This is a genomic window from Mesorhizobium argentiipisi (SeqCode), assembly GCF_037179585.1.
GTDB classification, from domain to species: domain Bacteria; phylum Pseudomonadota; class Alphaproteobacteria; order Rhizobiales; family Rhizobiaceae; genus Mesorhizobium; species Mesorhizobium argentiipisi.
Map to the genome: position 1 here is coordinate 505,920 of NZ_JAPYKO010000002.1, position 54,651 is coordinate 560,570.

The 54,651-nt window shown below is 64.2% G+C and carries 41 protein-coding genes and 1 pseudogene (1 of these 42 cut by a window edge); 24 read left to right on the forward strand and 18 right to left on the reverse strand.

What is annotated here, in order from left to right; all coding sequences use genetic code 11:
* From O7A05_RS05330 to O7A05_RS05355, 6 genes are all read right to left on the reverse strand, one after another.
* On the reverse strand, positions 1-272 hold the 5' portion of the coding sequence (locus O7A05_RS05330; RefSeq protein ID WP_337091920.1) for an ABC transporter ATP-binding protein. Its footprint begins 2,050 nt before the window's first position; 272 of the gene's 2,322 nt are visible here — the first part of the coding sequence; the start codon lies at positions 270-272; the stop codon falls past the left edge of the window.
* 52 nt (positions 273-324) lie between these two features.
* Positions 325-1,482: an ABC transporter permease gene (locus O7A05_RS05335; protein WP_337091921.1), complete on the reverse strand. Its 1,158-nt coding sequence runs from the start codon at positions 1,480-1,482 to the stop codon at positions 325-327.
* 12 nt (positions 1,483-1,494) lie between these two features.
* Positions 1,495-2,529, reverse strand: coding sequence for an ABC transporter permease (locus O7A05_RS05340; RefSeq protein WP_337091922.1), 1,035 nt, complete (start codon positions 2,527-2,529; stop codon positions 1,495-1,497).
* A 148-nt stretch (positions 2,530-2,677) separates the two neighbouring features.
* Positions 2,678-4,336, reverse strand: coding sequence for an ABC transporter substrate-binding protein (locus O7A05_RS05345; protein ID WP_337091923.1), 1,659 nt, complete (start codon positions 4,334-4,336; stop codon positions 2,678-2,680).
* A 276-nt stretch (positions 4,337-4,612) separates the two neighbouring features.
* Entirely contained in the window at positions 4,613-12,529 is a 7,917-nt protein-coding gene (locus tag O7A05_RS05350; RefSeq protein ID WP_337091924.1) for a translocation/assembly module TamB domain-containing protein, read from the reverse strand.
* A 2-nt stretch (positions 12,530-12,531) separates the two neighbouring features.
* The gene (locus O7A05_RS05355; RefSeq protein ID WP_337091925.1) at positions 12,532-14,460 is read right to left on the reverse strand and encodes an autotransporter assembly complex protein TamA; all 1,929 of its coding nucleotides are present in this window, start codon (positions 14,458-14,460) and stop codon (positions 12,532-12,534) included.
* Between the two features lie 277 nt (positions 14,461-14,737).
* On the opposite strand from O7A05_RS05355, the gene O7A05_RS05360 reads away from it, so the two are divergent.
* The 8 genes and pseudogenes from O7A05_RS05360 (at position 14,738) to O7A05_RS05395 (ending at position 27,487) form a co-directional block, all read left to right on the forward strand.
* Positions 14,738-20,218, forward strand: a complete 5,481-nt coding sequence (locus O7A05_RS05360; protein ID WP_337091926.1) for an alpha-2-macroglobulin family protein — start codon at positions 14,738-14,740, stop codon at positions 20,216-20,218.
* A 60-nt stretch (positions 20,219-20,278) separates the two neighbouring features.
* Positions 20,279-22,384: a penicillin-binding protein 1C gene (pbpC, locus tag O7A05_RS05365; protein ID WP_337091927.1), complete on the forward strand. Its 2,106-nt coding sequence runs from the start codon at positions 20,279-20,281 to the stop codon at positions 22,382-22,384.
* Positions 22,385-22,571: 187 nt separating this feature from the next.
* Positions 22,572-22,865, forward strand: coding sequence for a M15 family metallopeptidase domain-containing protein (locus O7A05_RS05370; protein ID WP_337091928.1), 294 nt, complete (start codon positions 22,572-22,574; stop codon positions 22,863-22,865).
* 21 nt (positions 22,866-22,886) lie between these two features.
* Positions 22,887-23,324 (forward strand): annotated as a pseudogene (locus tag O7A05_RS05375) (M15 family metallopeptidase); the annotation flags it as partial.
* A gap of 201 nt (positions 23,325-23,525) precedes the next feature.
* A complete protein-coding gene (locus O7A05_RS05380; protein WP_337091929.1) occupies positions 23,526-24,554 on the forward strand; it encodes a sulfate ABC transporter substrate-binding protein in 1,029 nt (342 codons plus the stop codon).
* A gap of 91 nt (positions 24,555-24,645) precedes the next feature.
* Positions 24,646-25,497 carry a sulfate ABC transporter permease subunit CysT gene (gene cysT, locus O7A05_RS05385; protein WP_337091930.1) on the forward strand — a complete coding sequence of 284 codons (852 nt, stop codon included), beginning with the start codon at positions 24,646-24,648 and terminating at the stop codon, positions 25,495-25,497.
* On the forward strand, positions 25,490-26,374 hold the full coding sequence (gene cysW / locus O7A05_RS05390; RefSeq protein WP_337091931.1) for a sulfate ABC transporter permease subunit CysW: 885 nt from the start codon (positions 25,490-25,492) through the stop codon (positions 26,372-26,374). Before cysT ends, cysW begins: the two co-directional genes overlap by 8 nt.
* A gap of 72 nt (positions 26,375-26,446) precedes the next feature.
* Positions 26,447-27,487 (forward strand): sulfate/molybdate ABC transporter ATP-binding protein, encoded by a 1,041-nt coding sequence (locus O7A05_RS05395; protein WP_337091932.1) that lies wholly within the window; start codon positions 26,447-26,449, stop codon positions 27,485-27,487.
* A gap of 15 nt (positions 27,488-27,502) precedes the next feature.
* On the opposite strand, the gene O7A05_RS05400 is transcribed toward O7A05_RS05395, so the two are convergent.
* On the reverse strand, positions 27,503-27,901 hold the full coding sequence (locus tag O7A05_RS05400; protein WP_337091933.1) for a type II toxin-antitoxin system VapC family toxin: 399 nt from the start codon (positions 27,899-27,901) through the stop codon (positions 27,503-27,505).
* Positions 27,901-28,173 (reverse strand): antitoxin, encoded by a 273-nt coding sequence (locus tag O7A05_RS05405; RefSeq protein ID WP_337091982.1) that lies wholly within the window; start codon positions 28,171-28,173, stop codon positions 27,901-27,903. Before O7A05_RS05405 ends, O7A05_RS05400 begins: the two co-directional genes overlap by 1 nt.
* 227 nt (positions 28,174-28,400) lie before the next feature.
* Between O7A05_RS05405 and O7A05_RS05410 the strand changes: the two genes are divergently transcribed.
* From O7A05_RS05410 to O7A05_RS05420, 3 genes are all read left to right on the forward strand, one after another.
* Positions 28,401-29,387, forward strand: coding sequence for a sulfate ABC transporter substrate-binding protein (locus O7A05_RS05410; RefSeq protein WP_337091934.1), 987 nt, complete (start codon positions 28,401-28,403; stop codon positions 29,385-29,387).
* 236 nt (positions 29,388-29,623) lie between these two features.
* On the forward strand, positions 29,624-30,073 hold the full coding sequence (locus tag O7A05_RS05415; protein ID WP_040984137.1) for an RrF2 family transcriptional regulator: 450 nt from the start codon (positions 29,624-29,626) through the stop codon (positions 30,071-30,073).
* 154 nt (positions 30,074-30,227) lie between these two features.
* Complete coding sequence (locus tag O7A05_RS05420; RefSeq protein ID WP_337091935.1) at positions 30,228-31,373, forward strand: hypothetical protein; 1,146 nt, start codon at positions 30,228-30,230, stop codon at positions 31,371-31,373.
* A gap of 28 nt (positions 31,374-31,401) precedes the next feature.
* Here O7A05_RS05420 and O7A05_RS05425 read toward each other — a convergent pair whose 3' ends face one another.
* The 7 genes from O7A05_RS05425 to O7A05_RS05455 all read right to left on the reverse strand — a co-directional run bounded on the left by O7A05_RS05425 (position 31,402) and on the right by O7A05_RS05455 (position 39,383).
* A complete protein-coding gene (locus O7A05_RS05425) occupies positions 31,402-31,914 on the reverse strand; it encodes a gluconokinase (protein WP_337091936.1) in 513 nt (170 codons plus the stop codon).
* A 44-nt stretch (positions 31,915-31,958) separates the two neighbouring features.
* On the reverse strand, positions 31,959-32,930 hold the full coding sequence (locus O7A05_RS05430; RefSeq protein WP_415926958.1) for an ABC transporter permease: 972 nt from the start codon (positions 32,928-32,930) through the stop codon (positions 31,959-31,961).
* Positions 32,931-32,953: 23 nt separating this feature from the next.
* Complete coding sequence (locus O7A05_RS05435; RefSeq protein ID WP_337091938.1) at positions 32,954-33,934, reverse strand: ABC transporter permease; 981 nt, start codon at positions 33,932-33,934, stop codon at positions 32,954-32,956.
* Positions 33,931-35,475: a sugar ABC transporter ATP-binding protein gene (locus tag O7A05_RS05440; RefSeq protein ID WP_337091939.1), complete on the reverse strand. Its 1,545-nt coding sequence runs from the start codon at positions 35,473-35,475 to the stop codon at positions 33,931-33,933. Before O7A05_RS05440 ends, O7A05_RS05435 begins: the two co-directional genes overlap by 4 nt.
* A 73-nt stretch (positions 35,476-35,548) precedes the next feature.
* Positions 35,549-36,673 carry a sugar ABC transporter substrate-binding protein gene (locus O7A05_RS05445; protein WP_337091940.1) on the reverse strand — a complete coding sequence of 375 codons (1,125 nt, stop codon included), beginning with the start codon at positions 36,671-36,673 and terminating at the stop codon, positions 35,549-35,551.
* Between the two features lie 292 nt (positions 36,674-36,965).
* On the reverse strand, positions 36,966-37,994 hold the full coding sequence (gene gntR / locus O7A05_RS05450) for an HTH-type transcriptional regulator GntR (RefSeq protein ID WP_337091941.1): 1,029 nt from the start codon (positions 37,992-37,994) through the stop codon (positions 36,966-36,968).
* Positions 37,995-38,150: 156 nt separating this feature from the next.
* Complete coding sequence (locus tag O7A05_RS05455; protein WP_337091942.1) at positions 38,151-39,383, reverse strand: MFS transporter; 1,233 nt, start codon at positions 39,381-39,383, stop codon at positions 38,151-38,153.
* A gap of 252 nt (positions 39,384-39,635) precedes the next feature.
* Here O7A05_RS05455 and O7A05_RS05460 point away from each other — a divergent pair, with 252 nt between their 5' ends.
* Positions 39,636-39,923 carry a DUF3175 domain-containing protein gene (locus O7A05_RS05460; RefSeq protein ID WP_337091943.1) on the forward strand — a complete coding sequence of 96 codons (288 nt, stop codon included), beginning with the start codon at positions 39,636-39,638 and terminating at the stop codon, positions 39,921-39,923.
* A gap of 36 nt (positions 39,924-39,959) precedes the next feature.
* Here the strand turns inward: O7A05_RS05460 and O7A05_RS05465 are convergent, their stop codons facing one another.
* Together O7A05_RS05465 and O7A05_RS05470 are read right to left on the reverse strand one after the other, a co-directional pair.
* Complete coding sequence (locus O7A05_RS05465) at positions 39,960-40,736, reverse strand: FadR/GntR family transcriptional regulator (protein ID WP_337091944.1); 777 nt, start codon at positions 40,734-40,736, stop codon at positions 39,960-39,962.
* Positions 40,737-40,837: 101 nt separating this feature from the next.
* Positions 40,838-41,734 (reverse strand): NAD-dependent epimerase/dehydratase family protein, encoded by an 897-nt coding sequence (locus tag O7A05_RS05470; RefSeq protein ID WP_337091945.1) that lies wholly within the window; start codon positions 41,732-41,734, stop codon positions 40,838-40,840.
* Between the two features lie 148 nt (positions 41,735-41,882).
* Here O7A05_RS05470 and O7A05_RS05475 point away from each other — a divergent pair, with 148 nt between their 5' ends.
* A complete protein-coding gene (locus tag O7A05_RS05475; protein ID WP_337091946.1) occupies positions 41,883-42,821 on the forward strand; it encodes an NAD(P)-dependent oxidoreductase in 939 nt (312 codons plus the stop codon).
* Between the two features lie 98 nt (positions 42,822-42,919).
* Here the strand turns inward: O7A05_RS05475 and O7A05_RS05480 are convergent, their stop codons facing one another.
* A complete protein-coding gene (locus O7A05_RS05480) occupies positions 42,920-43,909 on the reverse strand; it encodes a sugar-binding protein (protein ID WP_337091947.1) in 990 nt (329 codons plus the stop codon).
* 451 nt (positions 43,910-44,360) lie between these two features.
* Here O7A05_RS05480 and O7A05_RS05485 point away from each other — a divergent pair, with 451 nt between their 5' ends.
* The 11 genes from O7A05_RS05485 (at position 44,361) to O7A05_RS05535 (ending at position 54,500) form a co-directional block, all read left to right on the forward strand.
* Positions 44,361-45,104: an ATP-binding cassette domain-containing protein gene (locus O7A05_RS05485; protein WP_337091949.1), complete on the forward strand. Its 744-nt coding sequence runs from the start codon at positions 44,361-44,363 to the stop codon at positions 45,102-45,104.
* Positions 45,105-45,146: 42 nt separating this feature from the next.
* On the forward strand, positions 45,147-46,145 hold the full coding sequence (locus O7A05_RS05490) for an ABC transporter permease (RefSeq protein ID WP_337091951.1): 999 nt from the start codon (positions 45,147-45,149) through the stop codon (positions 46,143-46,145).
* 185 nt (positions 46,146-46,330) lie between these two features.
* Positions 46,331-47,158: an AraC family transcriptional regulator gene (locus O7A05_RS05495; protein ID WP_337091952.1), complete on the forward strand. Its 828-nt coding sequence runs from the start codon at positions 46,331-46,333 to the stop codon at positions 47,156-47,158.
* A gap of 125 nt (positions 47,159-47,283) precedes the next feature.
* On the forward strand, positions 47,284-47,727 hold the full coding sequence (locus O7A05_RS05500) for an SRPBCC family protein (RefSeq protein WP_095770203.1): 444 nt from the start codon (positions 47,284-47,286) through the stop codon (positions 47,725-47,727).
* A gap of 12 nt (positions 47,728-47,739) precedes the next feature.
* Positions 47,740-48,534, forward strand: a complete 795-nt coding sequence (locus O7A05_RS05505) for an FAD binding domain-containing protein (RefSeq protein ID WP_337091954.1) — start codon at positions 47,740-47,742, stop codon at positions 48,532-48,534.
* A 58-nt stretch (positions 48,535-48,592) separates the two neighbouring features.
* Complete coding sequence (locus O7A05_RS05510) at positions 48,593-49,075, forward strand: (2Fe-2S)-binding protein (RefSeq protein ID WP_337091955.1); 483 nt, start codon at positions 48,593-48,595, stop codon at positions 49,073-49,075.
* Positions 49,076-49,086: 11 nt separating this feature from the next.
* Complete coding sequence (locus O7A05_RS05515) at positions 49,087-50,454, forward strand: xanthine dehydrogenase family protein molybdopterin-binding subunit (RefSeq protein ID WP_337091956.1); 1,368 nt, start codon at positions 49,087-49,089, stop codon at positions 50,452-50,454.
* 1 nt (position 50,455) lies between these two features.
* Positions 50,456-51,460 carry a xanthine dehydrogenase family protein molybdopterin-binding subunit gene (locus O7A05_RS05520; protein WP_337091957.1) on the forward strand — a complete coding sequence of 335 codons (1,005 nt, stop codon included), beginning with the start codon at positions 50,456-50,458 and terminating at the stop codon, positions 51,458-51,460.
* A gap of 6 nt (positions 51,461-51,466) precedes the next feature.
* Complete coding sequence (locus O7A05_RS05525; RefSeq protein ID WP_337091958.1) at positions 51,467-52,348, forward strand: AAA family ATPase; 882 nt, start codon at positions 51,467-51,469, stop codon at positions 52,346-52,348.
* Positions 52,349-52,494: 146 nt separating this feature from the next.
* Positions 52,495-53,613 (forward strand): vWA domain-containing protein, encoded by a 1,119-nt coding sequence (locus tag O7A05_RS05530; RefSeq protein ID WP_337091959.1) that lies wholly within the window; start codon positions 52,495-52,497, stop codon positions 53,611-53,613.
* Positions 53,613-54,500, forward strand: coding sequence for an amidohydrolase family protein (locus tag O7A05_RS05535; protein ID WP_337091960.1), 888 nt, complete (start codon positions 53,613-53,615; stop codon positions 54,498-54,500). Before O7A05_RS05530 ends, O7A05_RS05535 begins: the two co-directional genes overlap by 1 nt.
* The last annotated feature ends 151 nt before the right edge of the window (positions 54,501-54,651 follow it).

Consider the following 54,651-nt stretch of genomic DNA (forward strand, 5'->3'; position numbering starts at 1 on the left):
TCATCCTCGGAGAGCTCACCCATGTCCTTGCCCTGGAACTTGATCTTTCCGCCGACGATCTTCCCGATATTGGAGAGGTCGCGCATGATGCCGAGCGACACGGTCGACTTGCCGCAGCCGGACTCGCCGACGATGCCCATCGCCTCGCCGGGCATGACCGTGCAGGAAAAATCCATCACGGCCGGGATCTCGCCCTTGCGGGTGAAGAAGGAGATCGAGAGGTTCTCGATCTCGATGATTGGTTGAGCCGGATTTCGAACTGCCTCGTTCATGGGTCGCTCCAATCCTAAATTGTTTCAGCAGGTAGGGCCTGAACCCACACCATCAATCCTTCATCGACTGTTCGCGCAGCGAGTCCGCCAAAAGATTCAGCCCCAGCACGAACGACATCAGGGCGATCGTCGGCGGCAGCGCCGGATGGATGAAGGACCGCAAGAGCCGGCTGGCGTCCTTGATCGCGGTGCCCCAATCGGGGCTTTCCGGCGCCAGGCCCAGGCCGAAATAGCCGAGCGTTCCGAGCAGGATCGTTGTGTAGCCGATGCGCAGGCAGGCATCGACGATCAGCGGACCGCGCGCATTGGGCAGGATCTCCCACAACATGATGTACCAGGGCGTTTCACCGCGCGTCTGCGCCGCCGCCACATAATCGCGCGTCTTGATGTCCATGGTCAGCCCGCGCACGATGCGGAACACGCCCGGGCTGGAGGCGAACACCACCGCCACGAAGATGTTAAGCTGGTTGGGATCGATGTGCACGATGTGCAGCGGGTCCTTGTCGAAGACCAAACCCGCATAAATCCAGCCGCCTAGGACCAGCGTAATGCCGAGCAGGATATAGAGCCGGTCCGGTCGTTTCTTGTAGCGGGTCCAGAACAGCACGCAGAAGAAGATGATCGGGAACAGGAAGAACAGTCCCGCCATGCCATAGGGGATCGGCGTGTCCATGATGCCCGGCGTCACCAGCAGGTAGAACAACAGGATGACCGGGAAGGCCAGCACCAGATTGGCAAGGAACGACAAGAGGGTATCGATCTTGCCGCCATAATAACCGGCCGGCAGGCCGAGCGTGATGCCGACCATCAGCGCGAAGCCGGTGGCGGCCGGCGCGATGATCAGAACGATCTGGCTGCCATAGACCATGCGCGAGAATACATCGCGAGCGAGCTTGTCGCCGCCGAAATAATAGACGAGCTTGGAGGCCGGCTCGATCGCGCCGGGCAGCGTGTCCTTCATCACCGAGACCTGCGCCAGCGGATCGAAGGGAGAGATGGTGGAAGCGAAGATCGCTGTGAACAGCCAGAACAGGCAGATGAAGACGCCGGCAATGCCGACGCCGCTGTCGAAGAGCTGGCCGTACAGCCCGAGCCGCTTCTTATAGGTAAAGCTGGCGCCCATCACCAGGATGAGCGCGACCCACACCGGCCAGAACCGCCACAGCACGCCGAGAACCACGTCGAAGGCGCTGATATATTCGGTTTGCATCGGCCCTGCCCTCTACTGAACCCTGATACGCGGATTGAGAAACGCGTAGCCGACGTCGGAAATCAGCTGCGTGATCAGCACGATGAACACCGAGACCAGCGAGCAGCCGAGCAGCAGGTCGATGTCGTTGTTGCCGGCGGCCTCGACCAGCGTGTAGCCGAAACCCTGGTAGCGGAACATCACCTCGACGATGACAACGCCGGTGAGCAGCCACGGAAACTGCAGCATGATAACGGTGAAGGGCGCGATCAGCGCGTTGCGCAATGCATGCTTGATCACGACGCTGCCGAAGGAAAGGCCCTTCAGCCGGGCGGTGCGGATATATTGCTGCGTCATTACCTCGACCATCGAGGCGCGTGTCATGCGCGCAATATAACCGATGCCGTAGATCGCCAGCGTGATCACCGGCAGCGTGAAATTGTAGAAGGTGATGCCCTGGCTGGCCGACGCCGCCGAGCCGTTCAGCCAGCCGAGCCAGGATGCGAAGATGACGGTGAAGATGACGCCCGATACATATTCGGGCGTCGCCGTCGAGGCGATCGAGGCCACCGACAGCACACGGTCGGTGCGCGAGCCTTCGCGCATGCCGGCGAGAATGCCGATCAGCAGCGAGATCGGCACCATCACCGCCAGCACCCAGAACATCAGCAATCCGGTGGCGCCGAGGGCCGGGAACAGCTTGGCCGCGACCGTCGTCTTGAACTTGGTCGAGCAGCCGAAATCGCCCTGCAGAACGCCTGAGAATGCCGGCTCGGTCGGGTCGTTGCAGAAGGAGAAGCGCTGCGTCGTCTTGCCGGTCGCCGGATCGGTGATCGGGTGCTTGGGCAGGACGCCCAGCCATTGGCCGTAGCGCAGGAAGAAGTTCTGCCGGTAGCCATGATTGACCAGCCAGCTTTCGAGCTGGTCGGCGGCCGTGTGCATCTCGGTCTGGCTGATCGCCAGTTTCTTCAGATTGGGCTCGAGATTGACGAGGAAGAAGACGACCAGCGTCAGGCACAGCATCGTGAGCAGTATCGTGCCGATGCGTCTGGCGATGAATGCGAACATGTGCCCCCCTGCCGGCCGGGTTGGGGTCAGATACGTTCAACCCTGTTTCGAAAAGCGGATGACGCCCCGCCACCGCTGCAGGATATGCAACGGCAACGGAGCTGCAAATACGAGGGGCTGCCGCCCCTCGTATTCATCGCGCCATGGATCATGCCTGCTCGAGCCAGACCTTGCCGAAGTCGTGCTCGTAAGTGGGATGCATCGAGTGGTTCTTCACCTCGGGCTTGATATTGATGTATAGCTTGCGCCAGTAAGGCTGGATGATGATGCCGGAATCCTGCAGGGTCTGCTCGATATCCTTCATCACAACCTTGCGCTTCTCCGCATCGGCGATGCCGAGCGCCTCGTTCACCTTCTTGTCGAAGTCCGGATTGGCGTAGGCCGTCTCGTTCCACGCTTCACCGCTGCGGTAAGCGATGGCGATCACCTGGATGCCCAGCGGGCGCATGTTCCAGTTGGTTTCCGAGAAGGGATACTTCGTCCAGTCGTTCCAGAAGGTCGAGCTCGGCAGCACGGTGCGCTTCACCTTGATGCCGGCTTCGCGCAGCTGGGCCGCGATCGCGTCCGTGGTGTTCTTGTGGTAGTCCTCGTCGTTGCTGATCAGCTCGTGCTCGAAATCGATCGCGCCGGCTTCCGTCAGCATCTGCTTGGCCTTGGCGATATCGCGCTTGATCTCCGGCAGCTTGACATATTCCGGATGGATCGGCGCGACATGGTGGTTTTCGGCCGGCGTGCCGGCATTGCCGTAGCCGAGCTGCAGCACGGTGGCGTTGTCGACGGCAAGCAACATTGCCTGACGAACCTTCTGGTTGTCATAGGGCTTGTGCGTGATGTTGAACCGCGACACCACGGTGGCCGCCGTCACGACTTCGGAAACCGGAGCGCCGACGTCCGCGATGATCTTGATGTAGTCGGCGGTCGTTTCGTGGTTGGTGTGGACTTCGCCCGACTCGAAGGCCGAGACGGTCGCGGCCGGATCGGTGCCGTAATCGATGAACTCCACGCCGTCGAGGAAGGCCTCACCCTGCCACCACTTGCCGGTCGTGCGGCGCTTGTAGACCACCTTTTGGCCGACGTCGTAGGAGACGAGCTCGAACGGACCGGTGCCGATCGGGCAGTTCTTGAAGTTCGCGCCCTTCTCGTCGAAGGTCTTGTGCACGACCAGCGCCGGATAGTCGCAAAGGTTCGGGATGATGGCGATGTCGGGCTTCGACAGCTTCAGCTTGACGGTCATGTCGTCGACCTTGACGACGGAGCCTTCGCGCAGCTTTTTGGTCTTTTCGTCGACGAGGCTGCCGAGACGGCCAGGCATCGAGTTGCCTTCCGCGCCCTTGTCCGCCCAGCGGGTGAAATTGTAGATCACGTCGTCGGCGGTGAACTTGTCGCCGTTGTTCCATTCGACGCCCGGCCGCACATGCAGCGTGTATTCGGTGGCGTCGTCATTGATGTCCCAACTCGCCAGGAGATACGGCGCGAAGGTATATTCCTTCGTGTATTTCACCAACGGCTCGAGCGCCTGGCGCTCGGCATTTGAGATTTCGGACCAGTCGGCGGTGCGCGGATCCTTCGGATCCTTGATCGACATCGCGACCTTGAGCACGCCGCCCTTCTTGCCCTGCACGTCCTCGGCCCGGGCCGGGGTCGGCGCGGCGAGGCCGAGCATGCCATAGGCCATTGCCGTCGATGCGCCGAAGACGCTGGCCAAAGCCAGAAATTCGCGGCGGTCCACGCCGCCCGATTTGGCTTCTTCGGCCATTTTCAGAATGTGATCGGGAACGCGATCACCATTGCTCTTATAGATTGCCATGACTTACTCCCATTGTTGGCTTTCCGCCTTTTAACATTCCGCATCCAGACCGCGTTGTCAAAAGACGGTGTGGAGCAGGAACATGCGAGGGAATGTGCATCTTTGGCTGCAACCCGGTTCGCGCGATAGCGACAGTCATGACGCAAATTTGTTATCGCGAGGCGGATTTCCCAAAAAATCGTCGCGGGCGATTAATATCAGTACATTTTAACGGATAGCGGCCCCGCCCCCGCGGCGGTCAGTCCGCTGGGCAGGCAGAGAAGCACCGGCGCGGCCTCAATATTCGCGTTCGTAAAAGACGCCGCCCTTGGCTTCGCCGGCATCGTTGGCCTCGCCGCGCAGCTTCACGCCGCGACCGACATTGAGGTCGATCGTGGCCTTGCCGGAGCCCGGCTTGTCGCCCTTCTGTATGGTCACATAGGTGCGGTCGTTGAGGTATTTGCCGGCCGAAACCGCGGTGCCGCCCTTCTCGTCCGTCGTCACGTCGAGATCGTCGATGCCGATCGCGTTGCGCAGGTTGTCGAGCAGCGAGGTCGAGCCGCCGGCGCCTGCCAATTGCGCGGCAGCGTCGGCGAGCTGGGCGATCTGCAGCGGCGAAAGATTCGACATCGAACGGCCGAAGATCAGCTGTGCCAGCACCTCATCCTCCGGCAGCGCCGGAACAGAGGAGAAGTTGAATTTCGGATTGGTCGCCTCGCCGGAAACCACGATTGTCACGGTGGCGCTGCTTGTCGTCGTGGTCGCGGTGAGATTGAGGTAAGGCACCAGCGATCCCTGGAACCCGACCGTACCCTCCGTGAATGTCAGCCGTTTGGCGAGGATCGTTAGCCGCCCGCGCTGCAAGGTGAAGGTGCCGACGGCCTGCGGTGACGATGCCGGGCCCGTTAGTTTGAGCGATCCGCCCAGTTCGGCGTCGACGCCCCTGCCCTGGATGAAAATCTGGTTGGGCGCGTTCACCGTCAGATCGAGGGTGAGCCCGCTGCCGCTATTGCTGCCGCTGGATGTGGCCGGGCGCAACGCCTTGTCCTGTGCCCGCACCGCGCGAGGCGCATTCTTATGCTTGACGTTGAGTTCCGAGAGTGACCCGGGCAGTTTGTCCGGAACGGTGATGACCGTCCTCCCCAGGTTGACGGTGCCGGCGATCACCGGTGCCGAGACGAGCGGCCCCCTGATGGTCAGGTCGCCGCCGAGATTGGCGGTCACCACCCGACCGTCGGTGTAGCGGCCATCGGTGAGCTTGATGGACAGGTCGGCCGGAAAGCCCTGCGCCGGCGTGATGCCTATCGTGCCGCTCGCCGACAGGCTACCACGCGTCGACAGCGTTCCGGTCAGGCGGTTGATCCTGGCGACGCCGCCGCCGATCGAAACGTCGGCGGCGATGTCGTTGACCGCCAGGCCGGAACGCGCATCGATAAGGCGCGCGCCCGATGTTGTCACCTTGCCGCTGATCACTGGCGCGGATGCAGGACCGCGCACCTGCACATCGACATTGGCGGTGCCGTTGAGCGCCAGGCCTTGCGCGGCAAGCTTGGCGGCAAGGAAGGAAAACGGCACCTTGCCCTTGAAGTCGAGCGCCAAGGTGGGCGTGCCTGCCGTCGTCACCGTGCCGCCACCCTTGAGGCCGAGGCCGGCGCCATCGCTGATGTCGGCATCGAAAGCGAGCTTGTTGCCGGCAAAGGTTCCCGACGACGACACATTCATGCCGCCGAGGCCGGCGCCGCGCGTCTGCGAGGTCTGCACGCCGGACGCATCGATGTTGAAGGCTGCCGAGGGGGCCGCTGGCGCGCCGGTGACCTTGACCGTGCCCGAGACCGAGCCGGCCGCGTCGAGACCCGGCGAGAAACTGTTGGCGAGCGAGATCGGCACCCTCGCCAGGTTGGCGTTGATGTCGAGCGCCTGCGCGACCTTACCCGTCACCGTCGCCGTGCCGCCGCCGAGGTTGAGCACCAGCCGGTCGAGCGTCGTCACACCGTTGGCAACGGTGATCGTCGAGGCCTGCGCGATCGCGGCCTTGATGCCCTGCACCGTCGCCTGGCCCGACGCGAGCTCGACCGTCGTCGTGCCGTTGGCGACCTTCACCCGGCCGGCGGCTTTGGCCGGAATATTCTTGACGGTGGCGCCCCCTGAAAAGCCGGTCCAGTCGCCGTCGCGCTTGAGGTCGACATTGATTCCGGTGATGGCGGTTCCGCCGGAAGTCACGCTCTCGGCGCGCACCGTACCGGCGATGACCGGTGCTGCTAGGTAGTTCGCGATCTGCGCGTCGATGGCGACATTCCTGGCGGAAAGATCGCCGCGCTTGATCTCCGAGGTGTTCGCCTTGACGGCAACATTGGGTCCGTTGGCTGCTTTGGTAAAAGCGATCGTGCCACGCACATTGCCCTCGGCCTTTTCCAAGGCCAGCGCGGCCAGCGGCCCGATATCGGGCAGGTCGAGCGAAACGGTGCCGACCGGCACGAAGGCGTCGTCGAGCGCGAGATCGCCGGAAATCTTGTTCGGACCGAGCGACAGCAAAAGCCCGTTGATCGCGCGGCTGCCATTGGTCGTGGCGAGCACCGCACTGCCTTGCAGATTCTGCCCGGCAACATTGCCGGTGAGCTCAACATTGGCCGCCGGATTGGCGGCATCGGCCTTGCCGCTGGCCGTGAGCTTCAGCCCAGTGATCTCGCGCGCCGCCACCGAAAGCCGGTCGCTGCTCACCGTCATCGACAGGTCCGGCGCGGTGACCGGGCCTTGCGCGTTCAAGGCAAAGGCGATGGCGCCCTTGGCGTCTTTCGACAGCCCCGAAACATCACTCAGCGCACCTCTGATCCCGGCGGCCAGCTTGCCGTCGGCAAGGCTCGCCTGCCCATCGGCGCTGAGCGCGCCCGAATTCAGCTTCAGCCCGTCGACATTCACATTGCCATTGGCATCGCGCTTCAGCACGGCGCTCAACTCAGCCCTCTCGCCAAGCACGCCGCGCGCAGCGGGCGGCAAAGCGGAAGAAGCGACATCGGCCGTCATATTGAGGTCGACCGCGCCGTCACCCAGCGATATCCGGCCGGCGACCTGGCTGTTGAGCGCATCGCTCGTCAAGGAGCCACTGTTGACGGCGACGGCATCGGTCGTCAGGCGGCCATTGACCTTGGCCGTGACCTTGCCAGCGATCAGCGGAGCGATCACCGGATTGTCGAGGCCGATCCTGTCCACCGACACCGTGCCGGAAACCGGACCTGCCCGCCCCTTCAGGTCGAAGGCATCCGAATGCAGCACCAGGGTGAGGCCGTCCACCGTCGCCTGGCTGGCGGCAATGGAAGGCAGGATTGCCGATACATCGAGCCGCGCTTGCGTGCTTTCGCCCGCTATCTTTGCCGACAAGGACCGGACCGCGATCTTGACCGGGCTCTCGGCGCTGCCGACCGTCAACGGCAGGCTGGCTCCGGACGAGGTAAGATCGAGGGAGAAATCGCTGGCGCCGTTCGGGTTTAGGGTGCCGGCGGCCTTGCCCGAAATCCCTTCGCCCGAAAGCGTAGCGTGGTCCAAGGCGACGCCGCCTGCCAGCGTGTAGGTGCCGGCGGCGTCCAGATCCAGCGGCCCGAGCCCCGCCTGCCGGGTCTGGTTGGTCTCGGCGCCCGCCACCTTCGCATTGAACTGAATGTCGGGGTTGGACGATGGACCGGTGACGTGTGCCGTGCCCTCCAGCGTTCCGGCCCCGTCAAGTCCGGGCACGAAGTCATTGGCGAGCGCCAACGGCAGGTCGGCGAGGTTTGCCGTCAGGTCCAGGACCTGACCGGCGCTGCCGGAAACGGTTGCCGAGCCGCCGCCGAGATTGAGCGCGAGCTTCTCGATGGAGGTCACGCCGTTGGCGATGGAGAGGCTGGAAGGCTCGGCGATGGCCGCCTTGATGCCGCGCACCGTCGCCTCGCCGGAAGCGATTTCCACGCTTATCGTGCCGTTGGCGATCTTCACGCGGCCGGTGGCGGTGGCCGGAATGCCGGACGCCGTGGCACCGCCGGTAAAGTTCGTCCAATCGCCGTCGCGCTTCAAATCGATGCCGATGCCGCTGATGACCGTGCTGCCGGAGGTCACGTTGTCGGCCTTGATCGTGCCTGAGATCGCCGGCCCTTTGAGGTAGTTGGCGATCAGCGCGTTGACGCTGATGGCTTTCGCCGCCAGATCGCCGCGCGCGATCGACGTGCTGGCCGCATTGATGGTGACGGTCGGCGCCTCGCCGTTCTTGGCAAAGGCGATCGTGCCGTTGATGTCGCCGGTGGCGGTCTGATCCGCGAGCGCCGCAAGCGGTCCGATGTCGGGCACGGCAAGCGTCAGCGTGCCGAGCGGCAGGAACTTGTCGTCGAGCGTGAGATCGCCCGACACCTTGTTGTCGCCGAGCGCCAAGCTGAGGCCCCTGATCGAGCGCTTGCCGTCGGCCGTCACCAGCGAGGCTGCGATGTCTAGCGCCTGCCCCTCGGCGCTGCCGGTCAGTGAGATTTCTGCCGTGGGATTGGCGGCATCGGCCTTGCCGCTGGCCATGAGCTTCAGCCCGGTGATCTCGCGCGCCGCCACCGAAAGCCGGTCGCTGCTCACCGTCATCGACAGGTCCGGCGCGGTGACCGGGCCTTGCCCGTTCAAGGCAAAGGCGATGGCGCCCTTGGCGTCTTTCGACAGCCCCGAAACGTCGCTCAACGCGCCTCTGATCCCGGCGGCCAGCTTGCCGTCGGCAAGGCTCGCCTGCCCATCGGCGCTGAGCGCGCCCGATTTCAGCTTCAGCCCGTCGACATTCACATTGCCATTGGCATCGCGCTTCAGCACGGCGCTCAACTGCGCCCTCTCGCCAAGCACACCGCGTGCAGCGGGCGGCAAAGCGGAAGAAGCGACATCGGCCGTCATATTGAGGTCGACCGCACCGTCACCCAGCGATATCCGGCCGGCGACCTGGCTGTTGAGCGCATCGCTCGTCAAGGAGCCACTGTTGACGGCGACGGCATCGGTCGTCAGGCGGCCATTGACCTTGGCCGTGACCTTGCCGGCGATCAGCGGCGCGATCACGGGATTGTCGAGGCCGATCCTGTCCACCGACACCGTGCCGGAAACCTGACCTGCCCGCCCCTTGAGGTCGAAGGCATCCGAATGCAGCACCAGGGTGAGGCCGTCCACCGTCGCCTGGCTGGCGGCAATGGAAGGCAGGATTGCCGATACATCGAGCCGCGCTTGCGTGCTTTCGCCCGCTATCTTTGCCGACAAGGACCGGACCGCGATCTTGACCGGGCTCTCGGCGCTGCCGACCGTCAACGGCAGGCTGGCTCCGGACGAGGTAAGATCGAGGGAGAAATCGCTGGCGCCGTTCGGGTTTAGGGTGCCGGCGGCCTTGCCCGAAATCCCTTCGCCCGAAAGCGTAGCGTGGTCCAAGGCGACGCCGCCTGCCAGCGTGTAGGTGCCGGCGGCGTCCAGATCCAGCGGCCCGAGCCCCGCCTGCCGGGTCTGGTTGGTCTCGGCGCCCGCCACCTTCGCATTGAACTGAATGTCGGGGTTGGACGATGGACCGGTGACGTGTGCCGTGCCCTCCAGCGTTCCGGCCCCGTCAAGTCCGGGCACGAAGTCATTGGCGAGCGCCAACGGCAGGTCGGCGAGGTTTGCCGTCAGGTCCAGGACCTGACCGGCGCTGCCGGAAACGGTTGCCGAGCCGCCGCCGAGATTGAGCGCGAGCTTCTCGATGGAGGTCACGCCGTTGGCGATGGAGAGGCTGGAAGGCTCGGCGATGGCCGCCTTGATGCCGCGCACCGTCGCCTCGCCGGAAGCGATTTCCACGCTTATCGTGCCGTTGGCGATCTTCACGCGGCCGGTGGCGGTGGCCGGAATGCCGGACGCCGTGGCACCGCCGGTAAAGTTCGTCCAATCGCCGTCGCGCTTCAAATCGATGCCGATGCCGCTGATGACCGTGCTGCCGGAGGTCACGTTGTCGGCCTTGATCGTGCCTGAGATCGCCGGCCCTTTGAGGTAGTTGGCGATCAGCGCGTTGACGCTGATGGCTTTCGCCGCCAGATCGCCGCGCGCGATCGACGTGCTGGCCGCATTGATGGTGACGGTCGGCGCCTCGCCGTTCTTGGCAAAGGCGATCGTGCCGTTGATGTCGCCGGTGGCGGTCTGATCCGCGAGCGCCGCAAGCGGTCCAATGTCGGGCACGGCAAGTGTCAGCGTGCCGAGCGGCAGGAACTTGTCGTCGAGCGCGAGATCGCCCGATACCTTGTTGTCGCCGAGCGCCAGGCTGAGACCCCTGATCGAGCGCTTGCCGTCGGCCGTCACCAGCGAGGCTGCGATGTCTAGCGCCTGCCCCTCGGCGCTGCCGGTCAGCGAGATTTCGGCCGTGGGATTGGCGATGTCGGCCTTGCCCTTGGCGGAGAGCTTGATGTCCTTCACCGTGCGGCCGGCCGCAGTCAGGCTGGCGCTGTCGGCCGAAACGGAGAAATCCGGCGCCCAGCGCGGACCGGTAGCCGTCAGCGCGAAATTGACCCCACCCGCGAGCGGCGTGCCGGCGAGCGACGACAGCGGCGAGACGTCGCCCAACGTGCCTTTGACGCTGGCCTGGATATCCGATCCTCGCATGCTGCCGGTGCCGCTGGCGCTGAGCGAGCCGGAGCTGATCTCCAGCGAGTTGGCGGCGAACGCGCCCTGCGGATCGCGCGTGGCGGTGGCCGAGAATTTCACCCGCTCGCCAAGCAGCGAGCTGATCTGCGGCGGCAATGCCTTCGAGACGGCGTCGGCATTCATCTTCAGCGTCATCGAAAGGTCGGCCAGCGCCACATTTGCCGTCAGCCCGGCATTGAGCGCATCGCTGCGCAAAGTGCCTTTGTCGATGGTCACGGTCTCGCGGCTGACCGTGCCGGAAAGGTCCGCGGCAAGCAAGCCGGTCACCAGCGGCGCCAGTGTCGCCACATCGGTCTTCAGGCCGGCGGCCGCGAGCTTGATGGCGACCGGGCCGCTAAGGGTCTCGATGTCGAAGCCGTCGGAATGGATCTCGCCCGTAATATTGTTAAGCTGGGTGCCACCGACGGCGACCGAAGTAAGGGACGTGCCGATATCGACCATCGGCGCCTTGCCGCCGCCGAAGGCGCGCACCGTGGCCTTTTCGACCGCGACCAGGATCGGAACCGCGCTGTTGCCGACATCGACGGTGACCGGCTTGTCCTTTGCCGAGAGCTCGACCGACAGGTCGCTGGCGCCCTTCGGATCGACATTGCCGGTCGCCGCGCCGTGCACGGACGCGCTCTCTATGACGGCTTGCTCGATATCGATCCCACCCGACGCGGTGGCCGTTCCGGCGAGGTCGAAGCTCGTCTTGCCGGCAAACAGCGCCTTTATCTTCTCCGGCAGGAACCCTTCGAACTGGCCGTCGCCCTTGGCCTCGAAGCGGTGGCCCTTGTCGGTGAGCTGGTGCCGGCCGGTCAACTGGCTGACGATCCGGCCGTCGACCATGAAGGTGCCGACGCCGCTCCAGTTGGCCAAAGGCCCACTGCCGGAAACGACGATGTTGACGGGCGGCGCATCCGGCAGCTTGAGCAAATTGGCGATGATGCCGCCGGCCGGCTCCGACGCCTTGAGGTCGAGGTCGAGCTTGTTGTCGGCCGGCGCAAAGTGAATCTTGGCGTCGACATTGCCTTGCTTGCCGTCATGGCGGCTGACGTTGAGCACGCTTTCGATCGCCAGCGGCGACGGATCGGCCCTGATCGACCCCTTGGCGGCCAGTTCGGCGATGCCGCTGCCGGCAAGCTCCTGTCCCAGCGCGATCTCCGGCAGATCGATCTGCTTCACGTCGATCGACACCGGCAGACTCGTCGAGCCACCTTGCGATGGCTGCCGGCTCGGCTGCGGCAGCCGCGCCAGCTCTATGCGATCGGCGGCGAAGCGGTCGGCATTGAAATTCCGGGAAAGCAGCGCCGCCGGCGACCAGTCGAGCGCTACCTTGCGCGCCACCATCCAGGGGCCGGCACGGTCTTCCAGCACGACGTGGTCGACCCTGAGCGCGCCCGACCAGATGCCTTCGATGCCGGCGATCGTGACCTTGCGGTCTTCGTTGGAAGCCATCTTCGAAATGAGGCCGGCAAGATTCTGGCGGCCGCCTTCGGTGCCGGTCAAAACGACTAGCGCCCCGATCGCCACCACCAGCAGGATGAGCAGCGTGTAGATTAAGATGCGGAGGATGCGCCAGAAGATCTTCATCGTCAAAACGCCTGGCCGATGCCGGCATAGATGCCGAAATGCGGATCGCCCGGATCGCGGTTAAGCGGCACGGCAGCGTCGATGCGCAACGGCCCGAAGGGAGTAATATAGCGCAGGCCGACGCCGGCGCCGACCTTCACATTTGAGAAATCGGGGAAAGATTTGGTCGAGACCGTGCCGGCATCGACAAAGGGCACGATGCCAATCGTATCGGTGACGCCGATGCGCATCTCGACCGAGGTTTCGAAGTAGGAGAGGCCGCCGATCGGCTGGCCGTTGATGTCTTTCGGGCCGATGCCCTGATAGGCATAGCCGCGCACCGAGCCGCCGCCGCCTGAATAGAAGCGCCGGTCGGCCGGTACGTTCTGCAGCCCGGTGCCGACGATCGAGCCCAGCGTCGCGCGTTCGGCAAGCACGAACCGGCTTGCCGTGTCGATCGACTGATAGGCATAGCCTTCGCCCTTCAGCTTCAGGAAGGCTGCGCCGTTCATTATGTCGTAGCTCGGCTCGGCATAAGCAAGGAAGCGGAACCCCCTGGTCGGGTTCAGCTTGTTGTCGCGGCTGTCATAGACATATTGCAGCGGCACGCTGGCGATCAGATAGGTATGCTTGCCGAAGGCGTCGGTGATCTTCGAATAATCGAGGTCGAATTCGGCCGAGACCCGCTGTTTTTTGTCGAGGTCGTAGGAAACGCCCACATCGCCCTTGACCGAGAAATGGTCGTAGGCATCGGGGTGTTCGAGCACTGTCTTGACGCCGGTGAAGAACTTTGAGGTCGGCCCGAGCACGCCCGGCTTCTCGAACATCACGCCGGCATTGTAGTTGAGCGCGGAAAGGCTATTGCTGCCGATGCCGCTGATCGAGCCGTCGATGCGCAGCTTCTCGGCCTGGCCGAACAGGTTGCGGTGGCCCCAATAGCCTTCGAGCCCCAGACCTTCCGTGTTCGAGAACGTGCCGCCGACGCCGAAATAGCGCGGCTTCCGCTCGCTGACCTGGACACCGATCGGGATGTTGCCGTTGGCGTCGAGGCGGTCGCCTTCCTTGATGGTCACGCTGTTGAAGACCTCGAGGCCAAGCAGCCGGTCGCGCGCATCGTCGATCTCCTGCGGCGAATATTGCCGGCCCCGTTTCAGCCCGGTCATATATTCGGTGAAGTCGCGATCGACCTTCTCCGTGCCCTCGACCGTCGTGTCGCCATAGCCTGCGACCGGGCCGGCGGCCACCGTCAGCGTCACGTCCAGCGTCGAGCTGGCATGCTCGGCGACGATCTCGCGGTCCGTGACCTTGGCAAGCGGCCTGCCCTCTTCCTTCAGGGCCCGCACGATCAGGGCTTCGGCCTTCAGCACCGCGCCGGAGCCGGCATCGCCGCCGGCGATCAGGCCGAAATCGGCTGCCGCCAACCCCGCCGCATCGCCCTTCAGCCGGATGTTGCCAAGCGTGAATTTCGCCCCAGGGGAAACCGTAATGACCACCGGAATGGGCTGTGGCCCCTTGAATTCGGCATCCGGCGGCAATTCGTCGATCGATTTGCCCTCGATGGTGATGGTGACCACGCCCTCGTAGCGGGCATCGGCATAGAGGGCGGCGACGAGCTGTTCGCGGTCGCCGCGCGCCTTGGCCATCAGGCCGAGCGATCCCGATACCGGATGATCTTCGTCATTTTTCAGCGCCGAGGCATTTTCGAGCCTCTTGACCAAATCCTTGTCGGCGTCAGGCGCATTGATCGTCACCGAGTAGCGCAGCGGATCGACGATGTCGGCATCCTCGTCCTTGGACGAGCCCCAAAGCTTGATGCCGAAAATCTCGAAAGCCGCCGCCTGCCGCACCTCTGTGGCCAGCACAGTCGAGCAGATGAGCGCGAAAAGCAGGGCGCGCGGAAGTCCGCGCCCTGGCGCGATCCCCTTTGACATCTGCGTTTCATGCGCCGGCATTAAGACAACCTAGTCGACAAAACTAAAATTGGAATGAAGTTCCGCAACGTTCGTAAAGGGGCCACAATCCAATTGTCTGAAATAGACCGGGCTTGGAATTCACACCTTTTGCGATTTCGCAAGAAAGTGTGATCCGTCTCACAGAGGTTCTGTCGAAATACCGGCCTTTGGCCGGCATGGAAACCGTTCGCGGGTGATAAACCTGCGGCGCTCCGGCGTTGACAAGCCTGCACGAAGCTTGATCATGCCCGGACGCTGGCGATGTCTGGAGGGTGGTATGGCAATGCGCGCGGCTCGTGGTCTCTCTTTCCTTCTTCTCATCTTTTTCGCCCTGGGCGGGGCGGCCTTTGCCGCCGAAGCCCGGCGAATCGTAACGACCGACAATTCCGACTATTTCGGTTTCGACCTGAGGTCGGAGCAGAATGTCAGCCTCGACCAGTGCAAGACAACATGCCTCGGCGACCCGGCCTGCCGGGCCTTCACATACAACACCAAAGCCAAATGGTGTTTTCTCAAATCCGACTATAACCAGTTGAAATCCTTCACCGGCGCCGTCGCCGGCAAGGTTGCGAATGTCGATGGCGACCCGGATATCGGCGCCCCGCCGGCACTGGCCTTTTTCCCCAACTGGATGGCCGACCAAGCTCAGCAGTTCCGCAACAAGCTGACCGATCCGGCATACGACAAGCCGACCGAAGGCCTTGCCGCCCTGCAGGCCGCCGCCGAGCAGGCATCGCTTACCGGCGACCATCGCCTTGCCATGCAGAAATACCAGGCCGCGGTCTCTGTCCTGCCCGATGACGGCGCGCTGTGGCTGGCGCTGGCGCGCGAGACGCTTGCTGTGCAGCCGGCGTCGAACACCACCGAACCCTCGACTTTCCCGATGAACGCCACCTCGGCGGCCTTCAACGCCTACAAGCTGGTGCGCACGGCGAAGACCCGGGCCGAGGCGCTGGCGCTGCTTGGCGCGGGCCTCGACAAGCGCGATCTCTACCGGCCCTCGCTGCAGGCCTATGAGGCGAGCCTTGCGCTGGTGAGCTCGCCGGCCGTCCAGGCCGACTATGCCGACCTCAAGGCGCGCAAGGGCTTTCGCGTCGTGGAGCACACCGTCGACGCCGATTCCTCCTCGCCGCGCATCTGCGCCCAGTTTTCCGAGGAACTGGTCAAGACAGGCGTCGACTATTCGCAGTTCGTGACCGTCGACAATGCCGCGCCGAAAGCCGTCGAGGCCAAGGACAAGCAGATCTGCGTCGAGGGCCTGGAACACGGCCAGCATTATGACGTGACCTTCCGCGCCGGCCTGCCGGCGGCGATCGGCGAAACGATCGCCGCGCCCGTCGTGCTGTCGATCTACATCCAGGACCGTGCCCCGTCCGCCCGCTTCACCGGCGACAGCTTCGTGCTGCCGGCCGGCGCGCGCCGCGGCATTCCGGTCGTCACCGTCAACATGAACGCCGCCAAGATAACCCTCTACCGCATCGGCGATCGTTCGCTGGCACAGCTTCTGTCCGGCTATCAGTTCCTGCATCAGCTCGATGGCTATGACATCTCCACCATTTCCGACCAGATGGGCGCCCCCGTCTGGTCGGGCACGCTCGAAATAGCCAATGATCTCAATAAGGAGGTTACCACTTCGTTCCCGGTGGACGAGGCGATCCCGCAGCGCAAGCCCGGCGTCTATGTGCTGACCGCGCAGCCCGTCGACGATAAGAGCGACGACTATGGTTCACGCGCGACGCAGTGGTTCGTCGTCTCCGACATCGGCCTTTCCACCTATACCGGCCAGGACGGCCTCAACGTCTTTGCCCGTTCGCTGGGCTCGGCCAAGCCGATTTCCGGCGCCGAACTGACGCTGCTTGCCAAGAACAACGAGATTCTCGGCACCGCGACCACCGACGCCGAGGGCCACGCCGTCTTCAATCCGGGCCTCACCCGCGGCGAAAACGGCATGGTGCCGGCCGTGCTGATGGCCAAGCAGGGCGATAACGATTTCGTCTTCCTCGACATGGGCAAGGCCGGCTTCGACCTGTCGGATCGCGGCGTCGAGGGGCGCGCCTCGCCGGGCGCGCTCGACGTCTATGCCTGGACGGAGCGCGGCATCTACCGCGCCGGCGAGGACGTTCATGTCGCGGCCCTAGCCCGCGACGGTGCCGCCACGGCGGTCGAGAACCTGCCGCTCACCTTCATCTTCACGCGTCCCGACGGCGTCGAGAACCGCCGCATAATCAGCAATGGCGAGTCCGCCGGCGGCCACGCCGTCGACCTGCCGCTCGAGGCCAACGCCATGCGCGGCACCTGGACGGTGTCGATCTACACCGATCCCAAGCAGTCACCGGTCGCCAGCCAGATGTTCCTGGTGGAAGACTTCGTGCCGGATCGCATCGAATTCGACCTGACCGCCGACAAGAACGAGATCGCCCAGGGCGAGACCGCCAACGCCACCGTCGACGGCCGCTTCCTCTATGGCGCGCCGGCCGCGGGCCTCGCGCTTGAAGGCGAGATGACGCTGTCGACCAGCAGTACCTGGGACAGCTTCAAGGATTTCAGCTTCGGTCTGGCCGACGAGCAATCGAGCGAGCCGACCGTGACGCCTCTCGCCAACCTTCCCGTGGTTGGCGATGACGGCAAGGCGACCTTCCCGGTGACCATCGCCCAGTTGCCGTCGACCACTAAGCTGGTCAACGCCAAGGTCACCGTGCGCATGCGCGAGGCCGGCGGCCGCGCCGTCGAGCGCTCGCTCGACATCGGCGTTCGCCCGCAGCGCGACGTCATCGGCATTCGCCCGGATTTCGAGGGCGATGAGGTGCCGCAAGGCGGAACCGCCAAGTTCAGCATCATCGCCGTCGACCCGAACGGCAAGCGCGAGGACCTGAAAGGCGCGCAGTGGTCGCTGGTCAAGGTCGAGCGGAACTATCAGTGGTACCGTTCCAACAATTCCTGGAACTACGAAGCGGTGAACCTCACCAAGGCCGTTGCCAATGGCGCGGTCGACCTGAAGGCCGATGGCGAGGCGACGGTGTCGCTGCCCGTCGACTGGGGCCGCTACCGGCTCGAGGTCGAGACCGCCGATCCGGATGGTCCGGCCACCAGCTATGAGTTCGATGCCGGCTGGTATGTCGCCTCCACCACCACCGAGACGCCCGACGGCCTGGAGATCGCGCTGGACAAGGACACCTACGCCGCCGGCGAAGTTGCCAAGCTGAAGGTCTCGCCGCATTTTGCCGGCGAGTTGCTGGTCACCATCGGCGCCGAGAAGCTGCTGAAGACCGTCACCGCTTCGGTGCCGGCCGGCGGCAGCACCGTCGACATCCCTGTCGGCGACGACTGGGGCGCCGGCGCCTATGTCACCGCGACCTTGTTCCGGCCCGGCGACGCGCAGGAATCACGCATGCCGGCCCGCGCCATCGGCATCCAGTGGCTGTCGGTCGATCCGGGCTCGAAGAAGCTCGCGGTCAGCTTGACGCCGCCGGAAAAAACCGTGCCGCGCCAGCAGCTGTCGATCCCGGTCGCCGTCAGCGGCGCCCAGGCCGGCAGCAATGCCTATGTGATGGTGGCTGCCGTCGACGTCGGCATCCTCAACCTCACCAACTACAAGGCGCCAGATCCCGAGGACTGGTTCTTCGGCCAGCGCATGCTGGGGCTGGAGATCCGCGACCTCTACGGACGCCTGATCGACGGCTCGCTCGGCACCATGGGCAAGATACGCACCGGCGGCGACGGGGCGAACATGCAAGCACAGGGCAGCCCGCCGACCGAGAAGCTGGTCGCCTTCTTCTCCGGCCCGGTCGAGCTCGATGCCAACGGCAAGGCGCGCGTCGATTTCGACATCCCGCAGTTCAACGGCACCGTGCGCGTCATGGCCGTCGCCTGGACCAAGGATGCGGTCGGCCATGCCCAGACCGACGTCATCGTGCGCGATCCGGTGGTGATCACCGCCGGCCTGCCGCGCTTCCTGGCGCCGGGCGATGCGGCGACCATGCGCCTCGACATCGCCGATACCGACGGCCCTGCCGGCGACTATGCGCTCTCGGTCACCACGACCGGCGACCTGTCGACCGGCGACAAGCCGCTGCCTGCGAAGCTGACGCTTGCCCAGGGCAAGCGCCAGTCGCTCACATTCCCGCTGGTCGCCAAGACCGCGGGCGACGCCTCCATTGCCGTCAAACTGGCCCATGCCGACGGCACCGAGGTCGAGCAGACGCTCTATCTGCCGGTGCGCCCGGCGCAGCTTCCGGTCACCAACCGCATGGTTGTCGACCTGAAGCCCCATGGCGGCTCGCTGCGCGTCGACAAGGAGCTGCTTGCCGCAAGCGTGCTCGACGGCGCTTCGGTCAGCGTCGGCGTTTCGCAGTCGTCCGCGCTCGACGTGCCATCGCTTCTGATGTCGCTCGACCACTACCCCTATGGCTGCGCCGAGCAGACCACCAGCCGCGCCATGCCACTGCTCTATGTCAACGACATGGCCAAGGGCATCGGCATGGAGACCGATCCGGACCTGCATGGCCGCATTCAGGACGCCATCTACAAGGTGCTGTCCTATCAGGCGGCAAGCGGCAGCTTCGGCCTTTGGGGGCCGGGCTCCGGCGATCTGTGGCTCGACGCCTATGTCACCGAGTTCCTGACCCGGGCGCGCGAGGAAAAGTACGATGTGCCGGCGCTGGCTATGAACCAGGCGCTGAACAACCTGCAGAACTCACTCGGCTACGACCAGGACGTCCAGGACAAGGGCAGCGAGATCGCCTATGCGCTCTACGTGCTCGCCCGCAATAAGAAGGCCTCGATCGGCGATCTGCGCTATTACGCCGACACGCAGCTCGAAGCCTTCTCCAGCCCGATGGCCGTCGCCCAGTTGGCGGCAAGCCTGGCGCTCTACGGTGACACGCAGCGTTCGGAATCCACCTTCCAGACGGCGCTCAGGCTGGCGCAGTCGGAAACCGACTACGACTACTACCGCTCGGACTATGGCTCGCGGTTGCGTGACGGCGCGGCGATGCTGGCGCTGGCGGCGGAATCGAAGCCGGTGCCGAGCATCATGCCGCAGCTCATCAAGCTGGTGGGAGTGGCACGCGCCGACGCCCGCTGGACGAGCACGCAGGACGAATCCTGGATGCTACTCGCCGCGCGGGCGCTGAAGGAAGGCAATGATTCCATCACGCTTTCCGTCAACGGTGCGCCGCACTCGGGCGGCTATTCCGACCAGGTCGCCGGCAGCAACCTTGTCGACAGCCCGCTCACCATCGCCAACACCGGCGCGACGCCGCTGCAGGCGGTGCTGACCGCGGTGGCCGCGCCGGTCGAGCCGCTGCCGGCCGGCGGCGACGGCTTCACCATCGCGCGCACCTACTACAAGCTCGACGGTACCGAGGCCAATGTCACCGAGGCCAAGCAGAACGAGCGCTACGTGGTCGTGCTCAAAATCTATGAGCAGAACAAATGGCCTTCGCGGCTCCTGATCACCGATCTGTTGCCGGCCGGCTTCGAAATCGACAATCCGGGCCTGGTTTCCAGCGCGCAGTTGTCGAACTTCTCCTGGCTGGCGCAGACCGACGCCGCGCATCTGGAGTTCCGCGACGACCGCTTCGTCGCTGCCTTCAACCCCAATGAAGGCGACCACGACCGCAACATCACGTTGGCCTATGTCGTTCGCGCCGTGACGCCGGGCACCTACGCCCATCCGGCGGCGACGGTGGAGGACATGTACCGGCCGCAATATTCGGCCCGCACCGCCACCGGCGTGATGGAGGTGAAGTCGGAATAGCAAGGTCGCCCGGATCCCCTTCTCCCCGTCTCTATACGGGGAGAAGGTGCCGGCAGGCGGATGAGGGGCAGCGCCGTGCTCTCCAGAAAATTCCTCAAACGAATCGCAATCGCCGGCCTTTGCCTCGCCGGCTCAGCAGCTCTTTCAGTCGCTGTCCTTTGGGAGCTCGACCGCGCCTTCCCGCCGCCGCTGCCGGCAAAGCTGACGGTGTCCACCGAGGTGCAGGACCGCGACGGACAGCTGCTGCGCGCCTTCGCGACGCCCGACGGCTACTGGCGGCTCGGGACCCACCTCGACCAGGTCGACAGGCAGTTCGTCGACATGCTGGTGGCCTATGAGGACAAGCGCTTCTGGGATCACCGCGGCGTCGACCTTCTGGCGCTTTGCCGAGCCGCCGGCCAGCTCGTCACCAGCGGCCATATCGTGTCCGGTGGCTCGACCTTGTCGATGCAGCTTGCCCGGCTGATCGAGCCGCGCGACAGCCGCAGCGTCGGCTCCAAGATCAAGCAGATGCTGCGCGCCATCCAGATCGAACGGCGGCTCACCAAGCAGGAAGTCCTCGAGCGCTATCTGACGCTGGCGCCCTATGGCGGCAATCTCGAAGGCGTGCGCGCCGCATCGCTCGCCTATTTCGGCAAGGAGCCGAAGCGGCTAACCGTGTCGGAAGCCGCTCTTCTCGTGGCGTTGCCGCAATTGCCGGAAAAGCGCCGGCCCGACCGCAATCTCGGTATCGCCCATGCGGCGCGCGACCGCGTGCTGACCCGCATGGTCTCGGCCGGCCTGCTCGGCGAACGCGAAGCCGCGCGCGCCGCGCTCGACGATGTTTCCGGCCTGCGCCGCAAGCTGCCGGCGCTGGCCGCGCATGCCTCCTATGCCATGCTGCCCAAGGCCGTGCCCGGCCAGCCACTGCAGCTAACCATCCGCAAGAGCGTGCAGCAGGGGCTGGAACAAGTGGCAAGGGATGCCGCCAGGAAGCTCGGCCCGAAACTTTCCGTCGCCATGGTGATGGCCGATGCGCGCACCGGCGACATCCTCGGCGAAGTCGGCTCCGCCGATTTCTTCGATGCCAGCCGCTCCGGCTGGATCGACATGACCAAGATGGTGCGCTCACCCGGCTCGACGCTCAAGCCCTTCATCTATGGGCTGGCCTTTGAGCAGGGGATGGTGGCGCAGGAAACGATCATCGAGGACAGCCCGGCCGATTTCGGCGGCTACCGTCCGAAGAATTTCGACACGGGCTACCAGGGCGATGTCTCGATCCGCCAGGCGCTGCAATTGTCTCTCAACGTGCCGGCGATCCGCGTGCTCGACGCCGTCGGTCCGGCGCGGCTGACGGCGCGCTTCCGCCAGGCAGGCGTCAACCCGGTCCTGCCGGTTAACGAGGCGCCCGGCCTGGCGATCGGGCTTGGCGGCGTCGGCGTGACCTTGCGCGATCTGGTGCAGCTCTATACGGGGCTCGCCAATGGCGGCAAGATGCATACGCTGCATGACGGCACCGAGCCGGCCGATGTCGAGCGCACCACCGCCACGATCCTCGACGATCAGGCGGCCTGGCAGATCAACGACATCCTGTCCGGCATGAAGCCGCCGGAAGGCGCCATGCAGCGCGGCATCGCCTACAAGACCGGCACCTCTTACGGTTATCGCGATGCCTGGTCCGTCGGCTTCGACGGCCGCTACGTGCTGGGTGTGTGGGTCGGCCGCGCCGATGCAAGCCCGATCCCCGGCCTGTCGGGCTATGTCTCGGCCGCTCCCATCCTGTTCGAAGGTTTCGTCCGTTCCGGCCTTGCCAGCGTGCCGCTGCCCGGCAGGCCGCCGGGCGTCTTCAACTCCAAACGCGATGAATTGCCGGTGACGCTCGCACGCTTCGGCGCCGGCGCCGACGGTCTGGTGCAGGCCACTGCCGCCGAGCCGGCGCCGACCATCATCTTCCCGCCCAATGGCGCGCGCGTCGATCTCGGCACCAATTCGGCCGAGGCGACGCCGCTGGTGTTGAAACTGCAAGGCGGCCGGGCGCCGTTCCGCTGGCTCGCCAACGGCAAGCCGCTCGCCGGCATCGACCGGCGCCGCACCGCGACCTGGCAACCCGACGGCACCGGCTATTCGACGCTGACGGTGATCGACGCGGCCGGACGCGCGGCGAGCGTGAAGGTTTTCGTTGAATAGGATGCGGCAAGCGATTCAGCGGATTGCGTTTCTCCGTCTTCTGTTGGGCGCGAGGCACCCCCCTCTGACCTGCCGGCCATCTCCCCCTCAAGGGGGGAGATTATCCGCTTCATTGCCTTCGCTAATCTTCAACGTTGGAAAGGCGGATCCAGCGCCGAAACTGCCAATCTCCCCCCTTGAGGGGGAGATGGCCGGCAGGGCAGAGAGGGGGGCCTCGCGCCGACCTTGGTTGGGAGCATTCTTCGCAGCGCTTGCGCTAGCAATCGCGAGCCCTCTCCCAGCTCGCGCCGATCCCCTGCCCGCCGACTTCGTAAGGCTCGCCGATGTCGACCCGACCATTCGCCAGGATATCCGGTACGCCGGCCTTGAAAACTTCCTGCACCGCAAGGTCGACGGCTATGAGGCGCCGGCCTGCATCCTGACCGCACAAGCCGCCAAGGCATTGTCGCTGTCCAGCAAGCAATCGCCGCCAGAGGCCTGACGCTGGTGGGTCTTCGACTGCTACCGGCCGGCGCGCGCGGTTGCCGATATGGGCAAATGGACGCGAGACGGCGGCCAGCCCGACCCGCAATGGTATCCGACCGTCGAACGTGGCCATCTCATCGCCAAAGGCTATATCGGCGAGTTCTCCAGCCATTCTCGAGGCTCGACGGTGGACCTTGCTATCGCCAAGGCCGGCAATAAAAGCGCAGTTCATCCGGCCTGCGGTGCGCCGAACGGCGGAACGCTCGATTTCGGCACCGGTTTCGACTGCTTTGATCCAAAGAGCGAAACCGCCAGCGCCTTGATCGGCGCCGAAGCCGCCGCAAACCGCAAAACGCTGCTCACTGCCATGCGTGCCGCCGGGTTTCGCAACTATGCGCGCGAATGGTGGCACTTCACGCTGGCCAAAGAGCCGTTCCCCAAACAACGTTTTGATTTTCCGGTGACCGCGAATTAGCGCCGGCCTTGCCCGGCAGCCGGCTCCGCCTAGTTAGCCCGGCTGGCAAGGAAATGGTCGCCGTCCGAAATTGAGGAAGATATTTCCTCGATTGGGAGAGGCTCGGCGAAAAATTGCTTCGAGGCGGCGAAAAAGGCAACATTCATTGCATCTAAATTCTATAAACTCGGTAGAGTTCGCAGCAGTTCAACGGAGGCCGGAATGACCAAACCTCATTTCAGGAAACTGCTCGGCGCGCTGGTCGCCACATCTGTCCAGTTCGGCACCCTCGGTTTCGCGTTTGCCGATACGACCATTCTGAATGTGTCCTATGACCCGACACGTGAACTCTACAAGGCCTATGACGAGGCCTTTGCCGCGCACTGGAAGGCTGAGACCGGCGAAACCGTGACCATCCAGCAGTCGCATGGCGGTTCCGGCGCGCAGGCCCGGGCGGTGATCGACGGTCTCGATGCCGACGTCGTCACGCTGGCGCTCGAAGGCGACATCAACGCCATCGTCTCGAAGACGAAGAAGATCAACCCGGACTGGCGCACGAAGTTCGAGAACAACTCGGCACCCTACACCTCGACCATCATCTTCCTGGTGCGCAAGGGCAATCCCAAGGGCATCCACGACTGGAGCGATCTGGTGAAGGACGGCGTCCAGGTGATCACGCCGAACCCGAAGACGTCCGGCGGCGCCCGCTGGAACTATCTTGCCGCCTGGGCCTATGCAAATGCCAATGACGGCAACGACGAAGCCAAGACCAAGGAGTTCGTCGGCAAGCTTTATGCGAACGTCCCGGTCCTCGATACCGGCGCGCGTGGCTCGACGGTGACCTTCGCGCAGAAGGGCCTGGGCGATGTGCTGATCGCGTGGGAGAATGAAGCCTATCTCGCACTCGACGAATTCGGCGCCGACAATTTCGACATCGTCTACCCGCCGACCTCGATCCTGGCCGAGCCACCGGTAGCCGTCGTCGACGCCAATGTCGATGCCAAAGGCTCGCGCAAGGTCGCGGAGGCCTATCTGAGCTGGCTCTATTCCAAGGAAGCGCAGACCATCATCGCCAAGAACCACTATCGCCCGGCCAAGCCCGACCTGGTGCCGGCCGAGGACCTTGCCAAGCTCCCGGCAATCAAGCTGGTCACCATCGACGACCCGCAATTCGGCGGCTGGAAGAAAGCGCAGCCTTACCATTTCGGCGACGGTGGTATATTCGACCAGATCTACAAGCCGGCGCAGTGAGGCCGGACGGCCGGTGAGCCTCGGGTATGCCGGCCGAATGCGACTGCGCAAAGCCATTCTGGTTTGAATAGAAGGGACGATCCAGAACAGCATGACCACAGCACCCGTCAAGGCGGGTTGGCGATTCAGGCAGCCGAGTGTCATTCCGGGTTTCGGACTGACGCTCGGCTTCTCGCTTGCCTACCTCACGCTCATCATCCTCATCCCGCTTTCGGGGCTGGTCTGGCGCTCGGCCGCGCTCGGCTGGGCCGATTTCTGGGCAATCGCCGCTGACCGGCGCACCCTCAACGCGCTGAAGATAAGCTTCGGCACCGCCTTCCTGGCGGCCGTCGTCAACGTCGTGTTCGGCACCATCGTCGCCTGGGTGTTGGTCCGCTACCGTTTCCCCGGACGCCGCATCGCCGACGCGATGGTCGACCTGCCCTTCGCCCTGCCCACGGCCGTCGCCGGCATCGCGCTCACCACGCTCTATGCGCCGAACGGCTGGATCGGTCATCTCCTGATGCCGCTCGGCATCAAGGTCGCCTACACGCCGCTCGGCATCGTCGTCGCGCTGGTGTTCATCGGCCTGCCCTTTGTCGTGCGCACCGTCCAGCCGATCATGGAAGAGATCGACAAGGAGGTCGAGGAAGCAGCCGCCACGCTCGGCGCCAACCGTTTCCAGATCATCACGCGCGTGCTCTTCCCAGGCCTGGCCCCGGCGATCATCACCGGCTTCTCGCTCGCCTTCGCGCGCGGCGTCGGCGAATACGGCTCGGTCATCTTCATCGCTGGCAACCTGCCCTTCAAGTCCGAGATCGCGCCGCTTCTGATCGTGATCAGGCTCGAGGAATACAATTACGAAGCGGCGACCGCGATCGCCGCGATCATGCTGGCGCTGTCCTTCCTGATGCTTCTGGTCGTCAATCTCGTCCAGACATGGAGCCGCAAGCGCTATGGCTGATCCCGAGATCAAATCCTACGAGCTGCATCACGAGAGCCAGTCGGCCGCGGTGACCGAAAGCCGGCCCGTCAAGGCCGTGCTGATGGCAATCGCCCTTGCCTTCCTCGCCGTCTTCCTGCTCCTGCCGCTGATCGTCGTCTTCCACGAGGCGCTTGCCAAAGGCATCGGCGCCTACACGGAGGCCCTTTCCGGCCCCGACACGCGCTCCGCCATCCGCCTGACCTTGCTTGTGGCGGCGATCTCGGTGCCGCTCAACGTCGTCTTCGGCATCTCGGCCGCCTGGGCGATCGCCAAGTTCGAATTCAAGGGCAAGGCGTTCCTGACCACCCTCATCGACCTGCCCTTCTCGGTGTCGCCGGTCATCTCCGGCCTGGTCTACGTGCTGCTCTTCGGCGCGCAGGGACTGCTCGGCGCCTGGTTGAAGGCGCATGGCATCGTCATCCTCTTCGCCGTGCCCGGCATCGTACTGGCTACCATTTTCGTCACCTTCCCCTTCGTCGCGCGCGAGCTCATTCCGCTGATGCAGGAACAGGGCAATGGCGACGAAGAGGCGGCGCTTTCGCTGGGCGCCAGCGGCTGGCAGGCCTTTTGGTATGTGACCCTGCCCAACGTCAAATGGGGACTGCTCTACGGCGTGCTTCTGTGCAATGCGCGCGCCATGGGCGAGTTCGGCGCGGTCTCGGTGGTGTCGGGCCACATACGCGGCCTCACCAACACCATGCCGCTGCATGTCGAGATCCTTTATAACGAATACAACGCCGTCGGCGCCTTTGCCGTCGCTTCGCTGCTCGCCGGCCTGGCGCTGGTGACGCTGGTCTTGAAAACGCTTCTCGAGATGCGCTACGGCGCCGAGATCGCCGCGACGCGCGGACACTGAACACTACCTGTCGCCCAAGAGTGCCTGGCAATTTTGGGAACAACGACCGCATCAACGGACTGAGGGATTTGCATGGAAGTTCGCGTCGTCAATGTGCGCAAGGAGTTCGAGCGGTTTCCGGCGCTCCACGACGTGTCGCTCGACATCAGGTCCGGCGAGCTGATCGCGCTGCTCGGGCCGTCGGGTTCCGGCAAGACGACGCTGCTTCGCCTGATCGCCGGCCTGGAGCGGCCGACCAAAGGTGCGATCTTCTTCGGTGACGAGGACGCCTCGCAGAAGTCGATCCAGGAGCGCAATGTCGGCTTCGTCTTCCAGCATTACGCGCTGTTCCGCCACATGACGGTTGCCGACAACATCGGCTTCGGCCTGAAGGTCCGGCACGGCGCCGCAAGGCCCTCGGGGCAGGAAATCCGCCGACGGGCGCTCGAACTGCTCGACCTTGTCCAGTTGTCTGGCCTGGAAAAGCGCTATCCGGCGCAGCTTTCCGGCGGTCAGCGCCAGCGCGTGGCTTTGGCGCGCGCCATGGCGATCGAGCCCAAGGTGCTTTTGCTCGACGAACCCTTCGGCGCGCTCGACGCGCAGGTTCGCCGTGAGCTTCGCCGCTGGCTACGCGAGATCCATGACCGCACCGGCCATACGACCGTCTTCGTCACACATGACCAGGAAGAAGCGCTGGAGCTCGCCGACCGCGTCGTCGTCATGAGCCAGGGCCGCATCGAGCAGGTCGGTACCGCCGACGATATCTACGATACGCCGAACTCGCCCTTCGTCTACTCCTTCATCGGCGAGTCGAGCTCACTGCCGGTCAAGGTCGAGAACGGCGAGGTCTGGATCGCCGACCGGCCGATCGGGCTCTCGGCGCCGCATGCGCCGTCCGGCGAGGCGGTTCTCTACTTCCGCCCGCACGATGTCGACCTGCTCGACGGCTGCAGCGGCTGCATCGCCGGCACGGTTGCCGCCAGCCGCCGCGTCGCCGGCACCAGGCGTGTCGAGCTCGAGGTCGGCGGCGAGCGCCAGCGCGTCGAGATCGAGCTGCCGGTCGACCATCCCGCGGCGCAGAAGAGCCGCGTGGCCTTCAGGCCGCGGCGCTGGAAGCTTTTTCCGGCGGCTTGACCGTCGCGTCGAGCGTTATTCCAGCCAGTTCTCGACCTTCAGCTTTCTGATCCGGGTGAACTCGGCTGTGTTGGCCGTTACCAGCGTGGTGCCCGATACGCAGGCGTGAGCGGCGATAAAAAGGTCGTTGTGGCCGATGGTCTCGCCCCTGCCTTCCAGTTCGGCGCGCAGCGCGCCGTACTCGGCATCAACCGGCACGTCGAGCGGCAGGACCGGAATCTCTGCCAGCAGTTCCTCGACCTTCTTGAGCAGCTTGGTCGATCCCTTCCTGGCGCAGCCGTACCGCAGTTCCGAAGCGACGACGATGCTGGTGCACACGGCAGCGTCTCCCACGCGCGCCATGACGCCGGCGGCCTTGCCGGCCGGGTTTCGGATCATGTCGCTTATGATGTTCGTATCGAGCATGAACCGCATCAAAAGATGTTCTCGGGTTTGACCGGACCATCGTCGATCTCAGGGAAGTCATCCTCGGAATCGAGCGGGGGCTCTTTCGCCCATTGCGCAAGCAGCGCCGTGAGACCTGATTTACGAACCGGCTCGATGACGAGACGATCGCCTTCGCTGCTGATCAAGACCTTGTCCCCGGGAAGTTCGAATTCGACGGGAATCCGTACGGCCTGGCTGCGGTTGTTGCGGAACAGCTTTGCCTCCTTCGGCGGCGTCGCTGCATGGCGATGTCGGGTCATGTGGCATTCCTTGTATATACCAAATGTATATGCTGAAGCGCCAAAATGCAATCTTTTTGCTTCTAGGCCTGGCTAAAGCAAGGCTCTCACCGGAAAAACTAATAACCGATTGTGTCAGCGATATCTTTTCTCGTTGCGGCGCCATCGTGCCGCGCGCATGTCTCGCCGCGAACCGGGACTTCGGCTATCGTTCGTCCGTTAGCATATTTTCGTCGGAGCCTGTTTTCATGAAGCGTCTATTGCTCGGCATCGCGGCTGTTGTCGGTCTCGTCCTCGCGTCCTCCCAAGCCTGGGCGGCCGACAAGCTTTTGAATGCATCCTATGACGTCGGCCGCGAGCTGTTCGCCGACATCAACAAGGCCTTCATCGCCGAGCACCCCGGCGTCACGGTCGATCAGTCGCATGCCGGCACCTCCGCGCAGGCGCGCGCGATCGCTGAAGGTCTTGGCGCCGATGTCGTCACCTTCAACCAGGTCACCGACGTTGATTTCCTGGTCAAGAAGGGACTGATCTCAGCCGATTGGCAGAAGGATTTTCCGGACAACGCCTCGCCCTTCTATTCGCTGCCGTCCTTCCTGGTGCGCGCCGGCAATCCCAAGCACATCAAGGACTGGAACGATCTGGTGCGTGACGACGTGCAGGTGATCTTCCCCAACCCGAAGACATCCGGCAATGCGCGTTACACCTATCTCGCCGCCACCGCTTACGCCAAGGAAGCCTTCAAGGGCGACGACGCCAAGGTGAAGGAATTCATCACCAAGCTGTTCAACAACGTGCCGATCTTCGACACCGGCGGCCGCGCCGCCACCACCACCTTCGTCCAGCGCGAGATCGGCGACGTGCTGATCACCTTCGAGTCGGAGACACGCGGCATCCGCAAGGAATATGGCGACGACAAATTCGAGCAGGTCACGCCTTCCGTCAGCCTGCTCGCCGAATTCCCTGTGGCGATCGTCGACAAGGTTGCCGACGAGCATGGCAGCCGTGATCTCGCCAAAACCTATCTCGACTTCCTCTACACGCCGGACGGCCAGGAGATCGCCGCCGGGAACGGCTTGCGGGTTCGCGATACGACGGTGGCCGCCAAGCACAAGGCCGACTTCCCGGACGTCCGGCTGCTGACCGTTGAGGAAGTCTTCGGCGGCTGGGACAAAGTACAGAAGGAGCATTTCGCCGCCGGCGGACAGCTCGATCAGGTCTATGGCAGCCGCTGAGCCGGCCCACAATCAGGAAGCGCAGGAAAGCCGGCCTTAGCCGGCTTTCCTCGTTTGAGCCCGCCGGCATTTCGCGGGGGAAATCCGGCGTCCAACGTGAAAAACGTTACGAAGAATCAACGCGTTTGTGCCTAAGCTGCCGGGCAAATTATTGGGCCAGGCGGTCAACTGTCATGATTTGCACACAAACAACCGCCAGATGCAGGCGCATTGGGGTTTGATGAATTGAATCGGGCATGCTGACCAAAAAAGGCAAATACGGCCTCAAGGCCCTCGTGCATCTTTCCGGCCTGCCGGCTGGCCAGCTTGCATTCGTCAACGACATTGCCGTCGCCAACAACATCCCGAAGAAATTCCTGGATGCGATCCTGGGCGAGCTGCGCAATGCCGGTTTCGTCCAGAGCCGCAAGGGCAAGGAAGGCGGTTACCGCCTCGCCCGGCCCGCTTCCGAAATCAAGATCGGCCATGTCGTGCGCGTGCTCGACGGGCCGCTGGCGCCGATCCCCTGCGCCAGTCGCACGCAATACCAGCGCTGCGAGGATTGCGACGAGGCAACCTGCCAGGTCCGCCACATGATGCTGGAAGTGCGCCAGGCGATCGCCGAGGTGCTGGACAACCGCAGCCTCGCCGCCATGCGCGACGCCGACAACGACGATTTCCCGGCGGAACTCACGTCTCAGATTTGAGGCAAGCGTGCAGCGGCCAGGATCGGCCACTTCGCCGCAAGCTTCCGCCCGCAATTGCGCCAAACGACAAGCCGCGGCCCTGACCTGTCGCCCTCGGTTGCCAGTCTACCGCGGACGCAGTAAAGCGGCTGGAGATGAAACAGGGCTCTGACGCATGAGGCTGCCTTGGTTTGGCAATTCCCGCAGGGCCAGCCGGCAGCCATCGTCGAATGACATCTATCATACCGAGATTACCGCAGATGTGCCGGTGCCGGAGCGCAACGAGTCCGTTCGCTTCTTCAGCCGCAAGGTTACCCGCCCCGGAAAACTGCGCCGCTTCACCAATCGGGACCTGCGCGAGAGCCTGCTGTCCTGTTTCTATCTCGGCGTCGCGGCGATGCTGCCGGTCTCCTGGTGGAGCCCGATCTGCGGCTGGGTGTCCGGGTGCAGGCGCAAGCGCCACTTCCGCAAAGACTTTGCCCGTTACGAGATCGCGGTGAGAGCCGTGCTCGGCGATACCGTCGATACGAAAAGCATGTTCGAGGCGCTGCTCGCCGCCATTCACCGCCGGCGGCTGACGCTTGCGGCGCATCTCGTCGCCGGCTGGCGCTGGTCGCCGGCGATCCGGCTCGAAGGCCTCGAGGCGCTGCAACAAGCCCTGCGCAACGGGCGCGGCGCCATCATATGGTGCGACCAGTTCACGGCGCAGACGATCATGGGCAAGCGCGCCCTGCATGAGGCTGGCGTCGATACCCACCAGGTGAGCGCGCAGTACCACGGCTTCTCGCCGAGCAAGTTCGGCCTGCGCTTGATCAATCCGCCATTGGTCAAGGTTGAGAATCGCTTCCTGAAAAGCCGGATTGTGTTTGAGCGCACCGATGCCTATCAGGTCACCACCCGCATCCAGAAAGTGCTGAAAGCAAACGGCGTGGTGCTGATGACCAACACCATCTATGCCGGCTCCGCCTTCACCGAGGCAGCCATGGGCGAGCGCGGCTGGACCCACCTCGCCTCGGCGCCGGCGAACTTCGCCGCGCGCGCGGGCGCTGCGCTGTTTCATATGGCGACCATCGAGACGGCGCCTTTTCGCGAATATCGGGCGATCGTCAGAGAGCTGAGCGCGAGCCCAGAGGCGCCCGCATCGCCTGCCAAGGACACGACAGGGAAGAACCTCGTCGTTCAGGCGGGATTTATCCTGTCGAAGCGCGACCAGATGCTGGAGACGCTCAAACTCTGTCCGGAGCAGATGATGGCCTGGTCGAGCGCCGTGCGGCTGACGGAGCGGCCAACCGAGGCCGCGATCGGCAACGAGGGCGCCTGAAGCCTCTGTCCGGTGCGTATTGTTAAAATCACCCACCCCGGTCGACGACTTCTTTCACGATCGCGGCAACACTTCGCGTTCCGTCGACCGTTACCGCCTGTTCGTCCGCGGCAGGCTCTTCCAGTGTGGCGAACTGGCTGTCGACCAAGCTGGCGGGCATGAAATGCCCCTTGCGGTTAGCGACGCGCCGCCAGGCGGTCTCGCGATCGATCTTGAGATAGAGGAAGACCATACCGGGGCAGAAGCGGCTCAGCCGGTCACGGTAGCTTCGCTTCAGCGCCGAGCACGCCGCCACTGGTTTTCGCCCGCCGGCGACCGAGGCCGCAATGTTCTCGCCTATGGCGTCGAGCCAGCCCGCGCGCAGCGCATCCGTCAGCGGCTCGCCGCGCGCCATGCGCGCCACATTCTCCGGCGGATGCAAGCGGTCGCCTTCGATGAAGTCGGCGCTCAGCGCCTTGGCGAGAGCCTCGCCGACGGCCGTCTTGCCGCAACCGGCAACACCCATCACGACGATGGCCGGGGCCGTCTGAAGATCGTTCATGCGGAGCTCCGGGATCTGCGGTCTTGCGCTCGCCTCATCCACGATCAGCGGCTTGCTGGCGCCCGCCCGTAGAGCAGAAGCATGGCGACGATGACGACGCCATAGATGATCTGCCGCCCCGCCTCCGGCATCTGCATGACCGAGAGGATGGATTGCAATAGCGTGATCAGGATCACGCCCGCCACCGTGCCCAGATAGGAGCCGCGCCCGCCCAGGATCGACGTGCCGCCCAGCACAACGGCAGCGATGGACGGCAGGAGATAGGCATCACCCATCGACTGCGCCGCCTTCGACGCATAGCCGGCCAGAAGCACGCCGCCAAAGGCCGACAGCCCGCCGGAGACGGCGAAGGCGATCATCACGATGCGGCGCGTGTCGATGCCGGAAAGGTAAGCGGCGCGCTCGCGATTGCCGATGCCGTAGACGGCGCGGCCGAAGCTGGTGCGGGTCAAAGCGAAGACCATCGCGGCGCCGATCAGCGCCCAGATGATGACCGCATTGGGAACGCCCGGAATGGTGAAGCCGGTCGCCAGATATCGCATCGCAGCGGTCGCCGAATCCTGCGGCGAGAAGCCGCCTGTGTAGACCACCATCAGCCCTTGCGCGACCGCGTTGGTGGCCAAGGTTATGATCATCGAGGGGATGCGCAGATAGGCGACACCGATGCCGTTGACGATGCCGATCGCCACGCCGCACAGCACGCCGAAGGGGATGGCGAGAGCAACGCCGACCGGGCCGTAGGCCGCGGCCGCGCAGGCCATCATGGCGCCGGCGGCCACGGACCACGGCACGGAGAGGTCGATCTGGCCGAGCAGGATGACCAGCATCATGCCGGTGGCGATGACGCCGAGGAAGGACGCGACCTTCAATTGCTGCAGCAGATATTCCGGCGACAGGAAGCTGCGCGAATAGAGGCTGCCGAGCAGCAGCAGGATGACGATGCAGGCGAAGGCTGTCAGCACCGCCGGGTCGGCGCGCCGGATGAATTTCGGCATGCGGCCGGCGATGCCGCCCATGATGCCGCCAAGCGTCGTTTCGCTCACAGGAACCACTCCAACCGGTTGCGCACCCGAAACAGCGCGAAAGCGCCGAGGCTGACCGCGATCAACAGGATAACGCCCTGGAATAGCGGCTGCCAGAGCGGATCGAAGTCAAACACGAACAGGAGGTCGCCGATGGTGCGGAAGGCAAGCGCGCCGAAGATCGCGCCGATGGCGCTGCCCTTGCCGCCGAATAACGACACGCCGCCGAGCACGACCGCCGCGATCGAGAACAGCGTGTAGGCATTGCCGCTCGCATAGGCCGCCTCGCCCGTATAGGTGAAGAAGGTGAGGAACAGGCCGCCGATGGCTGCAAGCAGGCCGGCAAGCGTGTATGCCAGAAACTTGCCTCTGCGGATCGGCACGCCAGACATGTAGGCCGCGGTCTCCGATGAGCCCGCAGCATAGGCGGCGCGCCCAAGTTCGGAGCGGCTGAACGGCACCCAGACGATCAGCACGATGACGAGCAGGGCCACGAGGCTTGCTGGCGCCACGCCGAAGAAACGTCCGGTCAGGAAATCCGCGAGGTTCTCGTTGACCGAGCCGCCGGGAACCGGACGCAAAAGCAGCGCCAGGCCGAAAAAGACGGCGCCTGTGGCGATGGTGGCGACGATCGGCTGCAGCCGGCCGTAGATGACGATGGCACCGTTGACCGCCCCGCAGATGAGCCCGGTGCCGAGCACCGCCAACACGCCAAACGCCGTCTCCAGGCCGGTGCCGACCACCAGCCAGGAAGCCATGCAGTTGGTCAGCGTGAAGATCATGCCAACGGAAAGGTCGATGCCGGCGGTGATCACCACCAATGTCTGCGCCATGGCGACGAAAGCGAGCAGCACGCCCTTGTTGGCGGCCGTCTGCACGACATTGGCAGTAAAGCCCGCCGGGTGGTTGGCACTGTAGATGGCGAACATGACGATGAAGATGCCGAAGGCCAAAAGCGTTCCGCGCTCTTCGGCCAGCCAGTAGCGCCAATCCTTCACCCCTTTCCTCCTAGCTCGGTGCGGCGATCATCGCCATGGATGTTGAGCGCGGTGGCGATCAACGCGTGCTCGGTGATCCCCTCGCCGACCAACTCGCGTTTGATCGCACCGTCATAGAGCACCAGCACGCGGTCGCAGCAGCCGATCAATTCGTCATAGTCGGTCGAATAAAACAGGATCGCGGCGCCCGCATCCGCCAGCTTGCGCATCAGCTGATAGAGCTCCTGCTTGGTGCCGACATCGATGCCGCGAGTCGGATCGTTGAGCAGGATGATGCGCGGTTGCCGCATCAGCCATTTGGCGATCACCACCTTCTGCTGGTTTCCGCCCGAGAGCGCGCCGACGGGAATGTCGAGCCCTGCCGTCTTGATCGCCAGCAGCCCGACCATGTCGTCGATCAGGCGCTGTTCGGCGGCGCGGTCGATAATGCCCGCTTTCGACAACCTGTCGAGCGCCGCGAAGGACAGGTTCTCGCGCACCGTCATCGGCAGCATCAGTCCTTCGGTCTTGCGATCCTCGGGGATCAGCGCCATGCCGATGCGGCCATGACTGGCCGCGGTCGGGCTGGCGATCGAAACCGGCTTGCCGTCGATCAGCACCTCGCCGCGCAGGCCGCGCAGCACGCCGAAAAAGGCCAGCAGCAATTCGCGCTGACCTTGCCCATCGAGGCCGCCCAGGCCGACGACTTCGCCGGCCCTGACGCTCAGCGAAATATTGTCCAGCCGGTCGGCCCAGGAGAGATTGCGCGCTTCGAGCACCGGCGTGGCGGCCGAGGCGGCAGCGGGTTTCGGCGGGAAGATATGGCTGTATTCGCGGCCGATCATCAACTCGACCACTTCATTGTCGCTCTTCGAGCCGGCTGGGTAGCTCGCGACATTGCGGCCGTTGCGAAATACCGTGCAATGGTCGGCGAGTTCCGCGATCTCGTTCATGCGGTGCGAGATATAGAGCAGCGCCAGTCCTTCCGAGCGCAGCCGCTTCAACACGTCGAAGACCTTGGCAACATCCGCCGCCGTCAGAGCCGAAGTCGCTTCGTCAAGGATCAGGATGCGCGGCTTGCGGGCCAGCGCCTTGGCGATCTCCACCATCTGCCGGCGCGACAGCGGCAGGTCCTTGACCAGGGCGCGGGGGTGGATGTCGGAGGCGCCGGCGCGTGCCAGCGCTTCCTCCGCGATGCGTCGCTGCGCCTTGCGGTCAATCATGCCGAAGCGCTTCGGTGGATCGGAAATGACGATGTTGTCGGCGACGCTCAGTTCCGGGATCAGCGACAGTTCCTGGAAAATGCAGACGATGCCGGCCTGATTGGCCGCGGCCGGCGATGCAAATGTCACCTCGCGGCCGTCCAGGCTCATAGCACCTTCATCCGGCGCGACGACACCGGCCATGACCTTGATCAAAGTCGATTTGCCGGCGCCGTTCTCACCGAGAATGGCGTGGATGCTGCCGGCCGTGACGGTGAGATCGGCCTTTTCCAGGGCGCGCACACCGCCATAGCGCTTGGATATGCCTTCCATGCGGAAGAGCGGAGCCGCGCCGTCCATCTGCCTCCCCAGGCCAGTTCGTGATTGGCATCAAGCGCCGGCGTCGCGGCTTTCGCGACGCCGGCGTGTCAGACTATTTGTTTTCCTTGGTCTGGCCCATGATTTCCTGCGCGGTGAAATTGATGCCGCAGGTCGGGAAGGAATTGCCGACGAAGAAATTGTCGGACTGGTCGGGGAAGAAATCCTGCCCCGCCTTGAAGTTCGGATCCTCGACGATGGCCAAAGGCAGCTTGATCGATTGCGGCACGACATTGCCTTCGAGCGCGGCAATCGCCGTCTTGATGGCGACCGCAACCTGGGCCGGGCCGGTACCTGCGGACGAGCATTTCAGCCCGTCGGCCGCATGCGCGGCACAGAATTTGCGGAAGCCGTTTTCCGTCTCGCCGCCGAACGGCACGAACGGATGCTTGGCGTCGATCATCGCCTGCACGATCCCGGTGTCGCCACCTTGCCCTGTGATGCCGTCGAACGGTCCGCTGGTGGCGATCGCGTCGGCCGTGGCTTTCTGCGCCACGCCGTCATCCCACTTGCCGACGACTTCGGTGACATCCCATTTCTTGCCCGAGCCATCGAGCACCTCGTGAATACCCTTGTGGCGATCGGTGTCGACGGAAGTGCCGGCGACGCCGCGCACCTCGAGCACCTTGCCGCCGTTCGGCACATGCGCGACCAGCCATTTGCCCCAGAGCTCGCCGAGGCCTTTCTGGTCGACATTGACGTTGATGGCGTCCTTGGTGTCGAGGATGTTGTCGAAGGCGACAAGCACGACGCCCGCTTCCTTGGCGCGTTTGATGACCGGTCCGAAGGCGGTCGGATTTTGCGCGTTCACGACGATCGCGTCAAAGCCGGAATCGATGAAGTTGTTGATCGCCGAGATCTGCGCCGGCACGTCCTCGCCGGTCGATACGACCTTGAATTCCTTGAGCTTCTTTGCGACATCGGGCTGCGCCGCATAGGCCTTGGCCGTCTGGATCATCTGAATGCGCCAGGTGTTCGCTATGTAGCCGTTGGCGAGCGCGATGCGGTAGGGCCCTTCCTTCTTCGGATATTTGAAAAACTGCGTGTCGGCCGCCCAAGGCGCAAAACAGTCCGGCTCGGCCCCGGGCCCTTTGACCACTTCAGGACCGGCGATCGCCGATGAACTCAGCATGACGAATGCAGTGGCGGCAATGACGCCGCCAACGAGTGACTTGATCATCGATATTCCTCCCAGTTGCAGTTCTGCTTGTTTATGAGTCTGGCGCTGTCGTTCGGCGTACTTCGCCGCCGAGCAGCCTGGCGAGCGGTCTGCGCCGCCCTGATCCTCCTCTCCCCCTCACCTATGCGCGACATTTAGAACGTTATCATATTATCCATAATAAACAAGCGAGCGCCTGTTGCTTATGTATAATAAACAAGCTCGATTCCGAATTAATGTCGATTTTACAGACAAATGGTAGCGCTACCATGTGAGGCTGTAAAGCGCCGCGTTTCAGCGTTTTTCGGTATTCTCAGCGGGCGGTGCTCTCACGCCGCATGAGCTCGAAACCGAGGTCGACGATCCGCTGTTCCGGACGGTTTCCAGCGATTGCCGACAGCGCCATGGCGACGGCGCGGGTGCCGATTTCATAGCGGTGCGTCCGCACGCTGGTGATCGAAGGAAACGACACCTGCATCATGTCGAGATCGTTGAACCCGGCAATGCCGATCTGCTTGGGCACGTCGATAGAGGCGCGACGGCATTCGAACAGAACGCCGAGCGCGATATCGTCATTGTTGCAGAATACGCCGTCCAGCGTCGGCATCTTGGCCAGCGCGTCGCGGAACAGCTCGCGCCCGAGGCTCACGCTTGACGGCACGGGCGTTGTGGTGATCAGCCGCGGATCGAACAGACCGGCGGCCTCCATGGCGGCGCGGTAGCCGGCAAGGCGCCGCTGCGAGCGCGGATCCATCCTGGCGCCGATAAAGCCGATCTTGCGGTATCCGGCTTCAAGGAGGTGCTCGGCGGCCGTCCTGCCGCCGTCGAAATGCGAGAAGCCGACCATCATGTCGACCGGGTCCGGCCCGGTCTCCATCACCTGCACCACCGGGCAGCCGGCTTTCTCCAGCAGTCGTCGCGCGCCGGGGGTCTGGTCGATGCCGGCCACGATCAGCGCCGCCGGGCGTTGCGATCCGAAAACCTGCAACAGCCGCTCTTCCTCAAGGCCTGAATAATGGGTGTTGCCGATCTGGATGCGGAACGGACTGTCGGACAGGCTGTCATAGATGCCGCGCACCACTTCGGCAAAGACGTTGTTGGTCAGCGAAGGCACCAGCACGCCGAACACCTCGGCTCGCGCCGAGGCAAGCGCGCGGGCGTTCGGGTCGGGCACGTAGCCGAGTTCGTCGACCGCGGCCTGTATCTGCCGGCGAAGGTCCTCCGACACCCGTCCGGGCTCGCGCAGCGCGCGCGACACAGTAATGGCGCCGACGCCGGCCTTGCGGGCGACATCGGCAATGGTCGGACGGCCGCCGCCGCGACGGGAGCGCGGTCTGGTCAACGCCTTGTCCCACTGCCTTTGACGCACGGCTGCAACATCAGGATCGGCATCCGTGTCATCGCGCCACCAAGTCAGCCCGCCAAATCAGCATTGCCGATTGGCGTCGCGCATGCGTCAACCGTTGTCAAGCAAGCCGATGTCGGCGCCCGAGGTCCGTCAGGCGAGCGCCGTGACGCTGCGGTTGGCCTTCCACATCAACAGGGCGATGGCCGCGAGGTTGACGAGGTTCCAGCCGATGCCATTCAGGAACGCTGCCGCGTAAGACCCTGTAAGATCATAGATCCAGCCCGACATCCAGCCGCCCACCGCCATGCCGAAGATCGTCGCCATCAAGACGATGCCGACGCGCCGGCCGGCTTCCCTCGCCGGCATGTAGCCGCGCACGATGATGGCGTAGCAGGGCACGATGCCGCCTTGCGACAGGCCAAACACCAGCGAGACGACATAGAGCGAGGCAAGTCCGTCGAAGGGGATGTAGAAGAGCAGCGACAGGCACTGCAGCGCCGAGCCTATCAGCAGCGTCTTCACCGCGCCGATGCGGTCGGCGAGAAAGCCCGAGCCGATCCGGCTGACGACGCCGGCCGCCAGCATGATCGACAGCATGTCGGCGCCGCGCGCGACGCCGTAGCCGAGATCCATGCAATAGGCGACGATATGCACCTGCGGCATCGACATCGCCATGCAGCAGCCGAAGCCGGCAATCACCAGCAGGACCTGCAATTGCGAGGGCGACAGCGAGATCGGCTGCACCGGCCGCGCGCGAGGCGCGCCGGAAATCCCCTCATGCGGCGCGCGCCGGCGCAGCAACAGGACCAGCGGCACCATGGTGACAAGGCAGATGACCCCGATCACCGCATAAGTGACGCGCCAGCCATGGCCTTGCATCACATAGGGCATGATCGTCGGCCAGACCGCCCCGGCAATGTAGTTGCCGGACGCCGCCACCGTCACCGCAACGCCGCGACGGCGGTTGAACCAGTGCGAGACATCGGCGATCAGCGGCCCGAAGATCGCCGAACAGCCGACGCCGATCAGCAGGCCTTGCGCAAGTGTGACGCCCAGGATCGAATTGGCGAGCGATGCCAGCAGAAATCCCGCGCCTAGCGCGAGCGAAGCGGCCAGCGCCGGTATCCAGTATCCAAAGCGATCGATGGCGCGCCCAATCAGCACGTTGCCTGCGGCAAAGCCCACCATGGTCGCCGTATAGGGCGTGGAGGCCGCTGCGCGATCGATGCCGAATTCGGCCTGCACCGCGGGCAGGACCACGACCACCGCCCAGGTGCCGACGCCGCCGATCGTCGCCAGCAGCAGGGAAATGCCGAGTCGCGTCCATGCATAGAAGCTGTCTATGTCGGCGTTGTTTGCCGCGTTTGCAGGAAGTGTCGTCACGGCGTCTCCTGTCCGCGATTTCTTCGAGATCGCGCGTTTAAGCGCACTATCGGCCCATTTCCCGAGCCGAGCAGCGCCACAGCGGGCAAATCCGTGGCTCCAGAGCCGGGAACCCGCCTCGCCTCACCGAGTTTGCCTCTGAGCAATTCCAGGAAAAGTGATTGACGGTTTTCCGTCCGGAATTGCGTGGAAACAAAAGAGATGGGGCGGTTCGGCGGTGAACGCTGAACCACTCCAGCAAGGAGTTTCGCCATGACCGCCAAAAAGAAATGGTCGGCCGACGTGACAGAGCACAGCGACGCGCTCGATCTCGAGGAGCACGTCTTCGAATCCGATGACGCCAAGAAGATCGCCGCCTCGCTGAAGCGCTCGGCCGAGCACAGCGACCGCCGCAAGGCCGAGCCGTTCCAATCCGCTATGTCGATGTTGAATTTCTACATCAACCGCGCCGGCAAGAACCTGCCCGAACAGCGCAAGAGGGTGCTGGAAAAAGCAAAGGACGAACTGCGTGTCGCGTTTGGCCGCGAAAAGCAGGACTAGGAAGTCAGGCCGGCCCCACCTGAATATCGATGGAGCTCAGCGCGACTGGATCACTTCGTCGGTATTGGCCAGCAGTTTGCGGACCGCGTTGCGCGCCGCGTCCGGCCTCTTCAGGCGAATGTTCCTTTCGATCGCTTCATGCAACTTCTGGGCATGATGCAGGTCGTCCCGCTCGCGCGTGGTGTAGGTGAAGAGATGGTCGAAGGCGGATTCGATCAAGACGCCTAGCGGCACCAAGAGATCGTTGCCCGAGGCCCGGAGGATCGCGAGATGGAAACGCGTGTCGGCGCGCGTGCGCTCCTGCAGATTGGTAGCCTCGCCCATTTCGCGGCAGGCCTGGCTGATCTCGGCCATCTGCTCGTCGGTGCGCCGCAACGCAGCGAAGGCCGTCGCCTCCGGCTCGATGATGTGGCGGAATTCCTGCACCGTCTTCAGGAACACCTCGCGGTCCGGCGACGTCGCGTACCAGGACAGCACGTCGCGGTCGAGCAGGTTCCAGCGTTCCTTCGGTTCGACCCAGCTGCCGATCTTCGGCCGCGAGGCCAGAAGACTCTTTGCCATCAGCATCTTGATCGCCTCGCGCACCGCAGAGCGGCTGACGTCGAAGGTTTCCGACCATTTGGCTTCATTGGGCAGGATGGTGCCCGGCGGATAGTCGCCGCGCACGATCCGAAGGCCGATTTCGCTCGCAAGCGAAGCATGCACGCTGGCACCGGGGATGCGGGGCGCGTCAGCCCGGCGAACGCCGGCTGGACGCTCCGCTGCCGCCGTCTTCATCGGCCTTTTTTCATTGTTCGGCTTCGCGTCCCGCATAGGTTCACAAAATCCCGTTTTCAAAGCCTGTCAAGCACGGCAAGCCTGCTTTGCTACAACCTGCGAAGATGTGCACAGCTCAACCGGCATTTGCCGCCGCCTCATGCCGCCTTGACGTATTTGCGCCAGCTGTGCTCGGGCCGGAAGCCGAGCACGTCGCGCGCTTTGCGGTTCGAAAGCAGTGTCTCATATTCGCCGAGTTCGGCCTTGACCGGTACGCCTGGATAAAAGCGCTTCAACAGCTCTGCGGTCGGCAGGTCCGACGAGGTATCGTCGTTGGCCGCGTTGAACACCTGATAGCCTAGTCCGTCCTTCTCGATGGCCCGCAAGGTGATCTGGCCGAGATCGCGCGCGTCGATATAGCTCCAGGCGATGCGCTTGCGGAAGCCCGGATCGGCGAACCATTTCGGGAACAGCGAATATTCATGCGGCTCGATGACGTTGCCGATGCGCAGCGCATAGATGTCGGCGCCGCTGCGCAGCGCAAAGGCCCGTGCCGTCTTCTCGTTGACGATCTTCGACAGCGCATATGAATCCATCGGGTCAACGTCATAATCCTCGTCGAGCGGGAAATGCGTGGGATTGCGCGGCTCGTTGGCGAAGACCAGGCCATAGGTCGTCTCGGAGGAAGCGATAATAACCTTGCGGATGCCGAGCTTCACCGCCGCCTCGATGACATTGTAGGTGCCCATCGCGTTGATGCGGAATACCTCGTTGTCGGGCGTGATCATGATGCGCGGGATGGCGGCGAAATGCACCACGGCGTCGACCGGCTGTGCCCTCAGCGACGGGTCGAACTCGTGCAGGCCCATATAGCTCGACAGCGCATTGAACACCTGCCCGCTGTCGGTGATGTCGGTGATCAAGGTGCGAACCTTCGGATTGTCGAGCGGCTTGGTGTCGATGTTGAGCACCTGGCAGCCATTTTCGACCAGATACTGAACGACATGCCGGCCGGCCTTGCCGCTGCCGCCGGTGAACATGATCCGCTTCGTCATTTTGCTCTCCACAAGGCTTGGAAATTATGTGTATTGTCAGACAATATGGTATTCCGCGGTCGCCCGCCACCCGCGATCCGCGGAAACCTTCTCGACAATAGCCCGCCGCGCGGGCGTCCATCACCACGAAAGACAGGGAAGAGACGACATGAGCACCATCGCTGCCCGCGAGAACATCGGTTTCATCGGCCTAGGCCTGATGGGGCATGGTATCGCCAAGAACATCGTCGACAAGGGCTATCCGCTCACCTTCCTTGGCCGCAAGAACCGCAAGCCTGCGGAAGACCTTCTGGGACGCGGCGCCAAGGAAGCGGCTACGTCCAGGGAGGTAGCCACTGCCTCCGACATCGTCTTCATCTGCGTCACCGGCTCGCGTGAGGTGGAGGCGATCATCCGCGGTCCCGGCGGGCTGAAGGAAGGACTGAAGCAGGGCTCGGTGGTCGTTGACTGCTCGACCTCCGATCCGGTCTCGACCACGGCCCTGGCAGCCGAGCTCAAGGCGCTCGGCGTAGACTATGTCGATGCCCCGCTCAGCCGCACGCCGAAGGAGGCCTGGGAAGGGACGCTCGACGCCATGGTCGGCGCGCCGGACGCGGTGTTTGCCAGGCTGAAGCCGGTGCTCGAGACCTGGGCCGGCCGCATCGTCCACATCGGCGACACCGGCGACGGCCACCGCATGAAGCTGCTCAACAACTTCGTCTCGCTCGGTTACGCGGCGATCTATTCGGAAGCGCTCGCCTTGGCGGAGAAGGTCGGCATCTCGCCGGCGCGCTTCGACAGCGTCATCCGAAACGGCCGTATGGATTGCGGTTTCTACCAGACCTTCATGCGCTGGACGCTGGAGGGCGACCGCGACGCGCACAAATTCACCATCGCCAATGCCTTCAAGGACCTGACCTATCTGGAATCGATGGCGGGCGCGGCCGGCATCGCCAACCCGCTCGGCAACGCTACCAAGAATTCCTTCGCGACGGCTTTTGCCACCGGTCCCGCGGAACAGTATGTGCCGATGCTTGCCACCCATATCGGCAAGCTCAATGGCGTCGATCTGATGCCTTCAAAGGACGGCGTGAAGCAGAAGATCTGAGAGCCGCCCTGCCGACCAAAAAATCGGGTGCCGGAAAAGATCAGGGGCGCCTTGCGGGCGCCCCTTTTGACATTTGGCTCTCTGGATGTAGCCGACGCCTACTTCTGGATGCAGGTGTCGGCCGTTTCCTTGGTGCATTCGTCGAGGCCGGTGAAGACCGGATCGTCGACCTTCTTGCCGCCGATGAGGTCGAGCATCACTGCCGGCGCCTTGTAGCCCATCTCGAAAGGCCGCTGGCCGACCAGCGCGGTCACCAAGCCTTCCTTGGCGATCGCCACCTCGTCGCCGATCGTGTCGGCGGCGCCGATGACGAACTCGTTCTTGGCGATCTTGTCGGCCATCGGCTTGAACAGGTCGCGATAGGGCTGCGGCGCGCCGAACAGCGGCCAGCCACCCATGATGCCGAAGGCGTCGAGCTTCGGATTGGCGGCGAGGATGTCGGTCATCGCCTGCACGCCCTTGGCGCCGTCGTCATTGGTGAACACCGGGCAGCCGGCGACTTCGGTCCAGCCGCCTTCGCCCTTCAGCGCCGCGAGGCCTTCCTTGCCCGACAGCGCATCGCGCATGCCTTGCGCGCGGCGCAGGATGTTGTCGGCCGCCGGATTGCCCTCGATCGTGCAGATCGTGCCGCCATTCGGCTTGGCCTTCTTGATGTACTCGCCGATCTTCTTGCCCATCAGGTAGTTGTCGGTGCCGAGATAGGTCTTGCGAAGGGCGGCATCTTCCTTGGTAAGGTCGGCGTCGACCGTCATAATCGGGATCGACGGATTGGCGCTCTTGATCGTCTGCGCGATCAGCGGCGCGTTCGACGGCGAGATCGCCATCGCTACCGTGTCGGGCTTGCTCAGCATATCCTGCACGATCTGCGCCTCGCCGGCTTCGTCCGAGGTCGATGCCGGGCCGGTGTAGAAGCATTCATATTCCGAGCTGGCGTTCTCCTTGTTCCATTTCTCGCAGCCCTGATGGATGGCCTCGAAGAACGGATTGTCGAGACCTTTCACGACGATGACGAGCTGTTTCTTGGCCAAAGCCGGCCCGGCCCCCAACGCCATGGCGGCGACGGCGGCAAGCAAAAGTGTTTTCCTCATATCAGTCCTCCCTTGAAACAGACGGACACCGCGTGCCCGCCACACTGATCAGCCCGGATGCATAAGAACCATGACGAGCATCTCATGATGTTCGCGTCCCGCCCCGGGCTGATAAGCATTTGCCGATCCGTCTGCCCGAACACCGACGCAGCCGAATCCTTGACCATCAAACCATCTGCCCGCCCTCGCCGGATGGACGGACGATTGGCAAAGCCTTCCTTCGAAGCTTAGCTAATATCGGCTTTTCGCCAGCGTCAATTGCTATTTGTCCTACAAAACCGATTTTTCGTCGAGTCTCGAAATTAATCGTCAGACAATTGATTGACGCCCCCGTCCGCTTTTGCCTAAATGCGTGGATGTACCGTTCCGGAGGAGATGGACGGGGCAAGACGCAAGCGGCGCCGGCGGGTTCGGTGCCCAGTTGCGCCAATAAAGGGGAGGCTTAAGGCTGGTGTCGGTTCTGGAACTCGCCAACATCTCGAAGCATTTCGGCGCCATCCAGGCGGTCAACGATGTATCGTTTTCGCTGGAAGCCGGCGAGGTCGTCGGCCTGATGGGCGACAACGGCGCCGGCAAGTCGACGCTGGTGAAGATGATCGCAGGCAATTTCCACCCGAGCCACGGCACCATGCGGCTGGACGGCAAGGAGCTTGTCATGCACAAGCCGGCGGACGCCCGCCAGCACGGCATTGAGATCGTCCACCAGGACCTTGCGCTCTGCAACAATCTGACGGCCGCGGCCAACGTCTATCTCGGCCGGGAGCTGCGCCGCGGCTTCGGCCCGTTCCGCATCCTCGACTATGGCGCGATGTACAAGCGCGCCGGCCAGCTCTTTGCCGAGCTGAAATCCGAAACGCGGCCGCGCGACGTCGTCAAGCAGATGTCAGGCGGCCAGCGCCAGGCGGTGGCGATTGCCCGCACCATGCTGTCGCAGGCCAAGATCGTGTTGATGGACGAGCCGACGGCAGCGATTTCGGTCAGGCAGGTCGCCGAAGTGCTCAATCTCATCCGCCACCTTCGCGACCAGGGCATCGCCGTGGTGCTGATCAGCCACCGCATGCCCGACGTGTTCGACGTCGCCGACCGCGTCATCGTCATGCGGCGCGGCCGCAAGGTGGCCGACAAGAACATCGCCTCGAGCTCACCCGAGGAAGTCACCGGGCTGATCACCGGCGCCATCGAACAGGTTGCGTGATCGCGCGGAACGTTGCGCCCCGCCTCTCAGGAAAGGTCGATAATGGCAGTCACCCTTGACCAGACGATCGCGCAGAAGCAGCACACCTTCGTGTCGCGGCTCTTTGCCAACCAGACTTTCTGGGTGGTGATCGCGGTCATCCTCGCCTGCCTGTTCCTGTCCGTCGCCACCGATTCCTTCGCCACGTCGAAGAACATCTTCAACATCACCCGCAACGTGACCTTCGTCGCTATCGTCGCGCTGGGCATGACCTTCGTCATCATCACCGGCGGCATCGATCTTTCGGTCGGTTCGGTGCTCTGCCTTTCCTCGATGGTGCTCGCCGTCACCATGCATGCCGGCTACTCGATTGAAGTGGGCATCCTGGCCTCGATCGCCACCGCGCTTGCGATCGGCGCCTTCAACGGCATACTCATCGCCTATCTCGGCTTCCCGCCTTTCGTGGTGACGCTCGGCATGCTGTCGGTGGCGCGCAGCCTCGCCATGGTCGCGTCCAACAATACGGTGGTCTTCCAGTTCGGACCGGACCATCAGAAACTTCTGGCGCTGGGCGGCGGCGCCTGGGTGTTCGGCATCGCCAATCCCGTGCTCTACATGATCATCCTCGCGCTGATCACCGGCTTCATCCTGCGCTTGACCAAGTTCGGCCGGCACATCTTCGCCATCGGCGGCAATGAGCATGCAGCGACGCTGACCGGCGTTCCCGTCAAGCAGATCAAGGTCGTCGTCTACATGATCTCGGCGCTGTCGGCAGGGATTGCCGGCATCATCCAGACCGGATGGCTGGGCGCCGTCACCACCAATCTCGGCAACGGCATGGAGCTGCAGGTGATTGCCGCCACCGTCATCGGCGGCGCCAATCTCGCCGGCGGCGTCGGCACCGCGCTCGGCGCTGTCGTCGGCGCCGCGCTCATCGAGGTGATCCGCAACAGTCTCGGCCTACTCGGCATCAACGCTTTCTGGCAAGGCACCTTTATCGGCGGCGCGATCATCCTGGCGGTGCTGTTCGACCGCATCCGCAATTTCCGCCGCAGCGACTGAAGCGCAACGTCCCCGTCTCCCCTTGTCGGACAAGGGACACCCTATCGCCCAGTCTGAAAATCGGCCCTGACGGACGATGCGAGACGCCCGCCGTTCCGCCGCGCCTTGACGCGCACCCGAACTCAGCCGCACAATCCCCTGTGCAGGCGAAGGGAGGCCAGTCGCCCGCGGGAGGAACGATACCCATGACGGACGCGATCAGGCTCTACTGGGGCCGGTTCGGACATGTTTCCGTGCTGAATGTCGCCAATGACTTCGTCACCCATGCCCATGGCGAGGCGCATCTCATCATCTGGCTGGAAGGCACGGCAGGCGAAATGACCATCGGCCGCGAAACGGTGCGGCTTGGGCCGGGCACCGCGGCCGGCATCAATTCGTTCCAGCCGCACAGCCACGCCCTTTCCCGCGACGGCAAGCCGGGCCTGTTCCTCGCCTTCTACATCGACCCGGACTGGGCGCGCCAGCGCCGCGACCTCCCCTCGTCGGCGCCGCTGTTCACGCAGGCCGCGATCACGCTCGAGCCCTGGCTGCACCAGGCGGCGGCGAACCTGCTCGATCACCTGGCCGACAATGAGAGCATCGACGACGTCGCCAACTACGAGATCGAGCGTTTCATCGACAGCGTGCTCGACGCGGCGGATACATCCGCGCCACAAATAGCCCGCGGGCGCATCAACACGATGCTCGATTTCCGTGTCCGCAAGGCGATCCAGCTCATGAAGGCCAATGTCTGCGAGCGCATCTCCTTCGACGACGTGGCTCGTTTGGTCGGGCTCTCACGACCGCATTTCTTCGCGCTCTTCAAGGAACAGACCAACCTGACGCCGAACGTCTACTGGAACACGCTGCGCATGGAGGAAGCCGTGCGCCAGCTGCAATGGTCGCAGGAACCGCTGATCTCCGTCGCCTGCAATCTCGGCTTCACCACCCAGGGCAATTTCTCGCGCTTCTTCCGCGACCATGTCGGCGTGCCGCCGACGCTCTATCGCGAAGCCGCAAGAGCCATGTCGTGAGCGCCTTTACAAGCTGATCCGTCGCCGCTTTTTCCGACTGGTTGATACGCCCTCAAGACGCATTGATAAGCGCCGGCCCGTCGGCCGCTCTAGCCTGCTCCCGATCTTTGCAAGAGGACCAGCCTATGGCGAAAGTCACCATCTCCAGCGTCATCGACGCGCCGGTCGAGCAGGTCTGGGCGCGCATCCGCGACTTCAACGGTTTGCCCAGTTGGCATCCGCGCATGGTGGAAAGCCATATCGAGGACGGCAAGGATGCCACCACGATCGGCTGCGTGCGCAACTTCCAACTGGTCAGCGGCGCAAGGCTGCGCGAGAAGCTGCTGGACTTCTCGGATGAGAACTTCCTAGTCAGCTATTCGATCCTCGAAACGCCGCAGCCGCTCACCAATCACAAGGCGACGCTGCAGTTGCGTCGCGTCACCGACGGCAACCGCACCTATGCCGAATGGACGGCGAGCTTCGACGCCGCGCCCGAAGAGGCCGACAAGCTGGCCGAGGGCATGGGCGCCAACGTCTTCCAGGGCGGTTTCAACGCCCTGAAGGCCCATTTCGCCGGCCAGAGCTGACGGGAGCGCGCCATGTCGCTTGCGCTACAGACTTTTTCGAGCGTGAAAGACGCCAACGCCGCGCTGCAGGCCGCCGGGACGCGTTATCTCGGCGGCGGCACACTTGTCGTGCGCGCCGCCAATGAGGGCGACGTCGCCGTCTCCAGCCTCGTGCGCGTCACCGATCCCGGCCTTTCGCAGATCGCGGTTTCCGGCGGCAAGGTCCGGCTCGGCGCTTCGGTCACCATGGCCGCGATTGCCCGCCATCCAGAACTCACCGCGCTTGCGCCGGCCGCGCGCGCCGTCGGCGGGCCGGCGATCCGCAACATGGCGACCGTCGGCGGAAATCTGTTCGCCCCTGCCCCTTACGGCGATTTCGCGGTGGCGCTGCTGGCGCTGGGCGCGACCGTCGTCACCGAAGACGGCGAAGTGCCGATCGAGACTTTTTTGGCCGATCGCGACACCAGCCGCGGCATAGTGACGGCGGTGGATGTTGCGTCGCCCAAAGCCGAAAGCGTCCGCTTCCTGAAAGTGTCGCGCGTCAAGCCCAAGGGTGTGTCGGTGCTGAGCATCGCCGCGCTTCTGCAGCTCGCGCCGGACGGCACGGTGACCTCGGCGCGCATCGCGCTGGGCTGCATGGCCGATCGGCCGATCCGCGCTTTAGCGGCCGAAAAGGCGCTGCTCGGCTGCAAGCTCGCGCCGCAGGAGATCGCGCCGGCGCTGGTGGCCGCGAGCGAAGGCATCGCGCCGATCACCGACCCGATCGCCAGCGCCTGGTATCGCGCCGAGGTCCTGCCGGTCCATCTCGGCCGGCTGCTACTTGACTAATATCCGTGGGGGACGCGCGTCTGTCCGGCCGATCCGGGCAGGCGCGCAGGGAGGAAAAATGGCAAAAGTACCTGTCCAATTCACACTCAACGGTTCTGAAAAAGCCGAGTTCGTCGAAAGCGGCACGACGCTGCTCCACGCGCTGCGCGACAAGATCGGCGACACCTCGCCCAAGGGCGGTTGCCACCAAGGCACCTGCGGCGCCTGCTCGGTCATCATTGATGGAGAACTCAGGCTCTCCTGCCTGGCGCTGGCCGAGACCTGCGGCGGCGCCGACATCAGGACCACCGCGGGTCTCGCCGAAGGCGGCGTGCTGCATCCGCTGCAGCGCGCTTTCCTCGATGCCTTCGCCACGCAATGCGGCTTCTGCACGCCGGGCATGATCATGGCCGCAAAAGTGCTGCTCGACCGCACGCCTAACCCCAGCCGCGAGGAGGTGGTCGAGGCGCTGTCCGGCAACATCTGCCGCTGCACTGGCTACGAGCCGATCATCCAGGCGGTGCTCGCCGCCGCGCGCGCCAACTCGCAGAACGCCGCCTGAGGGGACGAGCCATGGAACTGCGCAAGGATTATTTCGCCGATGTCCGCAAGGACGGCCTGCACGAGATCGGACATGGCCGCCCACGGCTCGACTCGCCGGGACATGTCACCGGCAAGACCGCCTATTTCGCCGACCGCAACTTCCCGGGCATGCTGCATCTGAAGATGGTGCGCAGCCCGCATCACCATGCCCGCATCCGCTCGATCGACACGTCTGAAGCGGAAAAGCATCCAGGCGTCGTGCGCGTGCTGACCGCCAAGGATGTGCCGCACAATGTCTACACCATCCTGATCCTGATCCAGATCGGCCCCGAGGACGAAACCGTGCTTGCCGACGGCAAGGTGCGGTGGAAGGGCGAGGCCGTGGTGGCGGTGCTGGCCGAGACCGAGCGCGCCGCGCAGGAAGCCGCCGCCAAGGTCAAGGTCGACTATGAGGTGCTCCCGGCGGTCTTCGACATGGAGGAAGCGCTGAAGCCAGGCGCGCCTTTGGTCAACGAATATCACGGCCAGAATTACTATCTCTATGACAGCGGCGAGTGCCGCAAGGTGCGCTTCAGCGATGTCGAGGCAGGCTTTGCCCAGGCCGATCACATCCTAGAACAGTCCTACCAGTCCTCGCCGATCGAGCACGCGCCGACCGAAACCACGGGCTGCGTGGTGGCGCCCGAGGGCAATGACCGCTTCACCTGCTACACCAACACGCAGGCGATGTTCTTCACCCTCGACAACACCTCGATCATCCTGCAGATGCCGGGCTCGAAGCTGCATTTCGTCGGCGGCACCGTCGGCGGCGGTTTTGGTGGCAAGGTCGACGTCATCGTCGAGCCGATCGCCATCCTCGCGGCCAAGCTAACCGGACGCCCGGTCTGTTTTATCTACAGCCGTGAGGAGGAGATGCAGATCTCCTCACCGCGCGCCGCCGAAAAGGTGATCATCAAGGACGGCGTCATGAAGGACGGCCGCATCGTCGCGCGCAAGGTGACCGGCTATACCGATGCCGGCGCCTATTCGCGCCACTCGCCCTATGGCGCGCAGAAGGGCGCCGCGCACTATCCCGGCCCCTACACGATCCCGAATGTCTGGATCGACACCTATTGCGTCTACACCAACCGCACCCCTTCGTCGGCCATGCGCGGCTTCGGCGTCACCATCGGCGATTTCGCGCTGGAGGTGCAGATGGACAAGCTGGCGCGGCTGATCGGCATGGACCCACTCGAATTCCGCTTCATCAACGCCTATCGCGACGGCGACATGAAGGCGCATCGCCAGCCGACCGAGGGTGCGGCGCTGATCGAATGCATGCAGGAAGCCTCGCGCGCCGCCAACTGGCCGGTGGCCGAAAAATACATGACGATGTCCTCCTACAGGAAGGGAGTCTGAGATGGCGATCCGGCGTGGACGCGGCGTCGCCGCGATCAACTATCCGACCGGCATGAATCTCGGCGGCGACCCGACGCAGGCGCTGGTGCATTCGACGCCGACCGGCAACTTCATGGTGACGTTGTCCAGCGTCGATCTCGGCCAGGGCATGAAGCAGATCATGGCGCAGATCTGCGCCGAGACGATCGGCGTGCCGACCGACCGCGTCGTCATCGACACCGCCGACACCGACACCGGCCCGCACTGCATGGGCACCTTCGCCTCGCGCGGCACGCACCGCGCCGGCAACGCCGTCATCCAGGCGGCCAAGGAAGCCCGCCAGGTGATGCTGGAAGTGGCCGCCGAGGAGCTGGAGGTGAACGCCTCCGACCTTGAGACCGACGGTCAGGGCAACATCCAGGTGAAGGGCGCGCCGCAAAGATCGATCTCGATCTTCGATGTCGCGCTGTCGGCGCATTTCAAGCGCGGCCGCTCAATCTCCGGCCGCGGCATGTTCCTCATTCCGCGCTCCTATCCTGAGAAAGAGACCGGCGCGATGAAGCCCTCCACCTGCTACGCCCATGCCTGCACGGTGGCCGAGGTCGAGGTCGACGACGAGACCGGCGAGGTGACAGTGCTCAGTGTGAAGAACGTCTTCGAGATCGGCCGTGCGCTCAACCCGAAGATGGTCGAGCAGCAACTGGTCGGCGGCTCCTGGATGGGCATCAGCCACGCGCTCTACGAAACGACGGAGCCCTATTATCCGAACCGCGATCATGGCGGCACCGACTTCAACCAGTATCTGATGCCGGGTCCAGGCGATCTCGCCGAGACCGAGATCATCGTCTTGGAGCGTCCTTCCGCCGATGGGCCGTTCGGCGCCAAGGGGCCGGGCGAGATGTGCGCCAACCCGCAGATCCCGGCCGTCGCCAATGCCGTCTTCGACGCCGTCGGGGTTCGCATCGACACCTTGCCGATCACGCCCGAGCGCATCCTGCGCGCTCTGAAGGCGCAGGCCGCGAGCTGAGCGGAGATGACCAGCGCCGACGCCGTTGAGGTCGCGGCTTCGCCGGAGGCGATAGCCGCGCGCCTTGCCGCTTCGCGCTACCTGGCCGACGACAGCCTTGCCACCGCGATCTTCCTGGCGATCCGCCTGGGCAAGCCGCTGCTGCTCGAAGGCGCGCCGGGCGTCGGCAAGACCGAAGCCGCGAAGGCGGTCGCCGAACTGCTTGGACGCGAGCTGGTGCGGCTGCAATGCTATGAAGGCATCGATGCCGGGCATGCGCTCTACGAGTGGAACTACCAGCGCCAGCTGCTCGCTATCCGCCATGCCGGCGAGCACGAGATCGATATCTACGACGATCGATTCCTGATCGCCCGACCGCTGCTGCAGGTGCTTCGCGCGCCGGAGCAGCGCGTGCTGCTGGTCGACGAGATCGACCGCTCCGATCATGAATTCGAGGCGCTGCTGCTCGAATTCCTCTCCGACTTCCAGATCAGCATCCCGGAACGTGGCACGATCCGCGCCGCGACGCAGCCCATCGTCATCCTCACCTCGAACCGCACCCGCGAATTGGCCGAGGCGCTGCGCCGACGCTGCGTCTATCACTGGATCGTCTATCCCGACGCCCAGCGCGAGGCCGAGATCATCATGCTGCGCGCGGGGGGCGTCGCGGAAGCCACCGCACGTGCCGTGGCCAACGCCGTGCAGGAGATCCGCGCGCGGCCTCTGGCCAAGCCACCCGGTATCGCCGAAGCGGTCGAATGGGCGAATGCCGCTACCATCCTCGAAAAGGGCGGCAGCCCATGGCCGCAAGCCTTCCGCCGCGCCATCGGCGTGCTGATCAAGGACGAGGAGGATTTGTCGGCGATCGCGCCTGAGCTGGGGAGGATTGTCGAGGAGGCGCTAGGGTGATGCGTGACCTCAACAATCCCTTCTCCCCGTTCACGGGGAGAAGGTGCCCAGAAGGGGCGGATGAGGGGCAGCGCCAACCTCCGACGTCGGCGCTGCCCCTCACCTGCCTGCCGGCATCCTCTCCCCGTGAACGGGGAGAGGACAGCTTGCCTCGTCCCGCCGCGCCGTTCCTCGGCTTCGCCCGCCTGCTGCGCCATCACGCCTTCGCCATCGCGCCGGAACAGGTGACCAGCTTCATGCAGGCCGCGACCCTGCTCGGGCCCCGCTCGATGAACGACATCCGCGAGGCGGCCCTTGCAACACTGGCACCCTCGCCCGATCGCCGCAATGAATTCGAGGCCCATTTCCGCGCCCATTTCTACGGCGATGCCAAGCCTCCGATCGAAGGCGAAGAGGAGGACGAAACCCGCGTCAAGGACGATCGCGGCGCGCGCGAGGAACAAAATCAGATCGTCCGCGAAGAGAAAGGCGGTGAGCTGTCCTCGGCGCTCGAGCAACTGAGCAGCCGCGATTTCCAGCGCGAAGCCGATGGTCTCGGCCAGTTCCGCCGCAAGCTCGCCTCCGCGCTGCCCCCGCGCCGTTCTTTCCGCACCGCGCGCACGCGTTCGCGCGGCGCGCTCGACCTCCGCCGTTCGCTCCGCGAAATCGTCAGCGCCGACGGCGACATCGCCTCGCCGCTGCTGCGCCGCCGGCAGGCCGTATCGCGAAAACTGCTTCTGCTCATCGATGTCTCCGGCTCGATGAAGCTGCACACCGCCGATTATCTCAAGCTGGCGCACGCGGCCGTGCAAGGCGCGGACCGTGCCGAAGTCTTCACCTTCGGCACCCGCCTTACCCGCGTCACCTCCGCGCTGCGCATCCGCGACCGCGAGCAGGCGCTCGCCCGCGCCGCAGCACTCGTCGACGATTGGGACGGCGGCACGCGCATGGGGCCGACCTTGCTCGCCTTCCTTTCGGTGCCGCGCTTTTGCGCCTTCGCGCGTGGCGCCTGCGTCGTCATCCTGTCCGATGGCCTGGAACGCGGCAGCCATGCCGAACTGGAGATCGCGATGCGGCGGTTCAGCGCCCGCGCCTTCCGGCTGTCGCTGGCGAGCCCACTGGCCGGCGATCCGCGCTTTCGGCCCGCAACTTCGGCGCTTGGCGCCATCCTGCCGATGCTCGACGATCTGGTCGACGGCTCGTCGCTGAGAAGCCTCACCGATTTCATCCTGTCGCTCGCCCATCCTGCGCCCGCGGCTTCAGTCGTCTGGAAAAGGATATCGTGATGCAGAAAGCCATCGACGCGCATTTCCACATCTGGCGCCAGAAGGACCAGCCCTGGCTGGTCGGGCCGATGGTGCCGCGCATCTTCGGCCCCTACGAGCCGATCCGCCGCGACTATCCGATCACGGAGTTCCTCGAGGACCAGAAAGGCTCGGGCGTCGAGAAGGCCGTTTATGTCCAGACCAACTGGGCCAAGGAGGATTTCGAAAAGGAAGTGGCTTTCCTGCAAGAGACGGCGCAAGAAACCGGCTGGCCCCACGCCATCGTCGGCTATGCCGACATGACAGTCGACGATGTCCGCCCGCAGATCGACCGGTTGATGAAATACAAGCTGCTGCGCGGCGTGCGCATGCAGCTTCACTGGCACGAGACGCCCGCCTTCCGTTTCGCCGCTTCGGCCGACCAGGTGATCGATCCGAAAGTGCGGAAGAACGTGGCGCGTTTGGAAGATTACGGTCTCTCCTTCGACCTGCAGCTTTTCCCGGCCCAGATGAAGGACGGGCTGACGCTGGTCGGCGAGAACCCCCAGACGAATTTCATCCTCACCCATGCCGGCATGCTGACCGGCATGGAGCCGGAAACCATCGAAGCATGGAAGGTGGGGCTGCACACGCTTTCGGCGGCGCCCAATTTCTACGCCAAGCTGTCGGGGCTCGGCACGTTCGTGCACCGCAACGATCCGGAGCTCATCGCCTACATAGTCGACAACGCGATCGCGATCCTCGGCAGCGACCGGCTGATGTTCGGCTCGAACTTCCCGATCGAGAAGCTCTGGACCAGCCATGCCGAGCTGATCAAAGCGCACCGCGCGGCGGTTGCAAGGCACGGCGCCAAGGCGGAGGCGGATATCTTCTGGAATACGGCCGCGAAGGTGTATCGGCCGGTGTAGCGCGGCTTCCCCTTCTCCCCCTGTGGGCCTGTTGCGTAATTGGCTGGTTGTGATTCCCTGAGAAGGAAGCTCGGAGGGAATCGCAATGGCGGTGAAGCAGACGGGGCAGTTGAGCCTGGCGGAAGCATTTCTGGGCCAGAAGCTTGCAGGT

Coding starts and splice junctions, on each gene's coding strand:
- O7A05_RS05400 (WP_337091933.1), bottom strand. CDS start 27,901: ATGCGGTTCATGCTCGATACGAACATCATAAGCGACATGATCCGAAAC.
- O7A05_RS05360 (WP_337091926.1), top strand. CDS start 14,738: ATGGCAATGCGCGCGGCTCGTGGTCTCTCTTTCCTTCTTCTCATCTTT.
- pbpC (WP_337091927.1), top strand. CDS start 20,279: ATGAGGGGCAGCGCCGTGCTCTCCAGAAAATTCCTCAAACGAATCGCA.
- O7A05_RS05480 (WP_337091947.1), bottom strand. CDS start 43,909: ATGAGGAAAACACTTTTGCTTGCCGCCGTCGCCGCCATGGCGTTGGGG.
- O7A05_RS05355 (WP_337091925.1), bottom strand. CDS start 14,460: ATGCCGGCGCATGAAACGCAGATGTCAAAGGGGATCGCGCCAGGGCGC.
- O7A05_RS05510 (WP_337091955.1), top strand. CDS start 48,593: ATGGCAAAAGTACCTGTCCAATTCACACTCAACGGTTCTGAAAAAGCC.
- O7A05_RS05500 (WP_095770203.1), top strand. CDS start 47,284: ATGGCGAAAGTCACCATCTCCAGCGTCATCGACGCGCCGGTCGAGCAG.
- O7A05_RS05410 (WP_337091934.1), top strand. CDS start 28,401: ATGAAGCGTCTATTGCTCGGCATCGCGGCTGTTGTCGGTCTCGTCCTC.
- O7A05_RS05420 (WP_337091935.1), top strand. CDS start 30,228: ATGAGGCTGCCTTGGTTTGGCAATTCCCGCAGGGCCAGCCGGCAGCCA.
- O7A05_RS05425 (WP_337091936.1), bottom strand. CDS start 31,914: ATGAACGATCTTCAGACGGCCCCGGCCATCGTCGTGATGGGTGTTGCC.
- O7A05_RS05465 (WP_337091944.1), bottom strand. CDS start 40,736: ATGCGGGACGCGAAGCCGAACAATGAAAAAAGGCCGATGAAGACGGCG.
- O7A05_RS05495 (WP_337091952.1), top strand. CDS start 46,331: ATGACGGACGCGATCAGGCTCTACTGGGGCCGGTTCGGACATGTTTCC.
- O7A05_RS05535 (WP_337091960.1), top strand. CDS start 53,613: ATGCAGAAAGCCATCGACGCGCATTTCCACATCTGGCGCCAGAAGGAC.
- O7A05_RS05395 (WP_337091932.1), top strand. CDS start 26,447: ATGGAAGTTCGCGTCGTCAATGTGCGCAAGGAGTTCGAGCGGTTTCCG.
- O7A05_RS05415 (WP_040984137.1), top strand. CDS start 29,624: ATGCTGACCAAAAAAGGCAAATACGGCCTCAAGGCCCTCGTGCATCTT.
- cysT (WP_337091930.1), top strand. CDS start 24,646: ATGACCACAGCACCCGTCAAGGCGGGTTGGCGATTCAGGCAGCCGAGT.
- O7A05_RS05335 (WP_337091921.1), bottom strand. CDS start 1,482: ATGCAAACCGAATATATCAGCGCCTTCGACGTGGTTCTCGGCGTGCTG.
- O7A05_RS05525 (WP_337091958.1), top strand. CDS start 51,467: ATGACCAGCGCCGACGCCGTTGAGGTCGCGGCTTCGCCGGAGGCGATA.
- O7A05_RS05470 (WP_337091945.1), bottom strand. CDS start 41,734: ATGACGAAGCGGATCATGTTCACCGGCGGCAGCGGCAAGGCCGGCCGG.
- O7A05_RS05475 (WP_337091946.1), top strand. CDS start 41,883: ATGAGCACCATCGCTGCCCGCGAGAACATCGGTTTCATCGGCCTAGGC.
- O7A05_RS05515 (WP_337091956.1), top strand. CDS start 49,087: ATGGAACTGCGCAAGGATTATTTCGCCGATGTCCGCAAGGACGGCCTG.
- cysW (WP_337091931.1), top strand. CDS start 25,490: ATGGCTGATCCCGAGATCAAATCCTACGAGCTGCATCACGAGAGCCAG.
- O7A05_RS05460 (WP_337091943.1), top strand. CDS start 39,636: ATGACCGCCAAAAAGAAATGGTCGGCCGACGTGACAGAGCACAGCGAC.
- O7A05_RS05445 (WP_337091940.1), bottom strand. CDS start 36,673: ATGATCAAGTCACTCGTTGGCGGCGTCATTGCCGCCACTGCATTCGTC.
- O7A05_RS05490 (WP_337091951.1), top strand. CDS start 45,147: ATGGCAGTCACCCTTGACCAGACGATCGCGCAGAAGCAGCACACCTTC.
- O7A05_RS05520 (WP_337091957.1), top strand. CDS start 50,456: ATGGCGATCCGGCGTGGACGCGGCGTCGCCGCGATCAACTATCCGACC.
- O7A05_RS05405 (WP_337091982.1), bottom strand. CDS start 28,173: ATGACCCGACATCGCCATGCAGCGACGCCGCCGAAGGAGGCAAAGCTG.
- O7A05_RS05380 (WP_337091929.1), top strand. CDS start 23,526: ATGACCAAACCTCATTTCAGGAAACTGCTCGGCGCGCTGGTCGCCACA.
- O7A05_RS05505 (WP_337091954.1), top strand. CDS start 47,740: ATGTCGCTTGCGCTACAGACTTTTTCGAGCGTGAAAGACGCCAACGCC.
- O7A05_RS05340 (WP_337091922.1), bottom strand. CDS start 2,529: ATGTTCGCATTCATCGCCAGACGCATCGGCACGATACTGCTCACGATG.
- O7A05_RS05370 (WP_337091928.1), top strand. CDS start 22,572: ATGGCCGGCAGGGCAGAGAGGGGGGCCTCGCGCCGACCTTGGTTGGGA.
- O7A05_RS05440 (WP_337091939.1), bottom strand. CDS start 35,475: ATGGACGGCGCGGCTCCGCTCTTCCGCATGGAAGGCATATCCAAGCGC.
- O7A05_RS05345 (WP_337091923.1), bottom strand. CDS start 4,336: ATGGCAATCTATAAGAGCAATGGTGATCGCGTTCCCGATCACATTCTG.
- O7A05_RS05430 (WP_415926958.1), bottom strand. CDS start 32,930: ATGGGCGGCATCGCCGGCCGCATGCCGAAATTCATCCGGCGCGCCGAC.
- O7A05_RS05350 (WP_337091924.1), bottom strand. CDS start 12,529: ATGAAGATCTTCTGGCGCATCCTCCGCATCTTAATCTACACGCTGCTC.